Source organism: Paraburkholderia sp. AV2, assembly GCF_054968425.1.
In genome coordinates, this window is record NZ_JBANLK010000003.1 from 170996 (window position 1) to 228666 (window position 57671).

Here is a 57671-nt window from a genome sequence, read left to right on the forward strand (position 1 = left end):
GGGCTTTCGTCATGGCGCAGGGAATGTCAAAACGAACTCGGTGTACTCGCCTTTCACCGAAGAGCAGGTTATGGCTCCTCCTATCGCCTGCATGACATCGTGGCAGAACGCTAGTCCGATGCCGGCTCCCAGTGAGACGTCATCGGTGGTGGTTGCCGAAGTATAAAAGCGGGTAAAGATATGCGGCAAGATTTCCGGAGAAATACCTGTGCCCGTATCGCTGAAAATCAAACGATTTATACGCGAACCGGTTTCGAGCCGGATCGAAATATATGCGGTTTCAATATTGCCCATGTGCCGGAAAGCATTTTTCAGCAAATTGAAGAGTACGTGAACCGTGAGTATTTCCGAGCCCCGGAACGAAAAATCGGGCCGCAGATTGCAGTGCACGCGCTGCCGGTCGCCTTCGCGAAAAGGGAAGCGCGCGAGCGCCGTTTCCACGCACTGGGTGATCGAGCACGACGTTGCGTTTTGCATGTTTCCGCCCGCGAAGCGTGCGGTGGCGAGCAGCATGTCGATGATCGCATTCGAGTAGAGCGCTTCCTGTTCGATGCGGCCCACCACGCCTTGCAACGAATGCAGGTGTGCGCCGCGAATGCGCGGCACGGGCAGGCGGTGGCGCTGCGCGAGCACATAAGTCTGCAGCAGGGCGGGCAGATAGCGCATGACACCGGCCGCGCCCACGCGGATCGCGACAAGCGGCGTGCGCAGTTCGTGCGCCACGCTGCCGGCGGTGGCGAGCATGGCGCGCTCCTGTTCGATCTGGATGCGCTCCTGGTCGTAGTTCGCCACTGCGCCGATGGCGACGGCAAACGAAAAAATCGCGAGATGCGTGAGGTAATTCGCGCCGATCACGATCGGATCGGTGGTGAGGCAATAGGCGAGCACGGCGAGGCCGATGCCGACCACGAACTGGAGCACGAGCATCAGCCAGTCGTGCAGCAGCACCATGACGAAGGCCGCGATCAGCGCGCTTTCCACCCACACTTCATTGCCGCTGTTTTTCAGCAGCATGAAGGTGAAGAAGAACGGAAGCGCATAGAGCGTAATGCCGTACCAGTACCACGCCAGCAGCTTTTTCGCGGCGAGGGGCCAGTGGTCGTAGACGATAACCGGCAGGAACAGCACGGCGCCGATCAGCCGCAGCGTGAGATTCTCGTACGGCTGCGGAAACAGGTCCTTCCAGACATAGTAATAAAGCGGGAAGCCGACGCAGGCCACCACGGCAAACGGCTGCATGCGGCGCTTCGCATACTGGAGGTTGCGCATGGCCGGCGCGAAGGCGCGTACGAGGAACAGCGGCAGCGACGCCCAGGCGCGCCGCAGCTTCATCCGAAGCGTGGGTCTCGAAACGGTCATCGGGGTGAAATGGCTTGTTGTTGTTACCGGTCGCGCGGACCGGCTTTGCTCCCTTAAGCGGGGCCGGCAACTCCAGACGATATCACCAATGTATCGCGCCGATGCAACGTCGCCGGCCCAACGGGCAGGCTGACCCGCCGCTAACGTTTGCATCCGATGCGAGACGCATAGAAGCGGGGTGTCACGCGATTTTCATACCGGGATCTTCAAATCGTTATTGATTCGGATGCCGTATCAATTGATGGCGAATCGCAATGCCGCAGATTCTGCCCAGGAAGGATGCGCCGCAGATTTAAGCACGATCGTTCTAAAAGAGGTAGGATGCTGCTCACGGAAGGCGCGTTCCGCGCCCGCATTGCGCCGAATACGCGCCATCTACGGAGACTACGACCCCATGGACCTCGTTGCGGAATTGCCCGCCGGCCTGACCGGCATCGAACAGTTGCGGCATATGATGCAGGTCGGTGGCCGCGCCCCGATCGGCAACGCGCTCGATTTTTATCTCGTGGAAGTGGAAGAAGGGCGCGTGGTGTTCGAAGGCGTGCCGGGGCTCGGTGTCTACAACCCGATTGGCACGGTGCACGGCGGTTATGCGGCCACGTTGCTCGATTCCGCGTGCGGCTGCGCGGCGCATTCGCGCCTCGGCGTCACCCAGGGCTACACGACGCTCGAACTGAAGGTGTCGTATCACCGCGCCATGACCGTCGATACCGGGCCGGTGCGCGCGGAAGGCCGCGTGCTGACCATGGGCCGTCGCGCGGCCTTTACCGAAGCTACGCTCACGGATGCGGCCGGCAAGGTCTACGCCACGGCCACCTCCACGCTGCTCGTGTTCGAACGCTGACACGGCGGCCGCGGCGCCCCGGGCGTCGTTGCCAGGGGCTCTGCGCCTCAGACTGCTTCAGACGGCGCCGCCCGCCTTGTCCTCGATGAGCCGCACGAGCGTATGCAGCAGCCGGTTCGCGGGCGTGGCGACGCCGAGGGCCTCGCCACGCCTCACGACGAAGCCGTTCAGATAGTCGATTTCGCTGCGCTTGCCGCGCGCCATGTCCTGCGCTGTGGACGAGTACTGGCCGGGCATGGTTTCCGCAATGCGGCGCACGGCCAGCTCGATGTCGGGCGGCAGGTTCACGCTGTCGGCGCGAGCGACCGCCACGCATTCGGCCACGACGTCGCGCATCGTGTCGCGCACGCCCACGCCCTGCACAAGACGGCCATAAGGTAGTTGCGCGATCGCCGAAAGCGCGTTGTACGCGCAGTTCAGGATCAGCTTGGCCCACAGCGCGCCGCGCACGTTCGCGGAGATTTCGGTGGGCACGCCTGCCGCGGCGAGCGTCTGCGCCACGCTTTCGCTCTGCGAAGAAGGCTCGATCACGAGTTCGCCGCGCCCGTGATGGCGCACGTGGCCCGGTCCCGCCATTTCGGTGGCGACGTACACGACCGCTGCCGCGACTTCTTGCGCGATCGTGCCCCGCAGGCGCTCGGCGTTGTCCACGCCGTTCTGCAGCGTGAGCACGAGCGTGTCGGCGGCGAGATGCGGGCCCATGGCGGCGCCCGCGCTTTCGGTGTCGGTCGATTTCACGCAGAACAGCACGAGTTGCGCTCCCTCGACGGCGGCCGGATCGGCGCTGGCGACGAGATGCGGACGGCCGATGCGTTCGTCGAACTGCTGCGTTTCGAGGCGCAGGCCGTCGCGCCCCACGGCCTCGACGTGCTGCGCCCGGCCGATCAGCACGACCTCGTGTCCCGCGCGCGCCAGCATGCCGCCGTAGTAGCAGCCCACCGCGCCCGCGCCCATGACGGCGACTTTCATACGGTTTCCTCCATTAGCCAAGGCAAAGGCGCATTCAGCGCAATTCGAATCCGAGTGCGTTGAGCGCCTCGCGCAAGCGGTCGCGGCCGTGCAGCGACTCGCGGCTGCGCCAGCGCGGGAGCGAGCGGGCCGTCCAGCCGGCCGCGCGTTGGCCCTGCGCGATCTGGAAAGCGCCCATCAGCGCATCGTACTCGGCGATGCCGGGTTCCTGCCCGGCCACATCGTACTGTTCGCGATGCAGCACGACCGGCTGTGGCAGGCGCGGCTTCACCTGCGCGGGCCGCGCCGGGTCTTCGTAGCCCACGCACATGCCGAACACGGGCAGTACGCGCGGGGGCAGGCCAAGCTCGGCGGCGACCTGCTCGGGATGATTGCGGATCGCACCGATATAGACGGAGGCGAGGCCGAGCGATTCGAGCGCAACGACGGCGTTCTGCGCGGCGAGCGCCGCGTCGATCACGCCGACGAGCATCGTTTCCAGGTAGTCGAGACCTCCCACCGCCGCGCCGGTGCGCTTTGCCGCGCCTTCGAGGCGCGCGAGATCGGCGAGCCACACGAGAAAGAGCGGCGCTTCGCGAATCTGCGACTGGTCGCCGGCGAGCGTGGCGAGGCGATCCTTGCGTGCGGGATCCACGACTGCCACCACGCTCCACGTTTGCAGGTTCGACGAGGTGGACGCCGACTGCGCGGCGGCGACCAGCGTTTCGAGCGTGCCCGCGGGCAGCGGGCGATCCGCGTAGGCGCGCACCGAGCGGTGGGCGAGCAGCGTGTCGAGCGTGGCGTTCCAGGCGGGCAGCGGTGCTGGCCAGGGTTTGCCGTAGCGCGCCTCAAGGGTGCTATTGGGGGACGCGGCAAGGCGGTCGGGCGGGGTCGCGGTGGACATCGTTTCTCCGGCGGATCACTCAGGTTGTGCGGCGGCGCAGGGTCCATGCCGCGCTCGCCAGGCGCCGTATGGTACACGCGCTGCCGGTTTGCCGCCGGGCGACGAATAGCGGCGCCGGGCGTGGCGCGGGCCGGCGGAGGCGTTGGGGGCTCCGGTCGGTTTTGGGCAGGCGGCTTGCGCTGCCGCTATGATCGATTGACCGGCTGTGCCGCGTTCCTTTCCGACTGGCCGCTTCCTGGCCCCTCATCCCCCCTTTATCACGAGGCGATTCATGTCTGCGAATACCCCTGCTACGAATTCCCAGTCTCCGGTGTGGTTCATCACTGGCTGTTCGACGGGCTTTGGCCGCGAACTCGCGCTTGCCGTCCTCGCGCGCGGGTGGCGCTGCGTCGCGACGGCGCGCAACAAGGCGGTCCTCGAAGACCTCGCGCCCGAAGCCGGCGAGCGTCTGCTGCGGGTGGGGCTCGACGTCAACGACCCCGCGCAGGTCGATGCGGCCGTGAAGGCCGCGCACGCGCAGTTCGGCGCCATCGACGTGCTCGTCAACAACGCGGGTTATGGCTACCAGAGCTCGATCGAAGAGGGCGACGAACGCGAGATTCGCGCGCAGTTCGACACCAACGTATTCGGCCTCTTCGCGCTGACGCGCGCGGTGCTGCCGGGCATGCGCGAGCGCCGCAAGGGCCATGTGATCAGCATTACGTCGGTGGCGGGGCTCGTGGGTTTTCCGGGCTCGGGTTATTACGCGGCCACCAAGCATGCCGTCGAGGGCTTTTCCGACGCGCTGCTCGCCGAAGTCGGCCCGCTCGGCATCAAGGTGACCTGCGTGGAGCCGGGACCGTTCCGCACCGATTGGGCGGGGCGCTCGCTCGTGCAGACGCCGAGCCATATCGCCGATTACGAGCAGACCGCCGGTGCGCGCATGAAGCGCACCGCCGAGGGCAGCGGCCACCAGCCGGGCGATCCGGTGCGCGCGGCGCAGGCGATGATACGCGTGACCGAAGTGGAGCAAACGCCGCGCCATCTCGTGCTGGGTGCGTTTGGCGTGGGGGCGGTATCGGAGCGTTTGCGTGCGGCGCTGGCCGAGATCGAAGCCTGGCGCGAAGTGAGTATCGGCGCCGATTTCCCCGCGAATGCGTGAGCGCTGCGCGGCGCCTGAGGTTTGCCTCGTTCGACCCGCTTGTTCGACCCGCCTGTTCAACCCGCCGTTATCACGAGCGTGCCGGTGGCGACGAGCGCGCCGCGCCAGAGCCAGTCGAAATTGATCCAGCCGCGCCGCAGCAGGCCGAGCCCGATGTACTCGTAGGCCGCGAGCGCGATGGCGGCCGTCGTGGCGAGTGTGGCGAGCGTATGCAGCGCCGTGGCGCGATATCGGTGATGAGCGGCGGCACCGCGCCGAAGCCTTTGAGCATGGGCGGCAGCAGGTCGGGGTCCGCGGGTCCGGCGGGGATCTCGATGATCTTGCGCGCGGCCCATTGGTTGCCATCGAGGTCGCCGTCCAGATACCACTGCCAGATCGAAGCCGAAAGATCCTTCAGGCTGATCACCGAATTCACGAAGCCATAGGGCCGGGTGGGATTGTGCGCGGGCCGCAGTTCGAACACGAGCTGATTTTCCGCGCCGAAATCGAGCGTCTGTTTGTGCCGGCGCGTGTGCAGATGTATGTCGAAGCTTTCGTGGTCCATCAGGAAAATGCCGCCCGGCGCCTCGCCTTCGGCATTGGCGAGCGCCGTGACATAAATGCCCTCGGGGCCGCAATGCACGGTATGCGGGCGCGTGTAGCCGGCGCGCCGCGCAACGGTTTCGGGTTCGTGCACGCGCACGATATGCGGCTTGCGCGGATCGGGCTTCGTATCGACGATATGGATGCGCGACGAACGCAGTCCCGGTACGACAAGATAGCGGCGCTCCGAATGCGCATGCGGTGCATTGGGACACAGGCACGAACTGCATGCGTTCCAGCCGAAGTGGTGCAGTTCGTCGCCGGCGTTGGGCATTAGCACGCGGTGGACGATGCGGCCGTATTGCGCGGATGCCGGATCGAGGTCGACGACGTCGAGCGTATCCGGAACCTGCCGGCCGGGGTCGAAACTCGCGACATACGCGAGGGTTTCCTTCGGTGCATCGCTCGCCATGCGTGCGGACGGATAAAACGTCGGATCGGGATTCCAGGTGGCCATGGCAATCCCCCTCGTCGGTGAGCCCCTATGATGCACCGGCTGCGCGGACTGCGTCTGCTTTGTGTCCCTTATTCCTTGCAGGCAGAAGCTTATGAGAGAAAGCGATAAAAATCATGGCATGCCAGGCAGCCGATTATCCGTTCTGCGAAAACAGTGATTTCATTTTGCTGGCATTTATCTGCGGGCTATCCCTAACTAGACTGTGCTCAACGGATGCAGAAAAGAACTGCACCGACAATCAAGTTCTCGGAGGTAGTGTCATGAAATCGCTTATCAAGGCTGTTGCGCTCGCAGCCGTTCTCGCAGTTCCTGCCGTTTCGTTCGCTCAATCGCAATCGGACAATGGTCCGATGACGCGCGTTCAAGTGCGTAATGAGCTCGCGCAGCTCGAGGCGGTTGGCTATCATCCGCAAGCCAACGATCACACGTATCCGGACCAGATCCAGGCAGCCGAAGCGCGTGTGCACGCAATGAACGGCGACCAGACGAGCGGCTATGGCTCGGCCACGGGTAGCTCGTCGCAAAGCGGCGGCGCGGCCGATACCTCGGCCAGCAGCTACTCGGCGCCGGTGCGCGTGTACAACGGCCACTAATGGGGCCAGCGGAGCCTCGGGCTCCGGTCAGGCTTCATCGCGCCGCGCGAACTTCAGGGTTCGCGCGGCGTTTGTATTTGATGGCGCGATGCTGCGGCCCGCAGTACGGCGTGTCATGGTATCAGCGCGAATTTCCGACGCCATGATCGGCAATCCAGGCCCGCGTTTCTTCGAGCACTTCGTCTGATAACGTCGGGTCGTCGATCAGGCGCGCAAGGATCACGGCACCCAGCATCGCCGACCAGGTACCGATGACATTCCTGCGCGCCTTCACGGCTTCCTTGCCGGTGTGGCCCGCGCTGAAGCGCTCGATCTGCTTTTTCAGGCCCGCCGCCATGACGGCGCGCGCCTCCGGCGTCTGCCGCACCGTTTCGGCGCCGAGCGCCGCGGTGGGGCAGCCGGCTGCCACGTCGTCGCGGTGCGCGGGCGAAAGATACGCCGCCGCGAAGCGTGCGAGATCGGCGTTGCCGGCCTCGCCCTGAGCGAAGACGTGAGCCAGCGTCTGCGCAATCAGTTCGTCTTTTGACTTGAAATAGCCATAAAAGCCGCCGTGCGTGAGCCCGGCGGCATTCATCACGTCGGCCACGGTGACCGCGTCGTAGCCGCGCGCCCGGAACAGCACGCTCGCGGCCTCCAGAATCTTCGCGCGATTCAGCGCCACCTGCTCCCGGCTCACCCTCATCGTTCTCTCCCCGTTCGCATCGACGAATGCTTGACATTATATATGATGGCCATCATCATAGATTTATACATGATGATTGTCATGTATAAATATCCGATTCCCGAAGGAGATTCACGATGTCCGATCGTCCTGCAGTGCTGATTACGGGTGCGTCCACTGGTATTGGCGCTGTCTATGCCGACCGCTTCGCGCAGCGCGGCCACGACCTCGTGCTGGTTGCGCGCGACCTTGCGCGTATGGAAGAACTGGCGGCGCGATTGCGCGCGCGAGATGGGGTGAAGGTGGAAATCGTCGGCGCCGATCTGACTGGGCGCGCCGACCTCATGCGCGTGGAAGCGCGTCTGGCTGAAGACGAACGCATCGGCATCCTTATCAATAACGCCGGTGCGAGCCTGCCGGGTACCTTCGTCGAGCAGGGGCCGGAGGCCGTGGGCAAGCTTATCGACCTCAACGTGACCGCACTCGCTCGCCTTGCCGCCGCTGTCGCGCCGCGCTTCGCGCGCGAGGGTAAAGGGGCGATCGTCAACATCGCTTCGGTGCTGGGGCTGTTGCCGGAATACCGCATGAGCGTGTACGGCGCGACGAAGTCGTTCGTGCTGTTCCTGTCCCAGGGGCTGCACCTCGAACTCGGCGAACGCGGCGTGTACGTGCAGGCCGTGCTGCCCGCGGCAACGCGTACCGAAATCTGGGCGCGCGCCGGCAAGGACGTCAATGCGCTCACGGGCGTGATGGAAGTGGGCGACCTCGTGGACGCCGCGCTCGTGGGCTACGACCGCCGCGAGACGATCACGATTCCGCCGCTGCCGGACGCACGGCAATGGGCCGATTTCGATGCGGCACGTCTCGCGATGGGAGCGAATTTCGCGCAGTCGCAGCCGGCCGAACGCTATCGCAGCGCGGCGCGCTGAGCGAATGGCCGCCTTGGCCTGTCAAGGGCGCGGGGCGGCGGGGCGTCGTTTCGGGGCGCGCTGGGCGGCGGTCACCGCCGTGGCGGCCTCGTTGGCGCCGCGCTGCATGAGCCGGTCGGCGAGCACTTCGAGAAAAACGGCGAGATCGGTCTCGCCGTACTGGAGCACGAAGCCGTCGACGACTTCGGCAATCGCCGCCGCCCGGCTCTGGGCCGAGAGCGTGCTCGCGATATGCGAGGCGCCGCGCGCCAGCTCCAGGCGGTACTGGTCCTCGCATGCGGTGGCGCTTATCGCACGCCGGTTTTTCTTTGCATAGTCCATGGTCTCGTCACTGGCAGACATCGCCGGTGCGGGCGCCCCTGTTCGTATCGCCCGCACCGGTTTGCCGCCCCCGGCGCCCGTAGGGAATTGGGTCTTCGCGTGGCCTGCACGGCCATCAGGCCACGACGGTCTGTTTTTCTGATGAGAGGGTCGGGTCGATGGGCTATTTGAACCGCAGCGCGGGGGAGCGGCAATACCTGGAATCAGGTAGGGGCAAGGGAAAAGGCAGCACGGCGGCTCGTTGAGCGCGCACAATTGTGCGAAGCTGACGCCGTCGCCCGCACCCGCGGGTTCCCACCACGCCCTTCGCTTCCGCGTCTCGCCACGGAGCCATGAACCCAGCGCTGCCCGACCTGCCCGAATCCGTCCTGCCCGGACCGCTCCTGATCGTCGAAGACGAACTGCTGACCCAGCGGCGCCTGGCTGCCATACTCACCGGTCTTGGCTATCAGGCCGAAGCCCTGCAGTTCGCCGGCGACATTGCCGCCGCGCGTGCGCTACTTGCCGAGCAGCCGTTTGCGATGGTGCTGGCCGATGTGGGCCTGCCCGACGGCAGCGGTATCGACCTGATACGCGAGCTTTCCCGACATGATCCGGCGCTGCCGATTCTGGTAATCTCGGCGTGGAGTACCGAGCAGATCATCGTCACGGCGCTGCAGGCCGGGGCGACGGGGTATCTGCTGAAGGAGCGCGACGACATCGAGATTGCCTTGTCGATCCGCAGTGCGCTGCGCGGCGGCGCACCGATCGACCCATTCGTGGCAAGACGCATTCTCGATCTGGCGGGAGCCGGGAGAGCGGCGGAAGGGGCCGGCAGCGGGGTGCCGGCCACGCCGCCCGGGCCGTCGCTGAGTCCGCGCGAGATCGAGATTCTCGGGCTGGTGGGAAAGGGGCTCACCAATCGCGAAATTTCGGAGGTGCTGTCCTTGTCCAGGCTGACCGTCGAATGCCACATCAAGAACATCTACAAGAAGCTGGCTGTCAATTCGCGCACGCAGGCCGTGTTCGAAGCGCGCACGCAAGGCTGGCTGCCCTGATCTGTTTTCTATGCTGGCTGCATGCGGCGATGGCTGCACCGGCTGGTCCTTCTGCTTCCCTTCCTGCTTTTACTCCGCTTTTTACCCATATCGAGGCCGCGCGCAGCGACTGGCGCGCGCAGCAGCCGCCCGCCACGGGCTGGGCGAGCGTGACGCTGCCCGACGAATGGACCGCGCGCTGGCCGGGTTTCGACGGCGTGGTCTGGTATCGCCTCACCTGGCAGCAGCCGGCGAATGCGCGGCCGCTCGCCGTCGGCATCGACTATCTGAACATGGCGGGCGCGGTTTATCTGAACGGCACGCTCTTAGAGCGTGATGCCTCGCTGGTCGAGCCGCTTACGCGCGCGTGGAATATGCCGCGCTATGCGCTGTTGCCTGCGCCGCTCCTGCATCCCGGCGAGAACACGCTGCTCGTGCGCGTTTCGGGCCTTGCGCCGTATCAGCCGGGGCTGGGCGGCGTCGAACTGGGCGACCCCGCGGTGCTGGCGGCGGTGCATGCCCGTTCGCTGAACGTGCGCTACGACCTGCAGTTCTTCAGTCTTGCCGTGACGGCGACGCTAGGGTGCTTTTTCTTCTCCCTGTGGCTCATGCGCCGCGACGAGACCGCCTACGGCTGGTTCGGCCTGCTGTCGTTTACCTGGTGGTGGGTTGCGCTCAACCAGGTGGTGACCACCCCCTGGCCGTTCGCGAGCACGAACGGCTGGGAGCGCGCGAACTCGGTGGCGCTGATCGTCTACAGCGCGGCGTTCACGATGTTCATCCTGCGCTACAGCGAGCGGCGGCTACCCCGGTTCGAACTGGCGTTGTGGGCCGTGGTGCTGGTCGGTGTGATTGCGATGGTCGCAGTGCCCGAGCGTCTTGTTTCTGCCACGCGCGATGTGCTTACGATCGGCCAGGCCTGTAATTTCTTCCTGACCTCCGGCGCGTTCCTGGGGTTCGCCTGGCGTCACGGCCGGCCCGATCAGCGTATCGTCGCGCTGAGTGTCGCGGTCTTTATCGCGGCGGGCATGCACGACTTGCTCAGCTTCGTCGGCATTCTCGACGACAATTTCTACTTCACCGCACTGACCGCGCAACTGCTGATGGTGTCGATGGCGCTGATGCTCGCCTGGCGCTTCGTCACCGCCTTGCGTCGCGTCGAGCGCTTCAACGACGAACTGAATTTCGGCATCGCCGCGGCGCGCGCCGAACTGGGACAAACGCTCGCGCGCCAGCACCAGCTCGAAGTGGCGAATGCGCGGCTCGCCGAGCGCGTGCGGCTCGCGCACGATTTGCACGACGGTCTGGGCGGCACGCTCGTGAGCGCCATCGCGGAGCACGAATATGCGCCCGGCGTGCTGCCCGAGGGCCGCTCGCTCGCGATCCTCAAGGAACTGCGCGACGATCTGCGCATCATCATCGACGCGGCATCGAGCCAGGAGCTCGGCGAATATGCGCTGGCAGGACAACTGGGATCGCTGCGGCACCGGCTCATGCGGCTCTTCGAACGCCAGCGCGTGGCGTGCCGCTGGACGCTCGAAGGGATCGAGGGCTGCCGCATGCCGGGCGCACGCGGACTCGACCTGCTGCGCATCGTGCAGGAAGCCCTGACCAATGTGCTCAAGCATAGTCAGGCCTCCCAGGCGAGCGTGGAGCTGCGGCGTGTCGGCGATACGCTGAAGCTGACCGTTACCGACAACGGGATCGGCTTCGACATTGGCGACGCCGCGCACGGCGGTGCCGGCATGCGCAGCATGCGCGCTCGCGCGACGCGGCTGGGCGGGGTGCTCGTGGTGGAGTCGGCGCCGGGCGCGACGCGCATTGCGCTCGACATGCCGCTCGATATGCCCGCGGACACCACGGGCTGAGCCGTCCTTCTCGATATCGATTCCGCGATCTCGCGGGCGAGATGCATACGCCGGACAGTTACGACGCGTCGTGTCGTGTCACGCGGTACGATGCTGCGCTCGCCGGACTGGCGAGCCAGACGCCATGGACGAGAACAACGGGATCGGTCGATGCAAACCCATAACGCAAAGAAAATCGGGTGGTGGACGGCGGCGCTTGCCGCAATGCTGGGCGCAACGGCGCTCTTCGCCTGGCGTGCCGATGCCGCGCGCACGCTGAGCGTATCGCCGGTCGGCACGGTCGCGCAGGCGCGCCAGGTCGTGATCAAATTCGACGAGGCGATGGTCGCCTTCGGCGCCGCGAACGCGAAGGACCCGGCGCACGTGCAATGCAGCGACGCGGCGGCGGGCGAGGGGCAGGGCCGCTGGGTCGACGAAAAGACCTGGGCGTGGGACTTCAGGCACGATCTGCCGCCCGACGTGCAGTGCAGCGTCGTGCTCGACGATGCGCTCAAGTCGACGGCCGGCAATGCGGTGACGGGCGCGCGCCGCTACGCATTCTCGACCGGCGGTCCGTTCCCGGTGGACGTGCAACCCTGGGGCGGGACGATCGAGGAGAACCAGGCATTCGTCCTGACGCTCAACGGGCCAGCCACCGACGCCTCGGTGCGCGGACACGTGTGGTGCGAGTCCGAGGGGCTCGGCAACCGCATCCCGGTTCGCAACGTGGATGTGCCGGCCCGCGTGGCGCTCCTCAAGCATTTCCACCTGGAAAAGGACAGCGCGCGCGTACTCACGCTCGTATGCCAGCAGACGCTGCCGTCGAGCGCGAAGATGCAGCTCGTCTACGGCAAGGGCGTGGCGGGCCCGCATGGCACGCCGAACGACACGGAGCGCCGCTACGACTACACGGTGCGCGAGCCCTTTACGGCGAAGTTCAGTTGCGAGCGCGAGAATGCCAAGGCGCCTTGCACGCCGCTGCGCCCGGTGCGCATCGATCTGAGCGCGGCCATTACGCATGCCGATGCCGAACGCTTCCGGTTGCGCGGCCCGAACGGCGAGATCGCGCCGACCTTCGCGAAGGACGAGGCCGGCAACGACGTCACGACCGTCGAATTCGCGGCGCCGCTGCCGGAGCGCGCGCAGCTCACGGTGCTCGTGCCGGACGCGCTCAAGGACGAAAGCGGCCGCCCGCTCTCGAACGCCGACCTGTTTCCGCTGCAGGCGGCCACCGCGCCCATGCCGCCGCTCGCGAAATTTTCGTCGTCCACCTTCGGCATCATCGAACGCTACGCGGAACCCGGCATGCCGCCGCTCGTGCCCGTCACGGTGCGCAACGTCGAGGCCGATCTGCACGTCGCGGGGCTCAACGCGGGCGAGGCGCGGTTTTCAGAGCTGGCGGTGGGCTCGGACACGGACATGCGCCGCTGGATGCGCCTCGTCGAGACCTTCGACGCCTATGGCATGACCGAGTCGGCAATCGAAAAGCAGATGCCCGGTCTGCTGGCGCGCGCAAGGTCGCCGGTCGTGGTGCCGCCTTCGGCAGACGGAGATTCGGACCAAAGCGCGGACCAAAACACGGACAGTGGCGGCCAGCAAGAGCGCACCGTCGACGTACGCTCGCTTTCGCTGCTGGCGGGTCAACCGGGCGTGCAGACCCTCACGCTGCCCAAGGCCGATCCGAAGTCGTTGCGGCCGTTCGAGGTGATCGGCATTCCGGTGCAAAAACCGGGTTTCTACGTGATCGAGCTCGCTTCGCCTTCGCTCGGCGCGTCGCTGCTCGGCAAGGCCGCGCCGATGTACGTGCGCACGGCGGTCCTCATCACGAATCTGGGCGTGCATTTCAAGCAAGGCCGCGAGAACAGCGTGGTCTGGGTGACGACGCTCGACAAGGGCGAGCCGGTGCCGGGCGCGGACGTGCGCGTATCCGACTGCAACGGCGAGCAGATCGCGCAAGGCCGGACCGATGCGCACGGACTCCTGAACATCGAGGGTGCGCTCACGAACCGCAGCACCTGCGGCGAGGACAGCTATAGCGGCTTCTTCGTCTCGGCGCGCATCGACGATCCGAAGACCGGGCCCGACATGGCGTTCGTGCAGTCCGACTGGAATCGCGGGATCGAGTCATGGCGCTTTAACGTGCCGACGGATACGAGTCCCGAGCCCACCGTGCGCGCGCATACGGTGTTCGACCGGCCGCTCTTTCGCGCGGGCGAGACCGTCTCGATGAAGCACTTCATCCGCGCGGAGACGATGCATGGCCTCGCCTTCCCGGCGCAGTATCCCACCCGCGTGACGATCCGCCATACGGGCAGTGGGCAAACGTATCATCTGCCGCTCACCTGGTCCGCGGACCATACCGCGGTATCGACGTTCAAGCTTCCCGCCGAAGCGAAGCTGGGCGAGTACGACGTCTCGCTCGACGACGGCGACGCCTCCGCGCAGGACAGCGGCAGTGGCGACGAGAGCGCTGATAACAGCGATGGAGACAATGGCGGCGCCGTCCACATGAATTACGACAGCGGCAGCTTCCGCGTGGAGGCATTCCGTCTTCCCGTGTTCAAGGGGACGATAGCCGCGCGCAACGAAAAGACCTCGCCGCTCGTCGCCGCCAGGGAAGCGCCGGTCTCGCTGCAAATCGACTACGTTTCGGGCGGTGCTGCCTCGAATCTGCCGGTGCAGGTCTCGGCGCTCGTGAAGGATCTGACGCCCGCTTTCACGGACGATTTCAGCGACTTCAGCTTCGCGCCGTGGACACCCGCTTCGGCAGGCGACGAGGCGACCGACGACGAAGAAAGCACTCCTCAGGAAGACACCGAAACGGCCCGGCTCGTAGCCGACAAGGAGCCGCTCACGCTCGACCGCAACGGCGCGGGCGCACTGGTGCTGAAGAACCTGCCCACTGTCGATACGCCCAAACGCCTCGCGCTCGAAGCGACCTTCGCCGATCCCAACGGCGAAGTGCAGACGATAGGCGGCAGCGCCACGCTGTGGCCCGCCGCCGTGGTGGCGGGCATCAAGGCGGGGAGCTGGGTGTCGGTGGGCGACACGGTACCGGTCACCGCGCTTGCGCTAGACCTGCAGGGCAAGCCGCGCGCGGGCGTGAAGCTCGAAGTGCGCGGCGTGGCGCGCATCACGACCACGTCGCGCAAGCGCATGGTGGGCGGCTTCTACGCCTACGACAACCATACGCAGACGCACGATCTGGGCGCGCTGTGCAGCGGGAAAAGCGACGACCACGGGCTATTGACGTGCAAGGCAAAGCTTGATGAGGCGGGCAACATCGACCTGATCGCGACCGCTACGGATGGCGATGGCCACGCTTCCACGGCCACGACTTCCGTCTGGGTCACGCGCGAGGACGAACTGTGGTTCGGCGGCGATAACACCGACCGCATCGACGTGCTGCCCGAGAAAACGAGCTACGAGCCCGGCGAAACCGCGCGCTTTCAGGTGCGCATGCCGTTCCGCTTTGCGACGGCGCTCGTCGCCGTGGAGCGCGAGGGCATCATCGAAACGCATGTCGTGCAGCTCGACGGCCGCGACCCCACCATCGAGCTCAAGGTGGGCGACCAGTGGGGGCCGAACGTCTACGTTTCGGTGCTTGCCTTGCGCGGGCGTATCCACGAGGTGCCCTGGTATTCGTTCTTCACATGGGGCTGGAAGGCGCCGCTCGAATGGGCACGCGCGTTCTGGTACGAAGGCCGCCAGTACGAGGCGCCCACGCCGCTCGTCGATCTCTCGAAGCCCGCCTATCGTTATGGGCTCGCGCAGATCCGCGTGGGCACGGCGGCGCACCGGCTCGACGTGAGCGTGACACCCGACGCGAAGCGCTACACCGTGCGCGGCGTTTCGCATGTCGCGCTGCGCGTGCAACTGCCGAACGGCCAGCCGGTACCGGCCGGCACGCAGATCGCGGTGGCGGCCGTCGACGAGGCGCTGCTCGAACTCATGCCGAACGAGAGCTGGGATCTGCTCGATGCCATGTTCCAGCGGCGCCCATACGGCGTGGACACCTCGACGGCGCAGATGGAGATCGTGGGCCGGCGCCACTTCGGCCGCAAGGCGGTGCCCGCGGGCGGTGGGGGCGGGCACGCCGCGACGCGCGAACTTTTCGACACGCTGCTCTACTGGAACCCGCGCGTGACGCTCGACGCGAAGGGTGAAGCGCGCGTGGATGTGCCGCTCAACGACTCGATTACGCGCTTTCGCATCGTCGCGGTCGCGGCGAGCGGGACGGAGCGCTTCGGTACGGGCAGCGCGACGATCGAGAGCACTCAGGACCTCCAACTGATTTCGGGTTTGCCGCCGCTCGTGCGCGAAGGCGATGCGTTCCGCGCGCAGTTCACGCTTCGCAACACGACGGCGCGCGCGATGAAGGTCGTGGTCACACCGAACGTGCCGCCGCTCGCGCTCGCGCCGCAGACCGTGGATCTCGCGCCCGATTCGTCTCGCGAGGTCGCGTGGACGGCAACGGTGCCCGACGGATTGGCCGACGCCGAATTGCCCGCGCTGGTCTGGAACGTGAGCGCGGCGGAACAGGGCGGGGCGCATGCCGCCGACGCCGTGAAGCTCACGCAGCGCGTCACGGCGGCGCTGCCGGTAACGGTGCAGCAGGCCACGCTCGCGCAGGTGGACGGCACGCTCTCCCTGCCGGTGGCGCCGCCCGCGAACGCGAGCGTCACGCAGCAGGGGCGCGTTCGCGGCGGCATCGCGGTATCGCTGCAAGCGAAGCTCGCGGATGGCCTGCCGGGCGTGACGCGCTGGCTCGACCGCTATCCGTACAGTTGTCTCGAGCAGCAGATCTCGGTGGCGCTGGGCCTACGCGATCCGGCCCGCTGGCAGGCGGTGCTCGCGCACCTGCCTGTCTATCTGGACGGAGACGGCCTCGCGAACTACTTCCCGCCCACCGACGACAGCGCGAACCACGGCAGCCCCACGCTGACTGCCTACCTGCTTGCCGTGACGGACGAGGCGGCGAAGCTCGACCCGCGCTTCGCCCTTCCCGACGCGCTGCGCGCGAAGATGGAGGACGGCCTCACGCGCTTCGTGGAAGGCCGCATCGAGCGCAATACGTGGGCGCCGCGCCGCGATCTGGACTTGCGCAAGCTCGCGGCCATCGAGGCGCTATCGCGCTACGGCGCGGCGAATGCGCAACTCCTCGGCTCCATCGAAATCGCGCCGAACCAGTGGCCCACCTCGGCCGTGATCGATTACTACGGGAGCCTCACGCGCATGCGCGACGTGCCCGATCGCGAGACGAAGCTCGCGCAGCTCGACCAGATCCTGCGCGCGCGGCTCACGTATCAGGGCACGCAGCTCACGTTCTCGACGGCGGACGAGGACGATCTCTGGTGGCTCATGACGGGCACCCAGGTGAACGCGGCGCGTCTTGCTCTGGCGATGGTCGACAACCCCGCGTGGAAGGACGAGATGCCGCGTCTCGTGGCCGGACTGCTGGCAATGCAGCGCAATGGCGCTTGGGAGACGACGACCGCCAACGTTTACGGCTCGCTCGCCGTGGAGCGTTTCTCGCGCGTCTTTGAAAGCGTACCGGTTACCGGCACGACGAAGATCCAGCTGGGCGGCACCGGGCGCGATGTCTCGTGGAGTGCCGCGCCTGCCGGCGCGGCCTCGGGAGCCACGGCTGCCACGCGCTCGGCGGCGGTGCGCGGCACTTTGCTCGACTGGCCGGCGGCGCGTTCGGACGCGACGAACACGCCCACACTCGCGCTGACCCAGGAAGGCAGCGGCAAACCGTGGGCGACGATCGAAAGCCTCGCCGCCGTGCCCCTGCGCGCGCCGTTCGCAGCGGGCTACCGCATCGCGAAGACCGTCACGCCGCTCGAACCCGCGGTGAAGGGCGTCTACACGCGCGGCGACGTGCTGCGCGTGCATCTCGACATCGAGGCGCAGACCGACATGACCTGGGTCGTCGTCAACGATCCGGTTCCGGCCGGCGCGACGATCCTCGGCTCGGGCCTCGGGCGCGATTCGGAGGCGGCCACGCAGGGCGAAAAGCAGGAGCAGGACGGTCCGTGGCCCGCATTCGTGGAGCGCGATTTCGACGGCTATCGCGCGTACTACGATTATCTGCCGAAGGGGAAGGTGTCGATCGAGTACACGGTGCGACTCAACAACGTGGGCACGTTCGGGCTGCCGCCCACGCGAGTCGAGGCGCTGTACGCGCCCGCGACGTTCGGCGTCCTGCCGAATGCGCCGGTCGTCGTGAAGCCTGCGCCGCAAGCCCAATGAGCGGAGCGGCGATGGGTGCCCGATGCTTTGTATCCGCGGCGGTGCTGAGCATCGCACTGCTGCCGGTCCCGGCGCTCGCGCTGCCTTCGTACGACGACGTCCGCGCGCAGTGGCGCAGCTCCGACTGGGTGTTGCTCGCCCGTGACGGCACGCCGCTGCAGCATACGCGCGTCGAGCGCACGGCGCGGCGCGGCGACTGGGTGGCGCTCGCCGACGTTTCGCCTGCGCTGCGCGACGCGATCGTCGTTTCGGAGGACAAACGGTTCTACGAACACAGCGGCGTCGACTGGCGAGGCGCGGCCGCCGCGGCCTGGGCGAATCTCTGGAATACGCGCACGCGCGGCGCCTCCACGGTCACGATGCAGCTCGCGGGCCTGCTCGACGACAGCCCGAAGCGCTCGGGGCAGCGCTCGTTCGGCGAGAAGGCCGTACAGGCCGTGGACGCGCTGCGCCTCGAACAAAGCTGGCGCAAGGACCAGATACTCGAAGCGTATCTGAACCTCGTGCCGTTTCGCGGCGAGACCGTGGGCCTCGCGGCCATTTCGCAGACGCTGTTCGGCAAGGCGCCCTCCGGCCTCGACGACCGCGAGGCCGCCGTGACCGCCGCGCTGATCCGCGCGCCGAACGCGCCGTCCGCGAAGGTCGCCACCCGTGCGTGCCGCATCCTGCGCGATCTGCACGACGCGAGCGGTTGCGCCAATCTCGACGGCTTCGTGCAGATGGCGTTTGCGCGTCCGGCGGTGGCGGATGACTATGCCGCATTCGACGGCGCCGACGCGCTCGCGCCGCACTTCGCGCGGCAGGTCGCGAGCGCCATGCATCCGGCGGCGGGCCAGCGCGTACGTTCGACGCTGGACGCAAACCTGCAGCGCTTCGCGCGCGACACGCTTACGCGCACGCTGATCGAGCTGAACCGGCCCGACCACTCGCGTAACGTGAAGGACGGCGCGGCCGTGGTGCTCGACAACGCGACGGGCGAAGTGCTGGCCTGGGTGGGCTCGTCGGGCGCGCTTTCGGCGGCGCGCGAAGTGGACGCGGCGCTGGCGCTGCGCCAGGCGGGTTCGACGCTGAAGCCCTTTCTTTACGCCGAAGCCATCGACGAGCGACGCGTGACTACGGCATCGCTACTCGACGACGCGCCGCTCGACCTCGCGGCAGGCGGCGGCCTCTATATGCCGCAGAACTACGACAAGGGCTTCAAGGGTTGGGTGAGCGTGCGCACGGCGCTCGGGTCGTCGCTGAACGTGCCTGCCGTGCGCACGCTCGTGATGGTCACGCCGCACCGTTTCGCGAAGACGCTCAAGGCGCTTGGGCTGCCGCTGAACGAAAGCGGCGACTACTACGGCTACAGCCTCGCGCTGGGCAGCGCGGACGTTACACTCGTCAGCCTGACGAACGCGTATCGGGCGCTTGCGAACGGCGGAGTGGCAGGCCCGATCGTCGAACTGCCCGGCGGCCAGGCGCCGTCCGCCGTACCCGCTCGCGGCGCACGTGTGCCCAGCCGCGTATTTAGCCCCGAAGCAGCGTTCATCATCACCGATGTCCTCGCGGACAACAACGCCCGCACGCGCACGTTCGGCTTCGACAGTCCGCTCGCCACACGCATGTTTTCGGCGGTGAAGACGGGCACGAGCAAGGACATGCGCGACAACTGGACAGTGGGTTACACCTCGCGCTACACGGTGGGCGTTTGGGTGGGCAATGCGGACGGCTCGCCGATGTGGGACGTTTCCGGCGTGAGCGGTGCGTCGCCGGTGTGGGCGGCGATCGTCGGCTATCTGCATCGCGGCGTGCCGAGCGTGGCGCCGGCCGCACCGCCCGGCGTCGAACGCGTGCGCGTCACGTTTGCTAACGCGCTCGAACCGGCACGCAGCGAGTGGTTTCTCGCGGGCACGGCTACGCCCTACGTCGGGCTCGCCGCGAATGCTTCGGATATTGCAAATGTTGCAGGCGGCGGGCCAGCGCAGATCGGCAACCCGGTGGACGGCACGATCTTCGCGCTCGACCCCGACATCCCGGCCGCACGCCAGCGCGTCTGGTTCGAGCGCGCGGCGGGATCGACGGCGCAGGTGACGTGGCGGCTCGACGGCAAGCCGCTGGGCACGGCAGCACGTGTGGCGTGGCTGCCGTGGCCGGGCCGGCACGTGCTCGAACTGGTGGATGCGCGCGGGCAGACGACGGATTCGGTGCGCTTCGAAGTGCGCGGGGCGATGGCGAAGGCAGGCGCGATGCCGCAGGTTCGAACGCCGGCCGGTGTGGCTGCCCGCTAGTTCCGGTGATTAATTAATTTGCAAGGTGAGCTGAATAGTTTTCGTAAGGGGCAGTGTCTATAACTGCCTAAAGATTTCCAGAACGATGCCGCAATACCTCACAGGGTAGTAGGGCCCATAGGGGGCAGGCGTAGACGTTCATCCGGAGGTCGTCATGAAAACTGATAAGCAAAAAACCATGCGCTGGCTGGCCGGCGCGGCCGGACTGGTCGCGTTGGCAGGGATGTTTGCCGTACCGGCCTGCGCGCAAAGCGGCGGGCGCATTACGTTTACCGGCGCGATTGTGGCTCCGGCGTACGACATTGCGGTAGCGTCCGAGCGTGCCGCTGTCGGAACGGGAAGCATCGCGTATGACGGTGACGGTGCGTCGGGTGAGACCGTGTCCTTCATTGCGTCGCCCGGTAGCGCTCCGGCCGCCGATGTCGCGCTCATGGCGGCCAATCCGGCGCGGCAGGAAAATCCGCTAGTTTCCCGGGCGGTTGCAGTCAGTCTTGTGAACCGCGTGGGCAAGCAACTCACCCCGGATGCGGATGGGCACTACAAGCTGGACCAACACGGCGCAGTGATGGAACTGAAGTCCGCGTCCGCCACGCCGGGCGGCACACCGCTTGTCGTCGTAGTCAGTTACAACTGATCAGACCGGCGACCCGGGGCGCATCCGCCCCGGGATTGCGCCATCGCCCATGCACCATTGATCGCGAAGCCGGGCTGGCCCGGCTTATCGCGGGTGCTTCGGATTTTCGGGCGACCATTTTGCCTGCTTGTTCGCGCCTCAAGTGACGATTCCTGGCAATTCCTGGCGTCGTTTCCCGACGATCTGATCGCTTACGAGGGATCAGATGAGATCGTATTTCGGACTAATCCAGTAGTCAGACCGGGCTGCGTTGGCCGACTATTACACGTGCCATCCTTCTCAGTTGGCCAGGAGTTGGGGCAATGGATCGGGGGCGTGGTGCCGGCTACATATCGGTGCGCAGATCACCGTTCCGCCTCCGGTGGGCCTTCTCTTTCGGCTCTGTCAGTTCAAAGTCAATTCTGGAATCCTTGAAATGAAAAAGGTCGCTATTGCGGCTCTCGTCGCTACGGTGGGTCTGGTTGCCGGCACCGCGCACGCAGACAGTACTTCGCTGAATTTTACCGGCCAGGTGACCGGTGCTACGTGCAATATCAACGGCAACGGGCAGGGTACCAACAACTTTTCGGTCCAGTTGCCGGCGCTGTCGGCTTCTGCATTATCGGCGGCCGGTTCGACGGCCGGTTCCACCCACTTCACCATCGCGCTGACCGACTGCACGCCGGCAACCGGCAACGTGCGTACATTCTGGCAGGGCGCGAACACGCTGTCCGACGGCAATTTGCTGAACAACGGCACGGCCGCCAAAGTGGAAGTCCAACTGGTGGATTACAACAGTGGTATGCATGTCATCAACACTAGCCAGCCGGACGGTTCACAGAATTCGTACGCCGTTCCGCTTTCCTCAGGTGGCAACGCCAACCTGTCGTACGCAGCGCAGTACGCTTCGCCGTTGGGCGGCGCCACTGCGGGTGGCGTGTCGACGAGCGTAACCTACTCGCTGGTCTACCAGTAATCGTGACGCAGGCGGGCAGGGAGAGCAGTCCTTGTCCGTTGCCCAGGACTGGTGCAGTCGCACCAGTCCACGTTGTGGGCTTGCCGCAGCAAGCCCACTGGAGTCAATCACTGCGGCCCGGAAAGCGGCGTATCGCTTTGGCGTGGGTTTGACCAACTTGCTGGAGCAATCGCTGGGCACGCCCAAGCTGAGCCTGTGCCCCCACACGCTGCGCCTTGAGCCGGCCGATTTCCGTGTGCGCTTCCTGGCGTTTGTGTGCGATTTCCTGCTTCAGTTCGGCGTTACGCCGCACGTCGCTATGCACGCGCTCGAGTTGCGCTTCGGCATCCGAAAGCGAACGCGCGATCTGTGCATTTTCGGCAACCAATTCGGCGCGCTGCGCTTCCTCTTCGGCAAGACGTGTCACCTGACTTACCAGATACTGGAACTCCGCCTCCGCAGCGCCGCGGATGGCGGTTTTGCTCGCACGCCAGAGCCGGTTGTCCACATGCAGCGTGGTATAGAAGTTTCGTTCGTCGCCGTGGAAATAGAGCGTGGCCGCGTAATCAAAAGAGCAGTATTGACGAAACGTGAGCAGGGCTGCCGCCGTCTCGAGTTTCTCGACTTCTTCAATATTTGCAGCCGCGATGTTGGCGTGATCGGGGTGCACCCGCATAACGGGCACGGCATGCAGTCGCCCTATGCGATTCTCGATCCCGATCATGGACTGTAGGTGCGAGCCCTCCGGGTCAGCATTCTGCGTCTGATCCGCAGTGTCGGCTTCGGTCGGGATCCTGTGTAGCTTGACTAAATTGTCCATGGGTGCGTCTCCCGCTGAAAAGCGGGACGGTAGAGTCAACGAGACGGCGATGGCTTCGCCGGTTTTTTCGCGTCTGCGGAATGAACGAAGTCGCGCAGCGGGATATTCGTCGCGGGTTCGAAGACGAATATTCGTTCGATCAGGGAATCCCGGGAGTGAAAAGCCAGGGGGTTCTCAATGCGAAAACGCGCAATGAGCGCGTCAATGGCTTCTATTCTGCGATCGCCCTCTTGTAGCTGAAGAGCGACTTCTATCAAGGCAGTACGTTGTTCACGCGTCAGATACACGCTGTTTTCCTTCGGGTCTTTCCGTACAGCAGATCAATCGGGATAGTGGGGAATGTGAGCGCGGCGCCGGTTGGGCACCGTGATTGCGCTACTAACTAGAATTATTGTGTGATCGGGGGCCGGCTGCCTATCGGATAGGTTCGCCTTTTACGGGGTTTCCAGCAGTTCGGGGTTTCGGTGAGGCGAGACCATCGAATGAGATCGACGGCTGGCTGGCGAGTTGCGGGGCGGTGCGAGCGCTGGCGTAGGCGGCGATCGGCGCGCGGTTCGCATGGGGAAGGAGAGCGGTCTTACCGCGGACCCGCTATCAACGCCACGCCAAGCCAGATGCCGCCAAGCAGGCCGACTGCTCGTCCTGCCAGCGTAGCGTGCCGGACTTTCCGGCGAAACCAGCGATCGCGGCGAATTGCCTGCATGGCCGTGGAAACGACCAGTTCGCCGAACAGGAGCGCTGCAGCGGCAGCGACCGCCGGGGCCGTTACCACCACGATGTCCGGATCGACCGTTGCCGGAATGCCAAGACATCTGAAGCACACGACGATGATGGCCGTAATCGCCATGCTGACCAGAATTTCCTGAGCGCCCCGGCCGAACAGCTCGATAGGGTTCACGGCGATCTTCTTAGTCGAACAGAAAGGAAAATGCCGAAAGCGTCAGGAATACGATGGAGATTCCAGCGACAGTGGCACCCAGCAGGACTAACAGGCCCGGGTGATGACGCTTCAGATCGGAAAAAAGACCATGCCGGCTCGTGCCGGACGTTTTATTCTTGCCTTGACCAAGGGGCTTGACTGTCGAATGTGTACCGAGTTTGAGTCGGGAACTATCAATCAGGGAAAATGGGCTCACAACGTATCTCTGCTGCTATCTCTTTCAGTAAGGGGATGAGCATAGCAACGTTATCCCGAGCGTACTGTCGGACAAGTTCCAAACTACGGGCATGCATGAATCCGTTCAGACTGAACGCGCGTGTGCAAGCAGGATCAGAAATATAGTTCGTAGAACGAATCTAAAAAAGAAGCATCATCGTTGAGCGATCTCAACATTTAACAATGGCTATTACTGCGGCGAATCAAACTCCTGTACGCTCCGGTCTCGCCATATTTCCTTGTTTAGAAAGCGATCCAGAACGTGATCAATTCACGAACGCTCACGCCCGCCAGCGACACCCGCTACTACGTCCAGTCCACCCCGTCGTGGGGATCTGCCGCACGCCAATCCGGCTCGCCTACTCGTGTGGAAGACTTCGAGGTCATCCACCGACACACCGTTGAGGAAGTGGAAGGTCTTCAGAAGAAGATCGAACGTCTTGACGCTGAGATCGCTCAGGCACAGGTCGACAGACAGGCTGCCGAGATCAAGGTCCATCGTCTCGCGGCACTGATCGAGGAACTGCGCGGCCTGAAAGCCGGGGTTCCGGCAGTGGGCATGCCCCAATTCGGCGCGGAACCCGCAATCATGCCGTCCCAACGGCCGCGAGAATCATCCCGGTTTCGTCCCGGTGCGTTGTTGATTGCTATCGCCGTCGTGTTGATCGCTGTCGGACTGTTTGCGGCATTCGCTTACGACGGGACGGCATGGCATGGCCTCGCCGGCTATTGCTCGGACCACACCGATTCCGTATTCAAGGCATTGTGCTGGATGGCGGGCACGTCGCCTCATCGCTGATCTCGCAGGATGCGATTGTGCTTTTGCCCGGCTGCGTTGAAGCGGTCCGTGGCGGCTCGATCGGCAGTGAGGTATCTTCAGGCCCCCGTTTGCCTGATTTCACCGACGGCGAGACTTGATTGATCATGGGAACGCTGAAAGTCGTCGAAGACGTGGTCGTAGGGTTGACGGTCGTCGTGCTGTTTGCGTTGGTTGAACTGAGCGCGAAGAATCGTCTCCCGGGCATGCCGCGTGACGAGCTGCGGGATCGGGCCACCGGCTGCAATGGCGCGCGTGACGCGGATTCCACCGGGATGTCCGACTCCTCTTGAAGCGCGCACCGCACTTGCCGTGCGGCCTCACTTCGGCTGGGACTCCTGCCATCCTCCACCCAGCGCGAGAAAGAGCTTCACCTGATCGAGCGCCACCTGTCCCTGGGCCGCGGCCACCTGAGCATGCACGCTCGTGACCGTGCGCGTGGCGTCGAGGTCGGAGAGGAACGACTCGCGCCCGGCCGCGTACAGTCTATGCGTTTCGTCGGCCGACTCCTGCGCGGAAGCGTAGGCGGCGACCAGTGCTTCGGTGCGCTGGTCGTCGGCGGCATAGGTTGCGAGGCTCGTCTGCGTTTCGCGCAGCGCGTTGAGCACCACGCCGTCGAAGTGGGCGAGCGCGCCGCCCGTCGCTGCCTGGGCCTCCTGCACGCGCGCGCGTTGGCCGTTGACGGGGAAGGACCAACTGATTAGCGGTCCGAATGACCAGTTGTTGGTGGCCGGCCCGAACAGGTCGCCCGTCACGCCAATCGTACCCACCCCCGCGCCGAAGCTGATCGAAGGATAGAGCTCCGCCGTCGCCACGCCAATGCGCGCCGTGGCGGCCGCGAGTTGCCGCTCGGCCTCGCGCACGTCGGGGCGGCGCTTGAGCAGGGCGGCGCCGTCGCCTACCGGGATCGGCTGCCTGAGCTTCGGCAACTGCGTGCACGAGAGCGCGGCGGGCGGCAGGTCCGCCGGTGCGCGGGCCAGCAGCATGGCGAGCTGGTATTGCGCGATGCGGCGCTGGCCTTCGAAGCGCGGAATGTCGGCCGCAACCGTTTCGGCCTGGGTTTGGCCGCGCGTCACGTCTGGCTGGTTGCCGCGGCCCGCATCGCGCAGCCGCTTCGTGAGCGCCACGCGCTCCTGCTGCAGCTTCAAGGACTCCCTGGCGACGGCGAGTTCCTCGGCGGCCGAGCACGATTCGACGTAGGCCTGCACGACGTCCGCGACGACCGTGATGCGCGCGAGGTCCGCGGCGGCGAGAACCGCGTCGTCGTCGGCGCGCGCGGCTTCCACGCCGCGCCGCAGCTTGCCGAACAGATCGAACTCATAAGAGACATTCACGCCGAGGTCGCCCAGGGTGGCGACAGGCACTTTGCTGAACAGCAGATATTGCTCTCCCGACACCTGCGCGCGCTGGAATGCGGCGCTCGCGCCGCCCGAGAAGCCGCCCTGTTCGTTGGCCACCTCGACGGCCGCGCGTGAGCGTGCGAGGTTCGCTGCCGCCACGCGCAGGCTCGTATTCGACTTCAGCGCTTCCTCCACGAGATCGTCGAGCACGGGGTCGTCGTAGAGCCGCCACCACTGCGCGGGCACGTCACCCTGTGTGACCGGCGCGTTCTCCGCGCCCGCAATCGGCCCCTGCGCGAGCGGTGCGTTGACAACTGCCTCTTGCGGCAGCTTGTAGTTCGGGCCCACGTTCATGCATGCCCCGAGCGCGAGCGCCATCGGCGTGAGTGCAACGATGCGCCACAGACTCCGGCGCTTCATTGCGACGCTCCGGCTGAGCTGGCCGCGCCAGACGCACCTGACGCGCCCGGCGCAGCCTGGGCTTCCACGGCGCCGCTCGAACCGCTTGCGGCACTCGCGCCCGTAGCCTTCTTCTTGCCGGTTTCCGGCTCATGCACCGAAACCGTCGCCGTGCGCCCCGCAATCATGCGGAAGTCTTCGGGCACCTCATCGAGCGCGACGCGCACGGGAATGCGCTGCGCGAGCCGCACCCAACTGAACGCGGGGTTCACGTTCGGCAGCAGGTTCGCGCTCGGCTGCCGGTCGCGGTCCTCGATGGCGGCGACGATGCTTTGCACGTGGCCGCGCAGCGGATGCGACTCGCCCATCACGAGAATGTCGACGGGTTCGCCGATATGGATGCCGGAAAGCTTGGTTTCCTCGAAGTAGCCGTCCACGCGGAACGAATGCATGTCCACGACCGAGAGCACGGCGTGGCCCGCCGAAACATACTCGCCCACGCGCGGCGCGCGGTCGTTCAGATAGCCGTCCACGGGGCTCACGATCGTCGTGCGCTGCAGGTTCAGGCGCGCGGTGTCGACCTGGACCTGGGCGTCGGCAACCGTCGCTTCGCCTTGCTCGACACGCGTGCGGCTCTCTTCGAGCGTCTCGCTCGCCACGAGGTTGCCGAGCGTGAGGTTGCGCGCATATTCGCGCTTGGCCTGCGCAAGCGTTGCCTGCCGCTGTTCGAGCGTGGCCTGCGCGAGTCGCAGCGCAAGCGTGTAGCGCGCCTGGTCGATCACGAACAGCACCTGGCCTTGCTTGACCTGCTGGTTGTCCACCACCTGTACGGAGGTGATGAGGCCGCCCACGTCGGGCGCGACCTGGATCACGTCGGCGCGCACATGGCCGTCGCGCGTCCACGGCGCGAACATGTAGTAGTTGACGATGCGCCACAGCACGAGCGCGGCGACCACGACGACGATGAGCGTCAGCAGGATCTGTCCTGCGGAGAACCAGGTTTTTTTCACGTTAGTAGGGCATGTAGCGATGCGAGACGATGACGACGGCGGCCAGCACGAACACGTAGATGCCGAGGTCGAAAATGGAGCGGTGCCAGACGAGCCGGTAGAAGCCGATGCGCATGAGCACCTTGCCGATCACGACGTTGATGAGGTACGCGATCAGCATGAGCACGAGAACGGCGGGCACGAACACGCCGAAGATGTCGACTTCGCCGATCATGAGTCGGACTCCGTAAGAAAAGCGATAAGAGGGGCGTTCATGCCTTGGCCTCCACGCATGCCTCGGGTGGTTGCGCGGCGTTGTGCGGGAAGAGCGAGAGCCGCATGCCCACGAGCGCGTGCAGCGTGTCGCGCAGCCAGCGCTGCGAAGCGCTCGCGCGCCGGGCTTCGCCTGCGGGCGTGCTGCCCGGCGCCGGGGCCGCAGGCACGGGTGCGGCTTCGTGCGTGAGGATGCGGCCGAAGGCTTCGTCGATGGTGTCGCGCAGCGCCTGCGGCGCGGGCTCGCGCACGCTCTTTTCGGCACATCGCGCATAGTAGGCGCTGACGTCGGCCAGCACGCGGTCGATCGCGGCCGGCACGTCGCCGGTGAGCTTGTGGCGCGAGCGGCGCAGGTCGAGCGAGTTCAGTGCGATGCGCAGGTCGCGGAAGCTTTCGATCGACGGATGGCGGTGCTCGTCCGAAGCCGCGAGGCGCGGGAGCAGTTGCATCAGGCGGTCGAGCATGCGCGAGGCGAGGTTGCGCTGATCGTCGAGCGGCGCCGACGAGGCGGCCAGCGCGACGTCGCTCCAACTGGAACGCAAGAGGCGCCGCGCGGCGAGCTCGGCGCCGAAGGGACGCGTGGCGCGCGTCCAGAGGAAGGCAAAGAGCAGGCCTGCAACGCCTGCGAGATTGCTGTTCAGGAACACGAGGAAGTCGGCCTCGTAGGCGCTCTGGATGCTGATGAAGGTGGCCGTGTTCACGGCGACGAGCATCGTCACCATGTTGAACTGCGGGCGCGGGATCAGCGTGCCGACCAGGATGAACGGTCCCGCGAACATGATCACGAGCAACTCGAAGTCGTGCACGTGCGGCAGCACGACGAAGAGATAAAGCCCCGCAAAGACCACGCTGGCGCAGGTGGCGGCGAAGAACTTGAAGACCATCGGCGCCGGCTCGTCGAGCGCCGCGAAGAAACTGCACGCCACGGCGGCGAGCGAAACGGCGCCCGCGCCGTCGTGCCATCCCGAGCTGATCCACAGCGCACTCGCGACCACGATCGCGCTTACCGGCACGAGACACGAAATGAGCATCATGCCGCGGTCGAAGAAGCGCTCGGTGCCGCCAAGGCGCCAATGCCGGTAGCGCGGCAGCCAGGAACCCGATTGATGCGCGATCAGCGCGCGCAGCGTGCGGCAGTCCTGCCATACGTCGATCACCTGGCCGAGGCGCCACAGCGCGTTCGACAGCACCGCGCCTTCCCAACTGGCCAGCGCCTCGCGTCCGGGCTGCAGCGCTTTGATGCGCGCGCGCAGTTCTTCGGCGACCGGATCGTCCGCTTCGATCTGCATGTCGGCGGCGCGTTTGGGCAGCGGGGCGTCGAACCACTTCGCGGCGTCGGCGAGCAGCGCGTCGAGGCCCTCGGGCCGCGCTTTCAGTTCGAGCAACAGCGCGACGAGCGGGTCGGCCAGCGCCGACATCATCGGCAGGAATAGCTGCATGCGGCCGCGCAGTGACTCGGCGCGCGCGAGGATTTCCGGATGCGTGTGGTCGTAGCTCAACTGGCTCAGCAGGAACTCGAGACCGTTGACGGTGGACGCGAGCCGCTGGCGGCAGGCCGAGAGCGCCGTGCCCGCGAGATGGCCCGAGAGCGTCTCGCGGCCGTAGAACGCGGCGTCGCGGAACCATGCGTCCGCGCGTTCGATGAGCGTGGGCGCAAGGCGGCTCGGCAGGATGACGCTGCCTACCACGCTCGCGCAGACGATGCCGAGCGTGATTTCCTCCGTGCGCGTGATGGCCACGTCGAAGATCGTGGCGGGATCGGCCACGGTGGGGAGCGCGATGAGCGGCATCGTGTAGCCCGCGAGCATGAAGACATAGCTGCGCGCCGTGCGGTCGGAGATCGCGAGGAAGAGCAGCGTGCCGGTCCACAGCGCGACGATCACGCTGAACGCATAGGGCATTTCCACGAACGGCGGTACGAGCAGGATCGCGGCAAAGGCGCCCAGCGCCGTGCCGAGCGCCCGGTAGAGCGCCTTCGAGCGCGTGGCGCCGACGAACGGATTCGAGACGATATAGACGGTTGCCATCGCCCAGTAGGGACGCGGCAGTTCGAAGTAGAGCGCGAGGTACAACGCCAGCATCGAGGCGGCGAAAGTCTTGACGGAGAAGAGCCAGTCGCGCACGGTGGGGTAGGTCATGACGCCGTTCGCTCCGCCTTTTACGCGTCGTGTGCGGCGTCTGCCGCTTCGGCTGCGTTGAATGCCTTCAGCACACGCAGCGTGGCTTCGAGGTCGGCGCGCGTCACGCCCTTGAGGACGCGTCCGCGCAGCGAGCGCAGATCGTCTTCCATCTTTTCGGTGACGGCGCGGCCGGTGTCGGTGAGCGTGATCGTCTTGGCGCGGCGGTCGTCGGGATCCTCGTCGCGGCGCACGAGGCCGGCGGCGCAGAGCTGGTCGAGCAGGCGCACGAGCGAAGGCCCTTCGATGCCCACGTGCTCGGCCAGCGTGACCTGGCGCACCGCTTCGCCCAGGCGCCCGGCCGTGAGAAGCGGCGTGGCGCAGGCTTCGGAGACGTTGTACGCGGCCAGGGCGCCGTGGCTGGTGCGGCGCCATTTGCGCGCGGCTACCACGAGCGTGCTGCTGACGGCCAGACGTAAAGTATGAAGATTAGACATCGGCGGGATGATAGCGGAATGCGATTCGGTAGCAAACTATCTTTTCCGGCTGACGACGCCATCGTCGGATGGTAGTCGAGTCGGCGGCCGGATGCTTCGTAGATGAGCGGCGTGTCGCGATGTGTCGGTTTTGCGCGACGGTCATACGCGCTACATACGTGATGCACCCGGGTTTAGCCGGCGCGCCAGCCCGCAAGCAGCGCGGGGAGATCCGCCATATCCGTGAAGACATGAGCGACGCCGGTTTCGCGCAGGGCGCGGGCGCTGTCGTGGCCGCTGTCGTGGCCAATATGCGCCGGGCTGTAGCCGAACACCGTCGCACCGGCGGCGAGACCGGCGCGGGCGCCCGTCACGGTGTCTTCGACGACCGCGCAGCGCGCGGGCTCGACGCCGAGTCCGGCCGCGGCGGCAAGGTAAACGTCGGGGTGCGGCTTGCTGCGCTCCATCTCGTGACCGCTGAAGATGCGGCCTTCGAAGCAGTCGAGGAGGCCCACCTTGCGCAACTGCAGCTCCACCTTGTGGCGGTCGGCGCCCGAGGCGAGTGCGATGCGGCCGCCGAAGGCCGCGTGTACGGCGCGCACGGCGGCAGGGGCGCCCGGAATCTCGACGAGATCGCGCGCGAGCGCCTCGTTGCGGCGCGCGCGAAAGCCCGCAAGCCAGGCTTCGTCGATGGTGATGCCCGTATGGGCCGCGATGCGCGCCGTCTCGTCCTTCACCATCTTGCCCACGAAGATCCGCATGGCTTCGTCGACGCTCAGCGTCCAGCCCAGCTCGCCCAGCATGGCCACGAGCACCTCATGCGTGATGCGTTCGGAATCGACCAGCACGCCGTCACAGTCGAAGAGCACGGCGTCGAAGGGAAGGTGGGACATGGTCGGTCTGCGCAGAGGGCGGGTAAGGGTGGGCAGCCGGGCCGTGCGCGGTTCGGCACGGCCCAGGGTGGAGCGCGATGATAACCGGAGTCCACGCAACGTGGGCGGCTCGCGCGCAGGCGGTGCAGGCAGGGCTGGAGCAAAGCATGGAAAACGCGTGACAATGGCGTTCCACCGAATTTCCACATGCCCCATGCCCGCCGACTCGCCGACACCCTCCGCCGATCCGAACGAACTGCCTGGACGCGCGAACTACACGCAGTTCGCCGACCGCTATGCGCAACGCGTGGCGGACAAGCCTCATAACGCGCTCTACGAGCGGCCCGCCACGGCGGCGCTACTTGGCGAGGTCGCGGGACTCGCCGTGCTCGACGCGGGCTGCGGACCCGGTTTCCTCAGTGCGAAGCTGGCGCGCTCCGGCGCGCACGTGCACGCGTTCGATGTGACGCCGGCCATGATCGAGCTGGCGCGGGCGCATTGCGGGGGGCTGCCGGTCGAGGTAGCGCTGGGCGACCTTGGCCGGCCGCTTAGCTGGCTCGCCGGCGGCACGTTCGACCGCATCGTCTGCTCGCTCGCACTCGATTACGTGGAGGCGCTCACGCCGGTGTTCGCCGAATTTCACCGCGTGGCGAAGCCCGGCGCGCAACTGGTGTTCTCGCTGGCGCACCCGATGCGCGACTGGATCGACACGCGCACGCGCGGCGGGCGCAGCTACTTCGAGACGACACGCTTCGGCCTGCACTGGGGTGGCTTCGGCGAGCCGAAGCCGTGGATCGAAGCGTTCCGGCGCCCGCTTGCGGACATCGTCAACGGCCTTGGCGCGGCCGGCTGGACGCTGGAGACGCTCGTCGAGCCCAGGCCCGCGCCCGAAATGCGGGCTGTCGCGCCGGCGCTGTACGCCGAGCTCGAACTTTCGCCCGCGTTTCTCTGCGTGCGTGCCCGGCGCGCCTAGCGCGCGCCGGCGGACAGCGACGCTTCGAGCGCCGCCACGCCCGCAGGCAGGTCGACCTTGCCGCCCAGATCGCGGATCGTGCGGCCGAGCGCGTGGACGGTGCGAAAGAGATTATGGTCGCGGCATTGCTCGCCCATCTGGCCGATGCGAACGATAGGCAGCCCGAACGATCCCGCGATCTCCACCTGATGCTGGCCTGAAATGTGTTCGCAGACGGCGCGCGGCGCGAGTCCTTCGGGCAGCGCGATGCCCACGACCGAATTCAGCCGGCAGTTTTCGGGCGCATAGAGCGCGAGGCCGAGCGCGCTCACGCCGCTCTGCAACGCGAGCGACGAGCGCTGGTGGCGCGCGAAACGCTTCTCCAGCGTTTCCGTGCAGACGAGCCGCAGCGCCTCGTGCAGCGCCAGCACGCCCGAAACGGGTGCTGTGTAGTGATAGCCCGCGTTGTGCCAGAAGTTCTCGGCGAGCGTGGCGTCGAGGCACCAGTGCGTGTTCGGCACGCTGCGCTCGCGCACGCGCGCCCACGCCGCGTCCGAGAATGCGATCAGCGAGACGCCGGGGATCGACGAGAGGCCTTTCTGGCCGCCCGTGATCACCACGTCGATGCCCCAGGCGTCCATTTCGAGCGGCATCGTGCTGAGCGTGCAGACCGCGTCCACCACGACGAGCGCGCCCGCCGCTCTCGCAAGCTGCACGATCTCTTTCAACTGGCGGTTGCAGACCGTATTCGACGTTTCGCCATGGACCACGGTGACGACGGCGGGCCGCGTGCGCGCAATGGTTTCGGCCACGGCGTCGAACGAGGCGATCTCGCGGTCGGGTACGTCGAGCGTCGTGACCTCGGCGCCGACGCGGCGCGCCATTTCCGCCATGCGGTGGCTGAAGAAGCCGTTCACGATGGAGAGCACGCGGGTGCCCGGCCACGCGAGGTTCGAGACGGCCATTTCCATGGCGGCCGAGCCCGGACCCGCCACGCCCAGCACCCAGTTCGAGCGCGTCTGGAACACGTAGCGCGCCATCGCCTTCACCTGGTGGATCACGCGCGCCATGGTGTCGCCCAGGTGATTGATCACGACCGAGTTTGCCTGGGCGACCGCGGCCGGAATGGGAACGGGGCCGGCACCCATCATGAGCAGGGGCTCGTCGGGCAGGATGTCGTCGAGCGAGTCGACTGCGGGGCAGGGCACCGGCGCGGCGGCTGCGGCGGGGATGGCGGTGCGCTGCGGATTGGCGGATTCGGGATGAAGCGTGCGGGACGTGGTTTCGGTCATGGGAAATGCCTGGTGCGGAGATTCCAGCCCAAGGCGCGGATGCGGGGCGGAAGGAGCAGTGTTGTCCCGCGGCGGCCGCATGGCCATGTACAGTTCGCGCGAATTCCGCTGAACAGTCGCGTGGGCTCGCGCGACCCTGCCCGCGGTTTTCGCATGCGGTACGACGCGCTTGATGAGGGCGATTTGCCGGTCGAGCGGCAGTTTGCCCGAGACGCCGGTGACGTTGTGGTGCCGGTAGCCCTGCGGACTGTGCGCCGTTATGGTGCATGAGCCGACGGCAAGGCAGCGAGACTATCACCGAGGCTGGGTCGCCGGGATGGAGGAAAGGGATTCTGGTGCGGCGGCGCCACGCTGCTGTCCGGGATTATGTGCGCCCGGGTGCGGGATTTTTAGACAGGAGTATTGCGGCGACGAAGATTTTCTCGTTTTCCGATGGGAAAAATGGATGGGAGCGAGTGAGAAGGGTATGAAATTGATTAAGTGAAATCCTGATTTCAATTTAAATTATTTTGTAATATTTCTTCTTGTAAATCAATGGCTTGCCGAATTTTTATTTAGGGTTTTCCATTATGTTAATTGTCGCTGGTAAAATATGGAAATCGAGGTTTGATTAATTGTCTCGAAAATGTGCGATCCGAAAAGAGGTGTCTTGTCTCGATTGAGATCCGCTTATATTATCCGCAATCTTGGATTATATACCCCCGGTAAGCCCCGTCAGTCGGCGATCGGCGGCGCGGCACCCGATTTCTCCAGCATTTTCAACGCGCTTCGATCATTCGGGCTCTATTGGCCGTCGCCAATACTCGACGCGATATCGGAATAAACCCTTGGTTGCGACCGCAATCGTTTATTGTTAGCATCCGCGGGTCGCTGATTGAGTCCGGATCACCTTTCCGGTACGAAATGCAGTGAACGGGGCAGGCGGATCGCTTGCGCAATAGAGGCGGTATCCACCCAGTCTCTCCGAACTCGGCCGCTACAAGGCGGTTGATACATGCCGGGCCCCGTCGCGTCTTTTCTCCGGCCCGTCCTTGTTGTTCTCCTCGGCAAGTCCCTTGGGGTGCTGTTCGTTTGCGCAGGTCAATCTGTCTGACCGGTTGACCCGAAAACAATCGAGGAGCTCCAGATGACGCCGTTCTCTCGCCTTACCCGCCTTACCTCCATTTCTCTCGCCGCTGCGCTGCTCACTTTTGGTGCATCCGCGCATGCCGATACCATCAAGATCGCCATTGCCGGCCCGTTCAGCGGCCCGGTCGCCCAGTACGGCGACATGGTCAAGGCGGGCGCGCTCACGGCCATCGACCAGATCAACGCCGCCGGCGGCGTGAACGGCCAGAAGCTCGAAGCCGTGCTGATGGACGACTCGTGCGAGCCGAAGCAGGCCGTCGCCGTGGCGAACAAGATCGTCTCGCAGCACATCCAGTACGTGGTTGGCCACGTCTGCTCGGGCTCGACGATCCCCGCTTCGGACATCTACGAGAACGAAGGCGTGGTGATGATCACGCCGTCGGCCACCGCGCCGCAACTCACCGAAGGCAAGAAGCGCCAGTTCATTTTCCGCACGATCGGCCGCGACGACCAGCAAGGCCCGGCCGCCGCCGCGTACATCATCAACAAGGTCAAGCCGAAGAAGGTCGCGATCCTGCACGACAAGCAGTCGTACGGCCAGGGCATCGCCACCTCGGTGAAGGCCGCGCTCGACAAGGCGCACATTCCTGTCGTCGTCTTCGAAGGCATCAACGCGGGTGATTCGGACTACTCCGCAGTCGTCACGAAGCTCAAGTCGCAGGGCGTGGACTTCGTCTACTTCGGCGGCTATCACCCGGAAATGGGTCTGCTGCTGCGTCAGTCGCGCGAGCAGGGCGTGAAGGCGACCTTCATGGGACCCGAAGGCGTGGGCAACAAGGACGTGACCGCGATCGCCGGTCCGGCTTCGGAAGGCATGCTCGTCACGCTGCCGGCCGACTTCGCCTCCGACCCGGCCAATGCGAAGCTTGTGAAGGCATTTGCCGACGCGAAGCGCGACCCGAACGGCCCGTTCCAGATGCCGGCCTACGCCGCTGTCGAAGTGATCGCGGATGGTATCGCGGGCGCGAAGACCACGGATCCGACCAAGGTTGCCGCGTACCTCCACCAGCACGCGTTCGAGACGCCCATCGGCAAGGTCGAGTACGACGCGCAGGGCGACCTGAAGTCGTTCCATTTCGTCGTCTACACGTGGCACAAGGACGCCACGAAGACCGTCGCCGCCAACTGATTCCGGCGCGTGGTCTCTACGCCCCGTTCCCCGTCGCGACGGGCGGGGCGTTTTTCGATCCGGGCCTGTAGCTGGGCCCAATCGTGTCCCAACCGGTCCCGTCGGCCCTTAATGGCCTTGTTGCCGCGAGGCTTACGCATGAATGATTTTCTTCCGCAGTTCACCCAGCAGCTCGTCAACGGGCTCACGCTGGGCGCGATCTATGCGCTGATCGCCATCGGCTACACGATGGTCTACGGCATCATCGGCATGATCAATTTCGCTCACGGCGAGATCTACATGATCGGCGCCTACGTGGGCCTCGTCACGCTCACGGCGATCGGGACGACGGCGGGCTATCCGCTGCCGCTCGTGCTGGGCGCGGCGCTTATCGTCTCGGTGCTCGTCACCGGACTCTACGGTTTCGCGGTCGAGCGCGTGGCGTATCGGCCGCTGCGCGGCGGTCCGCGCCTCGTGCCGCTCATCTCCGCGATCGGCATGTCGATCTTTCTGCAGAACTACGTGCAGATCGGGCAGGGCGCGCGCGACGTTTCGGTTCCCGAACTGATTTCCGGCGCGCTCGACTTCAACATGGGCGGCAACTTCGAGGTGACCATTCCGTATGCGCGCATGCTGATCGTCGGCGTGACGCTCGTGCTGATGGCCGCACTCACGCTCTTCATCGGCCGCTCGCGCATGGGCCGCGCCTGCCGCGCCTGTGCGGAAGACATGAAGATGGCGAACCTGCTCGGCATCGACACGAATCGCGTGATCTCGTTCACGTTCGTGCTCGGCGCAATGCTGGCCGCCGTAGGCGGCGTGCTGATCGGCCTCACGATCGGCAAGCTCAATCCGTATATCGGCTTCGTCGCGGGCATCAAGGCCTTCACGGCGGCCGTGCTGGGCGGCATCGGCAGCATTCCGGGCGCGATGCTCGGCGGCGTGCTGCTGGGCCTTGCCGAAACCTTCGCTTCGGGCTACATGCCGGCCGAATACAAGGACGTGGTCGCGTTCGGCCTGCTCGTGCTCGTGCTGCTGTTCCGTCCCACCGGCCTGCTCGGCAAGCCGGACGTCGAAAAGGTGTGAGGTCGATATGAGCCAGACTGTTTCGGTTCGCGTGGCCGCGCACGGTCCTTCTTCGTCGCAGACGGTGAAGGGCGCGTTCGCGGCGGCCCTCGCCACTCTCATTCTCACCGCGCCCATCCTCGGCCTGCAGCTCACGCTCGACGGCTACCAGGTGGTGCTGCAGCAGCATTGGCGGCCCGTCTGGGTCGCGGCGGCGGTCGTGTTCGTGTTCCAGCTCGTCAAGCCGTCGTTCCGGCGCGTCGTCAGCAACGTCGGCGGCTTGCGCCTGCCCGCGCTGCCCGTGCTCGGCGCGCGGCGGCAACGCGTGGCGATCTGGGTGCTGCTCGCGTTCGGCCTCGTGTTCGCGTTTATCGGTTCGCGCGGCGCCGTGGACGTCGCCACGCTGGCGCTGATCTACGTGATTCTGGGTCTCGGCCTGAACATCGTGGTCGGCTTCGCGGGCCTGCTCGATCTCGGCTACGTGGGCTTCTATGCCGTGGGCGGCTACACCTACGCGCTGCTCAACCAGTACTTTGGCCTGAGCTTCTGGGAGTGCCTGCCCCTCGCCGCGCTCGCCGCGGCTACGTTCGGCTTCCTGCTGGGCTTTCCGGTGCTGCGCTTGCGCGGCGACTACCTCGCCATCGTCACGCTCGGCTTCGGCGAGATCATCCGCTTGCTGCTCAACAATCTCACGAGCATCACGGGCGGCCCGGACGGCATCTCGGGCATTCCGAAGCCCACGGTGTTCGGCTACGAGATGGCGCGTCACGCGAGCGTGGAGGGCGCGAAGACGTTCCATGAGCTGATGGGCTGGGAGTACAACGGCGAGCATGTGGTGATCTTCCTTTACCTCGTCGCGCTCGTGCTGGTGGCGTTCACGTTGTTCGTCACGAGCCGCCTGCTGCGCATGCCGATGGGCCGCGCGTGGGAGGCGCTGCGCGAGGACGAGATCGCGTGCCGCTCGCTGGGCCTGAACCCCACGCGCGTGAAGCTTTCGGCGTTCACGCTGGGCGCTTCGTTCGCGGGCCTCGCCGGCGCGTTCTTCGCGGCGCGCCAGGGGCTCGTGACGCCCGAGTCGTTCACGTTCATCGAATCCGCGCTGATTCTCGCCGTGGTGGTGCTGGGCGGTATGGGCTCGCAGTTGGGCGTGGTGCTCGCCGCCATCCTGCTGACCGTCCTGCCCGAAGTGGCGCGCGGCTTCGCCGAGTACCGGATGCTGATGTTCGGTCTGGTGATGGTGCTGATGATGATGTGGCGTCCGCAGGGCCTGTTGCCCGCGAGCCGTCCGCATGTGGAGTTGCCGCGATGAGCGCAGAACAGTTGTTGAAAGTATCGGGCCTCCAGATGCGCTTCGGCGGCCTGCTCGCGGTGGACGGCATCGATTTCGACGTGCGCGCCGGCGAGGTCTTCGCGATCATCGGTCCGAACGGCGCGGGCAAGACCACGGTGTTCAATTGCGTGGGCGGCTTCTACAAGCCGACCGCAGGCGAAATCCGCCTCGCCGGCAAGGCGATCACGGGCCTGCCGAGCCATCAGGTGGCGCGGCGCGGCCTCGTGCGCACCTTCCAGAACATCCGTCTCTTCAAGCAGTTGACGGTGCTGGAGAACCTGATGGTTGCGCAGCACCTCAAGGTGAACCGCAACATCCTGAGCGGCCTTTTCACGACGCCCGCGTACCGGCGCGCCGAGCGCGCGGCGCTCGAACACGCGGCGCAATGGCTCGATCGCGTGGGGCTGAAGCATGTGGCGAACCGCGAGGCGGGCACGCTTTCGTACGGGCATCAGCGCCGCCTCGAAATCGCGCGCTGCATGATCACCGGGCCTCGTCTCCTGATGCTCGACGAACCGGCTGCGGGCCTCAACCCGCAGGAGAAGATCGAGTTGCAGCAGATGGTGGACGGACTGCGCAACGAGTTCGGAATTTCCGTACTCCTGATCGAACACGACATGAGCCTCGTGATGGGCGTGTCGGACCGCATTCTCGTGATGGAGCACGGCAAGCCGATCATGATCGGCAAGCCTGAAGCCGTGCGCAACGACCCGCGCGTGATCAAAGCGTATCTCGGAGAGGACTGATGCTGAAGCTGGAACAGGTCCATACCCACTACGGCGCGGTAGAGGCGCTGGCGGGCGTGTCGATCGAAGTGAACAAGGGCGAGATCGTCACGCTGATCGGCAGCAACGGCGCCGGCAAGACCACGCTCATGATGACCGTGTGCGGCACGCCGCGCGCGTCCTCGGGCCGCGTGACGTTCGAAGGCGAGGACATCACGCGCAGGCCCACGCACGAGATCATGCGTCTTGGCATGGCGATCTCGCCCGAGGGGCGCCGCGTGTTTCCGAGCCTGACCGTGCTGGAAAACCTGCAGATGGGCGGCTTCTTCGCCTCGCAGCATGAGATCGAGGCGGGCCTCGAGCACGTCTTCAAGCTGTTTCCGCGTCTGGAGCAACGTGCGAAGCAGCGCGCGGGCACGATGTCGGGCGGCGAGCAGCAGATGCTTGCCATCGGCCGCGCGCTGATGAGCCGTCCGCGCCTCTTGCTGCTCGATGAGCCGACGCTCGGACTCGCGCCGCTCGTGATCGCCCAGATCTTCGACATCATCCGCACGATCCGCGACGAAGGCGTCACGGTGTTCCTCGTCGAGCAGAACGCGAACAAGGCGCTCAACGTGGCCGACCGCGGCTATGTGCTCGAAACGGGCCGCGTGGTGCTGGCCGACAGCGCCGACAATCTGCTCGCCAACGACAACATCAAGCGGGCCTATCTGGGCGGCTAGATGGCCGGCCAAGGCACGCGCAAGCGGCCCGCGGGATCTCCGTTCGTCGAGCGGCGGTTTCGCGGGCCGCTTCCTTTTGCGCGCCCGCCAGGGGGCCGTGTTGGGCGCCGCGAATCCTTCGTTTCGCTTTCTGTTACGTCGACCCCGTATTTTTTGTTACGGCAATGCCCTGCTGCGTACTGGACAAGTGCGCCGCGCTCACGATAATTGACGCTCCCGAAAGGCAGGCGCGCCTGAGCGGGTTTTATCGGAGAGTGTGGGGATGTCTGATGAGTATGAAGTGCACGGGCCGCACGATCACGCGGTCGAGCACGCCGCCGCCGGTCACGGCGCGCGTGGGGCAGGGGATCCGTTTGCGAGCCGCATGGCGGTGATGACGGCGATCCTCGCGTCGATCGGCGCGATTTTCGCGTATCAGAGCGGGACGAGCGAAAATCTCGCGCTCTATTACAAGAACGAAGCGGCGATCCTCAAGACGGAGGCCGCGAACCAGTGGGCGTATTACCAGGCGAAGGGCGAGAAGCAGAATCTCGCGGAACTGGGCGAGGCGCTTTCGGGCAATACCGGCGAGGCCCACAATCGCTTCGCGGCGGACGCCGAAAAATATCGCCAGCAAAAAGAGCCGATACGCGCGCAGGCCGAAGCACTCGAGAAAGCCGTTGCGCAAAACGACGCGCGCAGCGAGGGGCTCATGCACGGCCATCATCGCTGGGCTCAGGCCACCATGGCCATCCAGATTTCCATCGCGCTCACGGCGATCACGCTGCTCACGCGGCGGCGCTGGCTGCAGTACACGTCGATGGGCATTGCGGTGGCGGGCGCGGTGCTCGGCACGATGGCTTACTTCGGCGTCTGACGAGGATTGACGAGCTGCTGGCGGCGATTGACGGGAACCGACCCTAGCCGCCGCAGACGATGGCCGTGAGCATGAACGGCACGACGGTCTGTACCGTTGCGTCGCTGTTGGCCTCGCGCAGGCGCACCCGCACCGAGTCCGCGGGGGCGGAGACCACCACGCCGTAGAGCGGCGAGTCGATCTCCTTGCCGGAGCCATGGTGAAAGAGCGAGTCGTCGCGCTCGTAGCCGACTACCACGTAAATAGGAAAGCCGAATGCGCTGAGTTGCCCGCCGTGTGCCGGGCGGAATGCGTTGACGGAGTTTGCCTCGACCCGGGTTGGCCGGGGATCGATCGACTTCTCGTCGATCAGCGACGAGATGAAGGCATGCGGGTTCGAGCGGCAGTCGAACTGCTCGTCGAGGCCGTCGGCATGCGCGAATGCGGGCGCCAGCATGGCGGCGAGGCCTGCGAAGAATGCGAATACGGGAGTACGGCGCTGGCTCATGATCGTGACACGACTGCTACACAACACCCGGGATGACCCATTCGACACCCGAACGCCATTCATGTTCAAGCGGCGCGGCACATAAATTGCGCCGCAGTGCGCGCGAGCCCACATCCGGGTCGCGCGCATCGCGCCTCGACTGCGCCTGCAGCGCCGGAACGGCAGGCGCCACGGAGGCTGCCGGCGTTACAGCATCGACTTCCCCTGGGCGAGGATCTTGTCGCAGACCTGGCGCGTGGCGGCTTCCTTGAGGCCGCCGCCCGAAAGATCGACCTGCGAGCCGCTGCCGGAGGTCAGTACGCCTTTGCTGCCCTGGGTGTAGCCGCTATCGGTCGTATTCGCGCCGCCGGGCAGCTTGCTGAGCAGCGAGTCCTTCACGCCGCTCGCGCTGTCCGCACTGAGGTAGTTGTTCTTGATGCAGTACTGGAGCAGACCGGTGACGTTGCCGAGGCTGCCCGACGTGAGCGAGGAGCCCCCGGCCAGCGAGCTCAGGCCGCCGGACCCGCTGTTGCCGCCGAGCGCGCCGAGCGCATTGCCGGCCGAGCCGCTGTTGCCGCTCTGGTTCAGCAGATTGCCGAGCTGGGCGTGGGCCACGCCCACGGGCAGCGCGAGCGCGATGGCCAGCGTGGCAAGGGCGCGAGGCACAGACGTTTGCATACTCCTTCCTCCATCGTGTAATAGGTGCCTCGTAATATAGACGGATTCGGTCGATGGGCGCGCGAAGGTGCTCACGCGCGGCGACACATCACCCGCTATGGGCAGGCGAGGTGCAACCGGTGCATACGCAGGTTTCATCACCTTGTCATTTGTTGCGGGCACAACATAATGCAGGAGAGCCAGGCATTGAGCAGTCATTGCGCATGCACGTGAAGCAGGCCACTTGCATACCGCGCGGGGAGGACGATGCGAGATGCGTGCGAGATGCGATGCGAGCTGGATGGGCAGGAAACATCGTGCTTACAGGCGGTTTCAGCAATATTCACGCCGTACGATGAGGGACTTTGTTTCTAACCGTAACACTTATTACGGCCCTCCTCATCGGCTGGTTTCAGGTGGTATGCTTCCTGCACAAATTCTCCCCTGCACGAGTGAGACCACGTTCTTTGCGTCAATAACGTGAATGCGCGCACTGCCCGAGTGCAGCGTAAGGCGCAAATGAATCCGGTAGATAAGCATATGGTGCAACCGGGCATTCCAACGCGGACAGCCACGATCCGCGCGTGAAGGTCCAGTCACAGCAGCCCCGGTCCGGCTGCGCGGAGAACAGCATGAATTTCGAAGAACTGAGCGACGACGAATGGACGATGGTGTCCTCGTTCATCGCCGATGAACCGCCTATCCGGCTCAATCGCCGCGGCCGCCCCCGCGCCGAGCCGAGGGTGGTGGCCAATGCCGTACTCTGGATTTTGACCACGGGTGAATCGTGGTCGCGCCTGCCCGCGCGTTATCCGTCCGGGCCCACGTGCCGCCGCCGCTTCGACGAATGGCACGTGAGCGGCACGCTTGGCGAGATCGTTCAACGCTTGACCCAGGTCGGGCGTCAATTCGTTTATGTCCCGGAACCTGCGCCCCCTGTTTCGCAGGTTGCGGCGGCACCTGCCGTCGAAGCCGGGCAGACTGCCGAGGACGATGGCCTGCCCGCCGTCTACTGGAAGAGCCCCGAAGCCTGGCAGGCGCCGGCCCCGGCGTCCGCTCCGGCTTTTGCCGATCCGATCGAAAGCATGACGCGCCAGCTCGCGTGTGCGGATCCGGTCGAGCGGGCCAGGTCCGATCGCGCGGAGCGCGCGCCGGCCGTGCGTGCGCGCGCCGACGACGTTGCGGCTGCACCGGCGGCTTTGCCGGGCGCGCAGGCGTTGGGCGTGCCGCACGACGAAAGCCCCGCGGCCGCGCGTCGCGTGCCGGGCGGGAGCAGTGCGCCGCAGCCCGTGCAGGTGGCCGAGTGGCGCGGCTATGTGATGAACCTCGCCGTGCAGCCCGTGCGCAACCGCATGTATCGCGCAGCGGTGGAGATTCTCAAGGACGGCCGGCGTGTCGAACGCTCGGGCCTCATCGGACCGCCGTTCCAGGATCGCGAAACGGCCAAGCATTTCGCCTATGACTGGGCGCGCAAATGGATCGAGCGCGAGTGCTGTGATGCGTCGCATACGGCGTCCGCGGCGCTGCGCGGTACGGTCGTGACGCGTTCCGCGCCGCCCGCGGGCAGCAACGTTCGCCTCGCGCCGCTGCAGCGCTATACCGCGTCCGGCACGCTCTTGCCCGCCGCCGAGGTCCGCGATGCGGACACGGCTGCATGCAGTAACGAACGTCGTGCCACCGAGCCGCATTTCAGGCCTCACGCCAGAACGCACGCAGGCTGACCGCTTGCACCGGCGCATGGCGCCGGTGCAAGCTCGTGCTTACGCCTGAATTCACTGCCGCCCATACTGATCGTCGAGGCGCACGATGTCGTCCTCGCCGAGATACGAGCCCGATTGCACTTCGATGATCTCGAGCGGCATCTTGCCGGGATTTTCCAGCCGGTGCGCCACGCCCAACGGGATATAAGCCGATTCGTTCTCCGACACGATGAAGCGCTCCTCGCCGCGCGTGACGAGCGCCGTGCCGCGCACGACGACCCAGTGCTCCGCGCGATGATGATGCATCTGCAGTGACAGCCGTGCGCCCGGTTCGACGACGATGCGTTTCACCTGGAAGCGTTCGCCGCCGTCGACGCAGTCGTAGTGGCCCCACGGACGATGCACGAGGCGATGCGTATGCGCTTCGCTGCCGTGTTGTTCGCGAATGCGCTGCACGACTTTTTTGACGTCCTGCGCGCGCGAGCGGTCGGCCACGAGCACGGCGTCGGGCGTTTCCACGACCACGAGATCCCGGGTGCCGAGGCAGGCGACGAGGCGTCCGTCGGAGTGCGCGAACGTATCGCTCGCGCCTTCGAACATCACGCGGCCTTGCGCCACGTTGCCCGCGTCGTCCTTGTCCGAGACCTGCCAGACCGTGTCCCAGGATCCGAGATCGGTCCAGCCCGCCGCGAGCGGCACCACTACGCCGTGCGCCACCGAGGGGTCGCTTGCGAGCGGCTCCATGACGGCATAGTCGATCGAGTTCGAAGGCGTGCGCTCGAAGGCTTCGCGTTCGACACGGAAGAAGTCGCCGTCCCGCGTGCCGTGCTCGGTGGCTGCCGCGCAGGCGTCGTAGATCGCGGGCTGAAAGTGACGGATGGCGGCGAGCCAGGTCGAGGCGCGCATGATGAAAATGCCGCTGTTCCACCAGTAGCGCTGCGAAGCAACGTACTGCTGAGCAAGTTCGAAGTAGGGCTTCTCGACGAATCCGTTCAGGCGCCGCGCGCCGCCGGGCTCGGCCGCGGCCAGCGGCTCGCCCACGTGAATGTAGCCGTAGCCCACTTCCGCGCGCGTCGGCACGATGCCCATCGTCACGATATGGCCCGCTGCCGCGTGGCGCACGCCCTCGGCCACGGCCGTCTGGAACGCGTCGAGATCGGCGAGCGCGTGATCCGCGGGCATCACCACGAGGATGCCATCCTGCTGTTCGCTCACCACCGAGAGCGCGGCCAGCGTCAGTGCCGGCGCGGTGTCGCGCCCGGTGGGCTCGAGAATCAGACGGGCGCGCTTGCCCACGCCGCGAACCTGCTCGGCAGTCGTGAAGCGATGCTCTTCATTGCACACGATCAGCAGTTGATCGGTCAGCGCGACGCGCCCGGCCAGCGCGTCCAGACGCGAAGCCGTCTGGGCGAGCAGCGAATGGTCGCCCACGAGGTTGATCATCTGCTTGGGGTGCTGCTCGCGCGACAGAGGCCACAGCCGCGAGCCCGCGCCGCCTGCGAGCACCACAGGGCAGACCTGCAACGCGCTGCGCGAATCGGCAGGGACTTCGGCCGCGCGCATCGATACCGTTGCGGAACCCGTATCCGTCATCTCGTTCTCCTGAAAGGGGTTTCGGTCCAGCGATTTGTAGCATGCTTAAATCGGTAATAAATCGGAATGCAAATAAGAAATCGGAAAATATTCTTTTCAAATAAGTTCAAGGACTTTATGGGGGTATTGATTCTGAAAAAAATAAAGTAAAAATGAATCAATATTCATTGTGAATGCCGTCGCAAACCCGACAAATTGGCTGGAAACAAGGAAAAATGTGCCGAAATCAGATGTCGATGGCGGTCTGATCAGAGGTCTTTGGCGCAAATTTTGCCGAAAAAAACAGGCCAATAATGGTGCGTGAGGCCCGATACATTTCGAGATACTTTTGCGCCTTGCGGGATAAATTTTATCGCGGTTTATTAGGGTTTATTCGGATCCAGTCCAGCAGCGCAGGAAGGGACAAGCGCTGCATTTCCAAGATTATCGAGACGCTGCCACCGGTTCGTACGCGTGGCCGCGTTCCATTTATTTAACCGAGGGGCAGGACATGTTCAGCGTTCTAGCGAGAATCCTTGACGTGGTCGCCATCGCCGCCGGCGCGTTGGCGGCGGCCGCCCTGCATCGCGGAAGCATCGTGCCGCTCGGCGACGTGGAAAGTGTCGCGCTCGCGTTCAACTGCCTGCTCGCGATCTGGATGTTCCCCGCTTTCGGCGTTTACCAGTCGTGGCGCGGCAAGTCGCTCTATGACCTGTTTGCCCGCGTCTGCGCGGCGTGGATCGCCGTGGAGGCGACCGGCATCCTGCTGAGCTTCAGCCTGCACCGCGCCGATTCGCTCTCGCGGCTGTGGCTCATGTGGTGGGCCGTGGCGACGGTGGCGTTCCTGATTGTCGCGAAGGCGCTCGTGTACATGGTGCTCAAGGGCTTGCGCCGCGAAGGCTACAACCAGCGCGACGTGGCCGTGGCGGGCAGCGATCGCTACGGGCGCTTTCTGATCGAGCAGATGAAGAGTCGCCCGGAAGCCGGCTTTCACCCGGCGCTGCTGTTCGATGAGGACAGCGATGCGTATGGCGAGGCCACCGTGGACGGCGTGCCCGTGGAGCGCAATCTTCAGGCCATGGTGCAGCAGGTGCGCGAGCGCGGCATACGCGAGCTCTGGCTGGCCCTGCCGATCTCGAAGGAGCGCACGATCCACCGCATCGTCATGGAATTGCGCAACGACTTCGTGAATATCCGCTTCATTCCGGACGTGCGTGCGCTCTCGCTCTTCAGCCAGCCCGTGGTGGATCTGCTCGGCGTGCCGGCCATCAATCTGGCGGCCTCGCCGATCACCGACCTGCGCGTGCTGCCCAAGCGCATCTTCGACTGCCTCTTCGCGGGCTGCGTGCTGGCCGCGCTCGCGCCGCTTTTCGCCGTCATCGCGATCGCCGTGAAATGCGATTCGCGCGGGCCGGTGCTGTTTCGCCAGCGTCGCAAGGGGCTCGACGGCAACGAGTTCGAAATCTACAAGTTCCGCTCGATGAAGGTGCACGCGGAAGGCACGGGGCAGGTCACGCAGGCGCGCCGCAACGATCCGCGCGTGACGCGCATGGGGGCGTTCCTGCGCCGCACGAGCCTCGACGAACTGCCGCAATTCATCAACGTGCTCAAGGGCGAAATGTCGGTGGTCGGTCCGCGTCCGCATGCGCTCGAGCACGACGACATCTACAAGAACCTCGTGCGCGGCTACATGCAGCGCTATCGCATCAAGCCGGGCATCACCGGCTGGGCGCAGGTCAATGGCTTTCGCGGCGAAACCGACCGCGTGGAAAAGATGCGCGACCGTGTCCGCTTCGACCTGCACTACATGCAGAACTGGAGCTTCACGCTGGACCTGAAGATCGTTGCAATGACGATGTGGAAGGGCTTTGCAGGACAGAACGCCTATTGAGGCGCGGCGCAAACGGACAATCACTTAAGAGGTGGGCATGAATCTGACGATCATAGGCAGCGGTTATGTGGGTCTCGTGACGGGCGCGTGCCTGGCCGATATCGGCAACGACGTGTTCTGTCTCGACGTGGACGCGCGCAAGATCGACCTGCTCAACCAGGGCGTCGTGCCGATTCACGAGCCGGGCCTGAAGGAGATCATCGAACGCAACCGCCGTGCAGGACGCCTGACGTTTTCCACCGACGTGGCGGCGGCCGTCGCCCACGGCGACATCCAGTTCGTGGCGGTGGGCACGCCGCCCGACGAGGACGGTTCCGCCGACCTACAGTACGTGCTGGCGGCCGCGCGCAATATCGGCCGGCACATGACCGGCTTCAAGGTGGTCGTCGACAAATCGACGGTGCCAGTCGGGACGGCCGCGCTCGTGCACGACGCGATCGCCAGCGAGCTGCGCCGGCGCGGCGAGTCGCATATGTTCTCGGTGGTGTCCAATCCCGAGTTCCTGAAAGAAGGCGCGGCCGTGGAGGATTTCGCGCGGCCCGACCGCATCGTGCTGGGCTGCGGCGACGACGTGCCCGGCGAACGCGCGAAGGAGCTGATGAAGCGCCTCTACGCACCGTTCAACCGCAACCACGAGCGCACGCTGTACATGGACGTGTCTTCGGCCGAGTTCACGAAATACGCCGCGAACGCGATGCTGGCCACGCGTATCTCGTTCATGAACGAGCTGGCCAATCTGGCCGACCGCGTGGGCGCCGACATCGAGGCGGTGCGCCGCGGCGTGGGCTCGGACCCGCGCATCGGCTACGACTTCCTGTACGCAGGCTGCGGCTACGGCGGCTCGTGCTTCCCGAAGGACGTGAAGGCGCTGATGCGCACGGCCGAGGATTTCGGCGAGCCGCTGCAGATTCTGCGCGCGGTGGAAACGGTAAACGACGCGCAGAAGCTGGTGCTTGCGCAAAAGATCGTCACGCGCTTCGGCTCCGATCTCACGGGACGCACGTTCGGCGTCTGGGGTCTCGCGTTCAAGCCGAATACCGACGACATGCGCGAGGCGCCCAGCCGCACGCTGATCGCGGAGCTGCTCGCGCGCGGCGCCCAGGTGCGCGCTTACGATCCGGTGGCCACCGACGAGGCACGCCGCGTGCTGGCGCTCGATCTCGCGGCGCAGCCCGAACAGCACGCGCGCCTCGCGTTTTCTGCCGATGCGATGGACGCGGCGAGCGACGCCGACGCCGTTGTCGTCGTGACCGAATGGAAGGTATTCAAGGCGCCGGACTTCGACCTGCTGAAGGCGCGCCTCAAGTCGCCGATCGTGTTCGACGGCCGCAATCTCTACGACCCGCCTGCCTTGCAGGAGCTCGGAATCGAATATCACGCGGTGGGCCGCGCGAGCGCGGCACAGGCGAGCCGGGCGCGCGCCGAAGACGCGGCGCGCGCGGGCGTGACGGCCTGAGCGGGCCGGTCTGCAACACGAGGGAGGTGCCATGTTCAACGACGTGCTGATCGTTTGCCATGCGAACGTTTGCCGCTCGCCGGCGGCAGAGCAGCTTTTCAGGGCGGCCGCGCCGCAGCCGGGTTCGTTTCACTCGGCCGGCCTGCGCGCGCGCGAGGGCGCCGACATGGACCCGATGATGCAGCGCCTGCTCGCCGAGCGCGGTGTCAATGTCGGGATGGGCGCACATCGCGCGCGGCGGCTCACGAGCCGGCTCGTGCGTGCCGCCGATCTCGTGCTCGTCACGGAACGCCGTCAGGTGTCCGAAGTGGAGCGGCTGGATCCGACCGCGCGCGGCAAGGTGTATGCGCTCGGCAATTGGGAGAACTCGGACGTCGCGGATCCGCACGGCCTCCACGAGGAAGCGTACCGCGAGAGTCTCGAGTTGATGGATCGTCTGGTGAAGGGATGGCTGAGCCGAATATGCCAAGGATGAAACTAGCTTGTGTACTGGCGCTTAGCGCCTTCGTGTCGGCCTGCGCCACGGCGCCCGGCAATTATCTCGACACCTCGAGCCTGCAGGAGCAGCCGTCGAATCAGCCGCAGCAGCAGTACACCGTGCACCTGATCGACTCGCAGCTCGTCATGCAGATGGCTCAGGCAGCCGCGTCCGCGCCGCCGCGGCCCCTGCCGCCGTCGCGCTACAGCAGTCCGGCTGACTACGTCTATCACATCGCGCCGCAGGACATTCTGGGCGTGACGGTGTACGACCATCCGGAACTTTCGACGCCGCAGGGCTCGACGTTCTCGACGGGCGGCAACACCACGCAGACGCTGGGGCAGACGCTCACGCAGCCGTACACGAACGCGCTGCCGGGCGAGGCCGACCCCTATGGGCAGACCGTCGCCTCGGACGGCACGATCTACTTCCCGTTCGTGGGCCGCCTGATGGCGGCGGGCAAGACACCGGGCCAGCTTCGCGACCAGATCGCCTCCGGCCTCGGTCCGTACGTGAAGAATCCACAGGTGGACGTACGGGTGCTTGCGTACCGCAGCCAGAAGGTGCAGGTGACGGGCGACGTGAAGACGCCGGGGCCGCTCGCGATGAGCGACGTGCCGCTTACGCTGACCGACGCGATCACGCGTTCGGGCGGCACGACCGACAACGCCGACATCAACCGCGTGCGGCTCACGCGCGACCACAAGCTTTACGTGCTCGACGCGAACCGCATGCTCGAAAAGGGCGATACGAGCCAGGACGTGATGCTGCAGAACGGCGACACGGTCTATGTGCCGGATCGTTCGGATAGCAGAGTGTTCGTCATGGGCGAAGTGAAGACGCCCACCCAGGCGGGCATGATACGCGGCGACTTCACGATCGCGGACGCGCTCACGGCGGCGGGCGGCATTCTCGACACCGACGCCAACCCGCGCCAGGTGTTCGTGATGCGGGGCATGAAAGACAACCCCACCCATCCCGATATCTACCGCCTCGACATGACGAAGCCGGACGCCATCATGCTGTCCTCGCATTTCGACCTCCAGCCGATGGATGTCGTATATGTCGGCACGGCGGCCTCGGCCACCTTCAACCGCTTGTTGCAGCAGGTGCTGCCCACCATCCAGTCCGTCTTCTACCTGAAGGAGATCGTGCAGTGACGCGCATGGCCATCCGGAAGCAGAACGCACTGGCGCAACACGAGACATGGGGATCGTAACGTGAGCACGCAATTCACCCATCAGGCGGCCCCAGCGGTCCGCACCGAAGAAGAGGACGTGGTCCTCGGCCAGTTGCTGCGCGTCATTCTCGACGACATCGGCTGGCTCATCGCCATCGCGGCGGCCGTGATCGCCATCGCGGTGTTCTACTGCTATGTGGCAAAGCCCGTTTACTCGGCCGATACCCAGGTTCGCGTCGAGACCTCCGACTACACGTCGCAGGCGCTCACGCAGACGCAAACGGGCGCCGACATCAAGAGCGGCTCCTCGACCTCGCTGCCCACGGACGCCGAGATCGAGATGATCAAGAGTCGCAGTGTGATCGAGCCCGTGGTCCAGCAGTTCAAGCTGAACTTCTCGGTCTCGCCCGACACGATTCCGGTGCTGGGCAGTCTCGCGAGCCGGCTCGCCACGCCGGGCGTTCCTGCGAAGCCATGGCTCGGCATGAACTCGTACGCATGGGGCGGCGAGGTGGCCGACGTGGATTCGGTGGAAGTGCCGCCCTCGCTCGAAGGCCAGAAGCTCACGATGACCGCGCTCGGAGACGGCCGCTACGCGCTGAGCGGCCCCGAAGGCGGGCGGCTGCTGGAAGGCGTTGCGGGGCAGGTCGCGCAGGGCAGCGGCATCACGCTCCTCGTGAACAAGCTCGTGGCGCGTCCCGGCACGCGCTTTACCGTCGTGCGCATGAACGATCTCGACGCCGTGACGGCGTTCCAGAATGCCATCACGGTGCAGGAGCAGGGCAAGCAGACGGGCGTGATCGACATCTCGCTCGAAGACACCGACGCGCAGCGCGCCGCCGACATTGCCAACGCGGTGGGGCAGTCGTACGTGCACCAGCACATCGAGACCAAGCAGGCCGACGCGGGCAAGATGCTCGACTTCCTGCGCGGCGAAGAACCGCGCCTGAAGTCGGACCTGGAGCGCTCGGAAGCCGCGCTGACCGCGTATCAAAAGCAGTCCGGCTCGATCGACGCGAGCGACGAGGCGAAGATCTATCTGGAAGGCAGCGTGCAGTACGAGCAGCAGGTTTCGGCGCTCAAGCTGCAGATCGCTTCGCTCGACCAGCGCTTCGGCGACCAGCATCCGGTGCTCATCGCGGCGCGCCAGCAACTCGCGCAGCTCGAGGGCGAACAGCAGAAGTACGACACGCGTTTCCGCGATCTGCCGGCAACCGAGGTGAAGGCGGTGCAACTGCAGCGCGACGCCAAGGTGGCGGAAGACATCTACGTCCTGCTGCTCAACCGTATCCAGGAGCTTTCGGTGCAGCGCGTGGGCACGGGCGGCAACGTGCATATCGTCGACACGGCGATGCGCCCGGGCAAGCCCTCGAAGCCGAAGAAGCTGCTGATCATTTCCGCGGCGACGCTGCTTGGCCTGATTCTCGGCACCGGCTTCGTGCTGATGCGCCGCAACCTCTTCAAGGGCATCGTCGACGCCGACGAGATCGAACGCACGTTCCATCTGCCCGTGTATGGTCTCGTGCCGCTTTCGGCGGAGCAGGTGGCGCTCGAGAAGCGCGCTCCCGCGCGCGGCGGCACGCGCCTGCGCGAAGTGCTGGCCAACGCCTGCCCGAAGGACCTCACGGTGGAGAGCCTGCGCAGTCTGCGCACCTCGCTGCAGTTCAGCGTGATGGATGCGCGCAACCACGTCGTGATGTTCACGGGTTCGGTGCCCGGCGTGGGCAAGAGCTTCATGACCGCGAATCTCGCGGTGCTGCTCGCGCACTCGGGCAAGCGCGTGCTGATGATCGACGGCGACATGCGCCGCGGCGCGCTCGAACGCCATCTGGGCGTGCCCCAGGAAAACGGCTTTTCCGAGCTGCTGTCGGGCCAGATCTCGCTCGACGAGGCCATCCGTGCGACCGAAGTGGACAACCTGCACTTCATCTCGTGCGGCCGCCGCCCGCCTAATCCGTCCGAGCTGCTGATGTCGCCGCGTCTCGGTCAGTACCTCGAAGGACTTTCGAAGCGCTACGACATTCTGCTCGTCGACACGCCGCCCGTGCTGGCCGTGACGGACGCCGCAATCATCGGCGGTCACGCGGGGTCGACGTTCCTCGTGCTGCGCTCGGGCATGCATTCGGAAGGCGAGATCGCCGATACGCTCAAGCGTCTGCGCACCGCCGGCGTGCGGGTGCAGGGCGGCATCTTCAACGCGGTGCCGCAGCGCGCGCGCGGCAACTATGGCTACGGCTATGCCGGCGTGCAGGAATACCTGAGCGCCTGAGACATGGGACGCAGTCCGGACCGAACCCAACACGGAGAAATCGTGCGATGAAAGTGACCGTGCTCGTGCCCACCTACCGGCGCCCCGACGACCTCGCGCGCTGCCTCTCGGCGCTGTTGCGCCAGGCGCGCGCGCCCGAACAGATCGTCGTGGTCGCGCGCGCCGACGACGAAGCGACGCATGCGTGCCTTGCGGAACACGTGACGCCGCGCGTGCTGAACGTGGATATAGCGATCGTCGACGAGCCGGGCCAGGTGGCGGCGCTCAACCGCGGCCTGGAAGCTGCGACGGGCGACGTGATCGCCATCACCGACGACGACGCTGCGCCGCGCGCGGACTGGGTCGAACGCATCGCCGCGTGGTTCGAGGCCGATGCGCAACTGGGCGCGCTGGGCGGACGCGACTGGGTTCACGAAAACGGCCGCATGCTCGACGGCGAGCGTGAACTCGTGGGCAAGCTGCAGCGCACGGGCCGCATCGTCGGCAATCATCACCTGGGTGTGGGCGCCGCGCGCGAAGTCGATCTGCTCAAGGGCGCCAACATGAGCTACCGGCGCGCCGCCATCGCGGGCCTGCGCTTCGATCGCCGCCTGCGCGGCACGGGTGCGCAGACCCACAACGACATGGCGTTCAGCATGGGCGTGAAGCACGCCGGCTGGAAGCTCGTCTACGACCCGCGCGTGGCCGTGGACCACTATCCGGCGCCGCGTCCCGGCGACGATCCGCGCAATGCGCAGACGCTTGCTTCCCTGCGCAACGCGGCATTCAACCTGCACCTCATCCTGCGCGCCCATCTTTCGCCGCTGCGGCGCGAGATGGCGTGGTGGTGGTACGCGCTGGTCGGCACGCGCGTCTACCCCGGCATGCTGCACGTGGCCATGGGCGCGCTGCGCGGGCAGCAGCCGGGCGCGGCGTTCGCGCGCTGGCGCGCCGTGCGCGGCGGCGCACGCGAGGCACGCCGAGCACTCGCCTGAACGGCGAGACGAAGAAAGCAGGCCGAAGCAATACTACGGAGGACCCCGAATGAGCCGTACGCAAGTCCACGTCCATCTTTTCTACGGAGCGGATCCGCGCCGCTATCGCCAGGGCGAGAACATCGGCTGCCTGTATGGCTACCATTTCGCCGAATCGCCGGAATTCGCGCTCGACTATTCGCGGGACGCGAACGAGCGCGCGCCCATGCGTTTTCTGCGCCGCGCGCTGAAGGCGGCGCTCGGCTTCGATTTCATTCATACGTGGCGCAATCGCCGCGCGATCCTGCAGTCTGACGTGATCTGGACGCATACGGAGCAGGAGCATCTGGCCGTGGCGCTGCTGCTGTTGATGCGGGCGCGCAAGGGCGGCGACCGGCCGCTCCTGCTCGCGCAAAGCGTCTGGCTGCTCGACCGCTGGGCCGGCTACGGCGCGCTGCGCCGCGCGCTCTATCGCCGGCTGCTCGGGCGTGCCGACATGCTCACCACGCTGGCGAGCGAGAATGCCGCCCTGTGCGGCCGTTATTTCGGGCGCAACGCGCGTCGCGTGCTCTACGGTCTGAACACCAGCGATTTTCCGCTGAGCCCGCCCGCGCCATGGCAGCCGCACGCGCCGTTGCGCGTGGCCGCCATCGGCAACGACCGCGACCGCGACTGGACCACGCTCGTCGAGGCGCTCGGCAACGACCCGCGCTTCGAGGTGCGTATCGCCACGCGGCGGCGCATGCCGTCTTCGGCGCGCGCGCCGAACGTCGAGATCGCGCGCGTTTCCGGCATCCAGCAGCAGCGCGCGCTCTACGACTGGGCCGACCTGATCGTCGTGCCGCTGCGGCCCAATACGCACGCGTCCGGCATCACAGTGATGCTCGAGGCCGCCGCGCTCGGCAAGCCGATGGTCGCGACGAAGGTCGGCGCGCTCGACGATTACTTCGATGAGCAGGCCGTTTCGTGGGTCGCGCCGTTCGATGCACAGCAGTTGCGCGAGGCCGTGAGCGCGCTCGCCGCGAATCCGAAGCGCGCCGGGGCCCTCGCGCGCGAGGCCGGCGAGCAGTTGCGCGAGCGCGATCTGACCACGCAACACTACGCATTTCAGCATGTGCAGCTTACGCGCGAGATGTTGCTGGAGCGCGAGGCGCAACAGGCGCGCAGCGCGGCGGCAGACGCGGCGCCTGCGGTGCGCGGGCTGACGCGGGGCCTTTGACGATGCGCACGCCTTACGCCGCATCCGGGCCGCTGCTGCCAGGCCAGCCGTCCTCCCCCGCATCCGCCTCGCCCGCGCAGAGCCGGCAGCCGTCGGGCCTGCGCCGCGCGCTGGGCCGCGATACGCTGCCGCCGGCGGCGCTGTGGGTCTTCACGGCATTGCTGGTGGCGGCACACCAGGGCACGGTGCTCACGCTCGCGTTTCCGGTGCTGGCCATCATGGTCGGCTTTTCGCTCTATTTCGTGAATCCGGTGCGCTACATCGGCTTCATGTGGTGGCTGTGGTTCCTGAGTCCCGAGGTGCGGCGCCTCGCCGACTTCGGCAAGGGCGCCTTCACGCCCACGAGCCTGATCCAGATCGCGCCGCTCGCGGTCACGATGATCAGCGGCATCTCGCTCGTGCGCTACTACCCGCTGCTCGCGCAGCGCCGCGGCTTGCCGCTCCTGCTCGCGCTCGCCGGCATCGGCTATGCGTTCGTGATCGGCCTCGCCGCGAACGGTCCGGCCGCCGCCGCGTACGACCTCGCGAACTGGATCTATCCGCTCCTGATCGGCTTTCACATCATGGTGCTCACGCGCCGCTATCCCGAGTGCCGCGACACCATCGTCAACACCTTCATCTACGGCATGCTCGTGATGGGCGCCTACGGCCTCGTGCAGTTCTTCGTGATGCCGCCGTGGGACGCCATGTGGATGATGGGCTCGGACATGGACTCGCAGGGCGATCCCGTGCCGTTCGGCGTGCGCGTGTTCAGCACGATGAATTCGTCGGGACCGTTCGCGTTCGCGATGATGGGGGCGATGGTGTTCGTCATGGCGGCGAAGCACCGCGTGCGCTGGGTCGCGGCGGCCTTCGGCTTCTTCGCGTTCGCGCTCTCGCTCGTGCGTTCCACCTGGGGCGGCTGGGCGATCGCCATGCTGATTCAACTGATGAAGTCCAGCAATCGCGTGCGCATTCGCATCATCGTGAGCGCGCTCGTGCTCGCGGGCGCCTGCGTGCCGCTGCTCACCATCGGGCCGATTGCGGACCGCATGCAGCAGCGCCTGAACACGCTCGGCAACCTCAGCAACGACCAGAGCTACCAGGCGCGCAACCAGTTCTACGCGGACTTCGCGAAAACTGCCTTCACCGACGTCACGGGCGAAGGGCTGGGCGCCACGGGTGCCTCGACGAAGCTGTCGAGCAGCAACGGCCAGCTCAGCAAGTACGGCAGCTTCGACAGCGGCGTGATGAACGTTCCGTTCGTGCTCGGCTGGCCCGGCACGCTGCTGTACCTCTCCGGCGTGCTGTGGCTCATCGTGCGCGCCGTGCGCGAGGCGCTGCGCATGCCCGAGGACCGCTATGCCACGGCGTGCCTGAGCCTCGCGATCTCGATCTTCGCCATGCTCGTGTTCACGAACTCGCTGGTGGGCACCGGCGGTCTGCTGCTGTTTTCCAGTGTCTTTTCCCTGCTCGCCGCGGGCCACTGGCGCAAGCTTACGCGCCGTCAGGCCCGCATCAAGGAGATCACCGATTGAGAGTTGCAATCGTCACGCACGTCGTGCGCCATAACGACGGCCAGGGGCGCGTCAATCACGAGATCGCGCGCGCCGCGCTCGAAGAGGGCTTCGAGGTGACGCTCGTGGCCTCGCACGTCGCGCCGGAGCTGCTTGCGCATCCGCGCGTAAAGTGGGTACAGGTGCAGCCCTCGCGCGCGTGGCCCACCAATCTGCTGCGCCAGCAGGTGTTCGCGGCGAAGAGCGCGCTGTGGCTGCGCCGGCATCGCCGCGAGTACGACGTGCTGCATGTGAACGGCTTCATCACGTGGGCTCACGCGGACGTCAACACCGCTCACTTCGTGCACGGCGGCTGGGCGCGCAGCAAGTATTACCCGTTTGCGCTCACGGGCGGCGTCTGGTCGGCGTATCAGTTCGTCTATACGCGCGCAAACGCCATGCTCGAACGCTGGGCGTACCGGCGCTCGCGCGTGATCGCCGCCGTTTCGCGCAAAGTGGCCGACGAGATCGGCGCCTGCGGCGGCGAGCCCGTGGAGCGTCTCGACGTGATCTACAACGGCGTCGATACGCAGGCCTTTTCGACGGCGAGCGGCAACCGGGCGAAATTCGACTTGCCGGCCGACGCGTTTTTGCTGCTCTTCGTGGGTGACCTGCGTACGCCGCGCAAGAATCTGGGCACCGTGCTGCATGCGCTGAAAGCGCTGCCCGAGCGCGTGCATCTCGCCGTGGCGGGCTATCTGCCCGGCAGTCCCTATCCGGCGCTTGCGCAGTCGCTGGGCATCGAATCGCGGGTGCATTTCCTCGGCCTCGTGCGCGAGATGCCGGTCCTGATGCGCTCCGTGGACGCCTATGTCTTTCCTTCGCGCTACGAAGCGATGAGTCTCTCGCTGCTGGAGGCCATGGCGGCCGGTTTGCCGGTCGTCACCGCGCGCACGGCGGGCGGCGCCGAAATCATCACGCCGGACTGCGGCATCGTGCTCGACGACCCCGACGACGCGGCGGCGCTGGCAGGCGCGGTCCAGCAGCTTGCCGACGACACGCGGCGGCGCCATGCGATGGGCGAAGCGGCGGCGCGGCTCGCGACGTCGTTCGGCTGGGCGCGCATGGCCGCGCAATACATTGCGCTGTACCGGCAACTGGCCGGCGACGTGAACGAAGCGGCGGACGTGGCAGAAGCGGCAGGCGCGGGCGAGGGCCGCGTGCTGACGTCCGCCGCGCTGCCGCGCGCCGAAACCCTTTGAAATACGAATAGAACGAGGACACACGCGATGACGACTCACTCCATCCATTCGCTGCAGATCGGCATGCACTGGTTTCCCGAACGCGCGGGCGGACTCGACCGCATGTATTACTCGCTCGTGGGCGCGCTGCCGGGCGCGGGCGTTCACGTGCGCGGCGTGGTGGCCGGCTCGCCCAAGGTCGCGCAGGACAGCGGCGGGGCGATCAATGGTTTCGGTTCCGCCGCGCGCGCGTTGCCGCTGCGCCTCATGGCGGCGCGCCACGCGCTGCGGCGCGAAATCCGCCGGCATCGGCCCGACGTGATCTCTTCGCATTTCGCGCTCTATACGTTCCCCGGGCTCGACGTGACGCGCGGCATTCCGCAGGTCTCGCATTTCCAGGGACCGTGGGCCGACGAAAGCTTCGTGGAAGGCGCGGCTTCGCTGAGCCAGCGCATCAAGCATTATCTGGAGCAGTCGGTGTACGAGCGCTCCTCGCGCCTCATTGTGCTGTCGCGCGCGTTCGGCGACATCCTCACGAAACGCTATGCGATTTCCCCGGAGCGGGTGCGCGTGGTGCCGGGCTGCGTGGACACGGCGCAGTTCGATCCGCCCTGCACGCAGGCGGAGGCGCGCCTGAAGCTGCAACTGCCGCAGGGACGGCCGATCGTGCTGGCCGTGCGGCGGCTCGTGCGCCGCATGGGTCTCGAAGATCTGATTGACGCGATCGCGCAGATCCGCTCGCGCCATCCGGACGTGCTGCTGCTGATCGCCGGGCGGGGTCGCCTCGAAGCCGAACTGCAGCAGCGCATCGACGATGCGGGGCTGGCCGACAACGTGAAGCTGCTCGGCTTCGTGCCCGATGCGCATCTGCCGTCGCTGTATCGCGCCGCGACGCTTTCGGTCGTGCCCACGGTCGCGCTGGAGGGCTTCGGGCTCATCACGGTGGAGTCGCTGGCGGCCGGCACGCCGGTGCTCGTGACGC

Annotated in this window: 49 protein-coding genes and 1 pseudogene (2 of these 50 running past the window's edge); 30 read left to right on the forward strand and 20 right to left on the reverse strand. The window is 66.0% G+C overall.

Features of this window, described 5'->3' with window-relative positions:
* Nucleotides 1-13 carry the start of a response regulator gene (locus V8683_RS03730; RefSeq protein WP_411190638.1) on the reverse strand. 1013 nt of this gene lie to the left of the window's left edge, so 13 of the gene's 1026 nt are visible here — the first part of the coding sequence; the start codon lies at nucleotides 11-13; the stop codon falls past the left edge of the window.
* Complete coding sequence (locus V8683_RS03735) at nucleotides 10-1332, reverse strand: sensor histidine kinase (protein ID WP_411190639.1); 1323 nt, start codon at nucleotides 1330-1332, stop codon at nucleotides 10-12. The genes V8683_RS03730 and V8683_RS03735 overlap by 4 nt, the downstream gene beginning before the upstream one ends.
* A gap of 421 nt (nucleotides 1333-1753) precedes the next feature.
* On the opposite strand from V8683_RS03735, the gene V8683_RS03740 reads away from it, so the two are divergent.
* On the forward strand, nucleotides 1754-2203 hold the full coding sequence (locus tag V8683_RS03740) for a PaaI family thioesterase (protein ID WP_411190640.1): 450 nt from the start codon (nucleotides 1754-1756) through the stop codon (nucleotides 2201-2203).
* 57 nt (nucleotides 2204-2260) lie between these two features.
* Here the strand turns inward: V8683_RS03740 and V8683_RS03745 are convergent, their stop codons facing one another.
* Nucleotides 2261-3172 (reverse strand): ketopantoate reductase family protein, encoded by a 912-nt coding sequence (locus tag V8683_RS03745; RefSeq protein ID WP_411190641.1) that lies wholly within the window; start codon nucleotides 3170-3172, stop codon nucleotides 2261-2263.
* Nucleotides 3173-3206: 34 nt separating this feature from the next.
* Nucleotides 3207-4055 (reverse strand): NADPH-dependent oxidoreductase, encoded by an 849-nt coding sequence (locus V8683_RS03750; RefSeq protein ID WP_411190642.1) that lies wholly within the window; start codon nucleotides 4053-4055, stop codon nucleotides 3207-3209.
* 271 nt (nucleotides 4056-4326) lie between these two features.
* Between V8683_RS03750 and V8683_RS03755 the strand changes: the two genes are divergently transcribed.
* Nucleotides 4327-5196: an oxidoreductase gene (locus tag V8683_RS03755; protein ID WP_411190643.1), complete on the forward strand. Its 870-nt coding sequence runs from the start codon at nucleotides 4327-4329 to the stop codon at nucleotides 5194-5196.
* A gap of 226 nt (nucleotides 5197-5422) precedes the next feature.
* Here V8683_RS03755 and V8683_RS03760 read toward each other — a convergent pair.
* Nucleotides 5423-6235, reverse strand: a pseudogene (locus V8683_RS03760) (selenium-binding protein SBP56-related protein); the annotation flags it as partial.
* Nucleotides 6236-6495: 260 nt separating this feature from the next.
* On the opposite strand from V8683_RS03760, the gene V8683_RS03765 reads away from it, so the two are divergent.
* Nucleotides 6496-6828 (forward strand): DUF4148 domain-containing protein, encoded by a 333-nt coding sequence (locus tag V8683_RS03765; protein ID WP_411190644.1) that lies wholly within the window; start codon nucleotides 6496-6498, stop codon nucleotides 6826-6828.
* 121 nt (nucleotides 6829-6949) lie between these two features.
* On the opposite strand, the gene V8683_RS03770 is transcribed toward V8683_RS03765, so the two are convergent.
* On the reverse strand, nucleotides 6950-7510 hold the full coding sequence (locus tag V8683_RS03770; RefSeq protein WP_411190645.1) for a TetR/AcrR family transcriptional regulator: 561 nt from the start codon (nucleotides 7508-7510) through the stop codon (nucleotides 6950-6952).
* Nucleotides 7511-7626: 116 nt separating this feature from the next.
* Between V8683_RS03770 and V8683_RS03775 the strand changes: the two genes are divergently transcribed.
* The gene (locus V8683_RS03775) at nucleotides 7627-8418 is read left to right on the forward strand and encodes an SDR family NAD(P)-dependent oxidoreductase (RefSeq protein ID WP_411190646.1); all 792 of its coding nucleotides are present in this window, start codon (nucleotides 7627-7629) and stop codon (nucleotides 8416-8418) included.
* Nucleotides 8419-8439: 21 nt separating this feature from the next.
* On the opposite strand, the gene V8683_RS03780 is transcribed toward V8683_RS03775, so the two are convergent.
* Entirely contained in the window at nucleotides 8440-8760 is a 321-nt protein-coding gene (locus V8683_RS03780) for a hypothetical protein (protein ID WP_411190647.1), read from the reverse strand.
* Between the two features lie 311 nt (nucleotides 8761-9071).
* On the opposite strand from V8683_RS03780, the gene V8683_RS03785 reads away from it, so the two are divergent.
* From V8683_RS03785 to V8683_RS03810, 6 genes are all read left to right on the forward strand, one after another.
* On the forward strand, nucleotides 9072-9776 hold the full coding sequence (locus V8683_RS03785; RefSeq protein ID WP_411190648.1) for a response regulator transcription factor: 705 nt from the start codon (nucleotides 9072-9074) through the stop codon (nucleotides 9774-9776).
* A gap of 29 nt (nucleotides 9777-9805) precedes the next feature.
* On the forward strand, nucleotides 9806-11623 hold the full coding sequence (locus V8683_RS03790) for a sensor histidine kinase (RefSeq protein WP_411190649.1): 1818 nt from the start codon (nucleotides 9806-9808) through the stop codon (nucleotides 11621-11623).
* A gap of 150 nt (nucleotides 11624-11773) precedes the next feature.
* Nucleotides 11774-17857 (forward strand): alpha-2-macroglobulin family protein, encoded by a 6084-nt coding sequence (locus tag V8683_RS03795; protein ID WP_411190650.1) that lies wholly within the window; start codon nucleotides 11774-11776, stop codon nucleotides 17855-17857.
* Between the two features lie 11 nt (nucleotides 17858-17868).
* On the forward strand, nucleotides 17869-20127 hold the full coding sequence (gene pbpC, locus V8683_RS03800) for a penicillin-binding protein 1C (protein ID WP_411190651.1): 2259 nt from the start codon (nucleotides 17869-17871) through the stop codon (nucleotides 20125-20127).
* Between the two features lie 154 nt (nucleotides 20128-20281).
* Nucleotides 20282-20761: a hypothetical protein gene (locus tag V8683_RS03805; protein WP_411190652.1), complete on the forward strand. Its 480-nt coding sequence runs from the start codon at nucleotides 20282-20284 to the stop codon at nucleotides 20759-20761.
* Between the two features lie 415 nt (nucleotides 20762-21176).
* Nucleotides 21177-21716 (forward strand): fimbrial protein, encoded by a 540-nt coding sequence (locus V8683_RS03810; RefSeq protein WP_411190653.1) that lies wholly within the window; start codon nucleotides 21177-21179, stop codon nucleotides 21714-21716.
* 103 nt (nucleotides 21717-21819) lie between these two features.
* Here the strand turns inward: V8683_RS03810 and V8683_RS03815 are convergent, their stop codons facing one another.
* From V8683_RS03815 to V8683_RS03825, 3 genes are all read right to left on the reverse strand, one after another.
* Complete coding sequence (locus tag V8683_RS03815) at nucleotides 21820-22515, reverse strand: DUF2968 domain-containing protein (protein WP_411190654.1); 696 nt, start codon at nucleotides 22513-22515, stop codon at nucleotides 21820-21822.
* Between the two features lie 35 nt (nucleotides 22516-22550).
* The gene (locus tag V8683_RS03820) at nucleotides 22551-22802 is read right to left on the reverse strand and encodes a hypothetical protein (RefSeq protein ID WP_411190655.1); all 252 of its coding nucleotides are present in this window, start codon (nucleotides 22800-22802) and stop codon (nucleotides 22551-22553) included.
* 290 nt (nucleotides 22803-23092) lie between these two features.
* The gene (locus V8683_RS03825) at nucleotides 23093-23413 is read right to left on the reverse strand and encodes a hypothetical protein (protein WP_411190656.1); all 321 of its coding nucleotides are present in this window, start codon (nucleotides 23411-23413) and stop codon (nucleotides 23093-23095) included.
* A gap of 520 nt (nucleotides 23414-23933) precedes the next feature.
* Here V8683_RS03825 and V8683_RS03830 point away from each other — a divergent pair.
* Nucleotides 23934-24470, forward strand: a complete 537-nt coding sequence (locus tag V8683_RS03830; RefSeq protein ID WP_411190657.1) for a hypothetical protein — start codon at nucleotides 23934-23936, stop codon at nucleotides 24468-24470.
* A 119-nt stretch (nucleotides 24471-24589) separates the two neighbouring features.
* Nucleotides 24590-24781, forward strand: a complete 192-nt coding sequence (locus V8683_RS03835) for a hypothetical protein (protein ID WP_462880607.1) — start codon at nucleotides 24590-24592, stop codon at nucleotides 24779-24781.
* Nucleotides 24782-24808: 27 nt separating this feature from the next.
* Here V8683_RS03835 and V8683_RS03840 read toward each other — a convergent pair whose 3' ends face one another.
* The 6 genes from V8683_RS03840 to V8683_RS03865 all read right to left on the reverse strand — a co-directional run bounded on the left by V8683_RS03840 (nucleotide 24809) and on the right by V8683_RS03865 (nucleotide 30975).
* A complete protein-coding gene (locus tag V8683_RS03840) occupies nucleotides 24809-26248 on the reverse strand; it encodes an efflux transporter outer membrane subunit (RefSeq protein WP_411190659.1) in 1440 nt (479 codons plus the stop codon).
* A complete protein-coding gene (locus V8683_RS03845) occupies nucleotides 26245-27237 on the reverse strand; it encodes an efflux RND transporter periplasmic adaptor subunit (RefSeq protein WP_411190660.1) in 993 nt (330 codons plus the stop codon). Before V8683_RS03845 ends, V8683_RS03840 begins: the two co-directional genes overlap by 4 nt.
* Nucleotide 27238: 1 nt before the next feature.
* Nucleotides 27239-27451: a DUF1656 domain-containing protein gene (locus V8683_RS03850; protein ID WP_411190661.1), complete on the reverse strand. Its 213-nt coding sequence runs from the start codon at nucleotides 27449-27451 to the stop codon at nucleotides 27239-27241.
* A 37-nt stretch (nucleotides 27452-27488) separates the two neighbouring features.
* Entirely contained in the window at nucleotides 27489-29627 is a 2139-nt protein-coding gene (locus V8683_RS03855; RefSeq protein ID WP_411190662.1) for an FUSC family protein, read from the reverse strand.
* Nucleotides 29628-29647: 20 nt separating this feature from the next.
* Complete coding sequence (locus V8683_RS03860; RefSeq protein WP_411190663.1) at nucleotides 29648-30103, reverse strand: MarR family winged helix-turn-helix transcriptional regulator; 456 nt, start codon at nucleotides 30101-30103, stop codon at nucleotides 29648-29650.
* Nucleotides 30104-30276: 173 nt separating this feature from the next.
* Complete coding sequence (locus tag V8683_RS03865) at nucleotides 30277-30975, reverse strand: HAD family hydrolase (RefSeq protein WP_411190664.1); 699 nt, start codon at nucleotides 30973-30975, stop codon at nucleotides 30277-30279.
* 193 nt (nucleotides 30976-31168) lie between these two features.
* Here V8683_RS03865 and V8683_RS03870 point away from each other — a divergent pair, with 193 nt between their 5' ends.
* Nucleotides 31169-31927 (forward strand): class I SAM-dependent DNA methyltransferase, encoded by a 759-nt coding sequence (locus V8683_RS03870; protein ID WP_411190665.1) that lies wholly within the window; start codon nucleotides 31169-31171, stop codon nucleotides 31925-31927.
* Here the strand turns inward: V8683_RS03870 and V8683_RS03875 are convergent.
* Nucleotides 31924-33057, reverse strand: coding sequence for a pyridoxal-phosphate-dependent aminotransferase family protein (locus V8683_RS03875; protein ID WP_411192474.1), 1134 nt, complete (start codon nucleotides 33055-33057; stop codon nucleotides 31924-31926). The genes V8683_RS03870 and V8683_RS03875 overlap by 4 nt on opposite strands.
* Before the next feature lie 1267 nt (nucleotides 33058-34324).
* Between V8683_RS03875 and V8683_RS03880 the strand changes: the two genes are divergently transcribed.
* From V8683_RS03880 to V8683_RS03905, 6 genes are all read left to right on the forward strand, one after another.
* Entirely contained in the window at nucleotides 34325-35455 is a 1131-nt protein-coding gene (locus V8683_RS03880; RefSeq protein ID WP_411190667.1) for a branched-chain amino acid ABC transporter substrate-binding protein, read from the forward strand.
* A 138-nt stretch (nucleotides 35456-35593) separates the two neighbouring features.
* Nucleotides 35594-36520: a high-affinity branched-chain amino acid ABC transporter permease LivH gene (gene livH / locus V8683_RS03885; RefSeq protein ID WP_411190668.1), complete on the forward strand. Its 927-nt coding sequence runs from the start codon at nucleotides 35594-35596 to the stop codon at nucleotides 36518-36520.
* 7 nt (nucleotides 36521-36527) lie between these two features.
* Nucleotides 36528-37808: a high-affinity branched-chain amino acid ABC transporter permease LivM gene (locus tag V8683_RS03890; protein ID WP_411190669.1), complete on the forward strand. Its 1281-nt coding sequence runs from the start codon at nucleotides 36528-36530 to the stop codon at nucleotides 37806-37808.
* Nucleotides 37805-38575 carry a high-affinity branched-chain amino acid ABC transporter ATP-binding protein LivG gene (gene livG, locus V8683_RS03895; RefSeq protein ID WP_411190670.1) on the forward strand — a complete coding sequence of 257 codons (771 nt, stop codon included), beginning with the start codon at nucleotides 37805-37807 and terminating at the stop codon, nucleotides 38573-38575. The genes V8683_RS03890 and livG overlap by 4 nt, the downstream gene beginning before the upstream one ends.
* Entirely contained in the window at nucleotides 38575-39276 is a 702-nt protein-coding gene (locus V8683_RS03900) for an ABC transporter ATP-binding protein (RefSeq protein WP_411190671.1), read from the forward strand. The genes livG and V8683_RS03900 overlap by 1 nt, the downstream gene beginning before the upstream one ends.
* A gap of 262 nt (nucleotides 39277-39538) precedes the next feature.
* Nucleotides 39539-40132 carry a DUF4337 domain-containing protein gene (locus V8683_RS03905; protein WP_411190672.1) on the forward strand — a complete coding sequence of 198 codons (594 nt, stop codon included), beginning with the start codon at nucleotides 39539-39541 and terminating at the stop codon, nucleotides 40130-40132.
* Between the two features lie 43 nt (nucleotides 40133-40175).
* Here V8683_RS03905 and V8683_RS03910 read toward each other — a convergent pair whose 3' ends face one another.
* A complete protein-coding gene (locus tag V8683_RS03910; RefSeq protein ID WP_411190673.1) occupies nucleotides 40176-40619 on the reverse strand; it encodes a hypothetical protein in 444 nt (147 codons plus the stop codon).
* 186 nt (nucleotides 40620-40805) lie between these two features.
* Complete coding sequence (locus tag V8683_RS03915) at nucleotides 40806-41276, reverse strand: DUF2501 domain-containing protein (RefSeq protein WP_411190674.1); 471 nt, start codon at nucleotides 41274-41276, stop codon at nucleotides 40806-40808.
* A 611-nt stretch (nucleotides 41277-41887) separates the two neighbouring features.
* Here V8683_RS03915 and V8683_RS03920 point away from each other — a divergent pair.
* Nucleotides 41888-42976, forward strand: coding sequence for a transposase (locus tag V8683_RS03920; protein ID WP_411190675.1), 1089 nt, complete (start codon nucleotides 41888-41890; stop codon nucleotides 42974-42976).
* Nucleotides 42977-43027: 51 nt separating this feature from the next.
* Here V8683_RS03920 and V8683_RS03925 read toward each other — a convergent pair whose 3' ends face one another.
* Nucleotides 43028-44518: a mannose-1-phosphate guanylyltransferase/mannose-6-phosphate isomerase gene (locus V8683_RS03925; protein ID WP_411192475.1), complete on the reverse strand. Its 1491-nt coding sequence runs from the start codon at nucleotides 44516-44518 to the stop codon at nucleotides 43028-43030.
* Between the two features lie 520 nt (nucleotides 44519-45038).
* Here V8683_RS03925 and V8683_RS03930 point away from each other — a divergent pair.
* The 10 genes in view from V8683_RS03930 to V8683_RS03975 are tightly spaced (at most 60 nt apart) and all read left to right on the forward strand, a layout consistent with a single transcriptional unit that may run on beyond the window.
* The gene (locus V8683_RS03930; RefSeq protein ID WP_411190676.1) at nucleotides 45039-46418 is read left to right on the forward strand and encodes an undecaprenyl-phosphate glucose phosphotransferase; all 1380 of its coding nucleotides are present in this window, start codon (nucleotides 45039-45041) and stop codon (nucleotides 46416-46418) included.
* 37 nt (nucleotides 46419-46455) lie between these two features.
* Nucleotides 46456-47874: a UDP-glucose dehydrogenase family protein gene (locus V8683_RS03935; RefSeq protein ID WP_411190677.1), complete on the forward strand. Its 1419-nt coding sequence runs from the start codon at nucleotides 46456-46458 to the stop codon at nucleotides 47872-47874.
* 31 nt (nucleotides 47875-47905) lie between these two features.
* Nucleotides 47906-48349, forward strand: coding sequence for an arsenate reductase/protein-tyrosine-phosphatase family protein (locus V8683_RS03940; RefSeq protein WP_411190678.1), 444 nt, complete (start codon nucleotides 47906-47908; stop codon nucleotides 48347-48349).
* Nucleotides 48337-49512 (forward strand): polysaccharide biosynthesis/export family protein, encoded by a 1176-nt coding sequence (locus V8683_RS03945; protein WP_411190679.1) that lies wholly within the window; start codon nucleotides 48337-48339, stop codon nucleotides 49510-49512. Before V8683_RS03940 ends, V8683_RS03945 begins: the two co-directional genes overlap by 13 nt.
* A 60-nt stretch (nucleotides 49513-49572) precedes the next feature.
* Nucleotides 49573-51801 (forward strand): polysaccharide biosynthesis tyrosine autokinase, encoded by a 2229-nt coding sequence (locus tag V8683_RS03950; protein WP_411190680.1) that lies wholly within the window; start codon nucleotides 49573-49575, stop codon nucleotides 51799-51801.
* A gap of 47 nt (nucleotides 51802-51848) precedes the next feature.
* Nucleotides 51849-52775, forward strand: coding sequence for a glycosyltransferase family 2 protein (locus V8683_RS03955; protein ID WP_411190681.1), 927 nt, complete (start codon nucleotides 51849-51851; stop codon nucleotides 52773-52775).
* A gap of 49 nt (nucleotides 52776-52824) precedes the next feature.
* Nucleotides 52825-53973: a glycosyltransferase gene (locus V8683_RS03960; RefSeq protein WP_411190682.1), complete on the forward strand. Its 1149-nt coding sequence runs from the start codon at nucleotides 52825-52827 to the stop codon at nucleotides 53971-53973.
* Between the two features lie 2 nt (nucleotides 53974-53975).
* Nucleotides 53976-55490 (forward strand): glucose-6-phosphate isomerase, encoded by a 1515-nt coding sequence (locus tag V8683_RS03965; RefSeq protein WP_411190683.1) that lies wholly within the window; start codon nucleotides 53976-53978, stop codon nucleotides 55488-55490.
* The gene (locus V8683_RS03970) at nucleotides 55487-56710 is read left to right on the forward strand and encodes a glycosyltransferase family 4 protein (RefSeq protein WP_411190684.1); all 1224 of its coding nucleotides are present in this window, start codon (nucleotides 55487-55489) and stop codon (nucleotides 56708-56710) included. The genes V8683_RS03965 and V8683_RS03970 overlap by 4 nt, the downstream gene beginning before the upstream one ends.
* 27 nt (nucleotides 56711-56737) lie before the next feature.
* Nucleotides 56738-57671, forward strand: the 5' portion of a protein-coding gene (locus tag V8683_RS03975) for a glycosyltransferase family 4 protein (RefSeq protein WP_411190685.1). It continues 245 nt past the right edge of the window; the window shows 934 of its 1179 coding nt (coding positions 1-934); its start codon is at nucleotides 56738-56740; the stop codon falls past the right edge of the window.

Coding starts and splice junctions, on each gene's coding strand:
- V8683_RS03735 (WP_411190639.1), bottom strand. CDS start 1,332: ATGAAGCTGCGGCGCGCCTGGGCGTCGCTGCCGCTGTTCCTCGTACGC.
- V8683_RS03740 (WP_411190640.1), top strand. CDS start 1,754: ATGGACCTCGTTGCGGAATTGCCCGCCGGCCTGACCGGCATCGAACAG.
- V8683_RS03745 (WP_411190641.1), bottom strand. CDS start 3,172: ATGAAAGTCGCCGTCATGGGCGCGGGCGCGGTGGGCTGCTACTACGGC.
- V8683_RS03750 (WP_411190642.1), bottom strand. CDS start 4,055: ATGTCCACCGCGACCCCGCCCGACCGCCTTGCCGCGTCCCCCAATAGC.
- V8683_RS03755 (WP_411190643.1), top strand. CDS start 4,327: ATGTCTGCGAATACCCCTGCTACGAATTCCCAGTCTCCGGTGTGGTTC.
- V8683_RS03765 (WP_411190644.1), top strand. CDS start 6,496: ATGAAATCGCTTATCAAGGCTGTTGCGCTCGCAGCCGTTCTCGCAGTT.
- V8683_RS03770 (WP_411190645.1), bottom strand. CDS start 7,510: ATGAGGGTGAGCCGGGAGCAGGTGGCGCTGAATCGCGCGAAGATTCTG.
- V8683_RS03775 (WP_411190646.1), top strand. CDS start 7,627: ATGTCCGATCGTCCTGCAGTGCTGATTACGGGTGCGTCCACTGGTATT.
- V8683_RS03780 (WP_411190647.1), bottom strand. CDS start 8,760: ATGTCTGCCAGTGACGAGACCATGGACTATGCAAAGAAAAACCGGCGT.
- V8683_RS03785 (WP_411190648.1), top strand. CDS start 9,072: ATGAACCCAGCGCTGCCCGACCTGCCCGAATCCGTCCTGCCCGGACCG.
- V8683_RS03790 (WP_411190649.1), top strand. CDS start 9,806: ATGGCTGCACCGGCTGGTCCTTCTGCTTCCCTTCCTGCTTTTACTCCG.
- V8683_RS03795 (WP_411190650.1), top strand. CDS start 11,774: ATGCAAACCCATAACGCAAAGAAAATCGGGTGGTGGACGGCGGCGCTT.
- pbpC (WP_411190651.1), top strand. CDS start 17,869: ATGGGTGCCCGATGCTTTGTATCCGCGGCGGTGCTGAGCATCGCACTG.
- V8683_RS03805 (WP_411190652.1), top strand. CDS start 20,282: ATGAAAACTGATAAGCAAAAAACCATGCGCTGGCTGGCCGGCGCGGCC.
- V8683_RS03810 (WP_411190653.1), top strand. CDS start 21,177: ATGAAAAAGGTCGCTATTGCGGCTCTCGTCGCTACGGTGGGTCTGGTT.
- V8683_RS03815 (WP_411190654.1), bottom strand. CDS start 22,515: ATGGACAATTTAGTCAAGCTACACAGGATCCCGACCGAAGCCGACACT.
- V8683_RS03840 (WP_411190659.1), bottom strand. CDS start 26,248: ATGAAGCGCCGGAGTCTGTGGCGCATCGTTGCACTCACGCCGATGGCG.
- V8683_RS03850 (WP_411190661.1), bottom strand. CDS start 27,451: ATGATCGGCGAAGTCGACATCTTCGGCGTGTTCGTGCCCGCCGTTCTC.
- V8683_RS03855 (WP_411190662.1), bottom strand. CDS start 29,627: ATGACCTACCCCACCGTGCGCGACTGGCTCTTCTCCGTCAAGACTTTC.
- V8683_RS03860 (WP_411190663.1), bottom strand. CDS start 30,103: ATGTCTAATCTTCATACTTTACGTCTGGCCGTCAGCAGCACGCTCGTG.
- V8683_RS03865 (WP_411190664.1), bottom strand. CDS start 30,975: ATGTCCCACCTTCCCTTCGACGCCGTGCTCTTCGACTGTGACGGCGTG.
- V8683_RS03870 (WP_411190665.1), top strand. CDS start 31,169: ATGCCCGCCGACTCGCCGACACCCTCCGCCGATCCGAACGAACTGCCT.
- V8683_RS03875 (WP_411192474.1), bottom strand. CDS start 33,057: ATGATGGGTGCCGGCCCCGTTCCCATTCCGGCCGCGGTCGCCCAGGCA.
- V8683_RS03880 (WP_411190667.1), top strand. CDS start 34,325: ATGACGCCGTTCTCTCGCCTTACCCGCCTTACCTCCATTTCTCTCGCC.
- livH (WP_411190668.1), top strand. CDS start 35,594: ATGAATGATTTTCTTCCGCAGTTCACCCAGCAGCTCGTCAACGGGCTC.
- V8683_RS03890 (WP_411190669.1), top strand. CDS start 36,528: ATGAGCCAGACTGTTTCGGTTCGCGTGGCCGCGCACGGTCCTTCTTCG.
- livG (WP_411190670.1), top strand. CDS start 37,805: ATGAGCGCAGAACAGTTGTTGAAAGTATCGGGCCTCCAGATGCGCTTC.
- V8683_RS03900 (WP_411190671.1), top strand. CDS start 38,575: ATGCTGAAGCTGGAACAGGTCCATACCCACTACGGCGCGGTAGAGGCG.
- V8683_RS03905 (WP_411190672.1), top strand. CDS start 39,539: ATGTCTGATGAGTATGAAGTGCACGGGCCGCACGATCACGCGGTCGAG.
- V8683_RS03910 (WP_411190673.1), bottom strand. CDS start 40,619: ATGAGCCAGCGCCGTACTCCCGTATTCGCATTCTTCGCAGGCCTCGCC.
- V8683_RS03915 (WP_411190674.1), bottom strand. CDS start 41,276: ATGCAAACGTCTGTGCCTCGCGCCCTTGCCACGCTGGCCATCGCGCTC.
- V8683_RS03920 (WP_411190675.1), top strand. CDS start 41,888: ATGAATTTCGAAGAACTGAGCGACGACGAATGGACGATGGTGTCCTCG.
- V8683_RS03925 (WP_411192475.1), bottom strand. CDS start 44,518: ATGCGCGCGGCCGAAGTCCCTGCCGATTCGCGCAGCGCGTTGCAGGTC.
- V8683_RS03930 (WP_411190676.1), top strand. CDS start 45,039: ATGTTCAGCGTTCTAGCGAGAATCCTTGACGTGGTCGCCATCGCCGCC.
- V8683_RS03935 (WP_411190677.1), top strand. CDS start 46,456: ATGAATCTGACGATCATAGGCAGCGGTTATGTGGGTCTCGTGACGGGC.
- V8683_RS03940 (WP_411190678.1), top strand. CDS start 47,906: ATGTTCAACGACGTGCTGATCGTTTGCCATGCGAACGTTTGCCGCTCG.
- V8683_RS03945 (WP_411190679.1), top strand. CDS start 48,337: ATGCCAAGGATGAAACTAGCTTGTGTACTGGCGCTTAGCGCCTTCGTG.
- V8683_RS03955 (WP_411190681.1), top strand. CDS start 51,849: ATGAAAGTGACCGTGCTCGTGCCCACCTACCGGCGCCCCGACGACCTC.
- V8683_RS03960 (WP_411190682.1), top strand. CDS start 52,825: ATGAGCCGTACGCAAGTCCACGTCCATCTTTTCTACGGAGCGGATCCG.
- V8683_RS03965 (WP_411190683.1), top strand. CDS start 53,976: ATGCGCACGCCTTACGCCGCATCCGGGCCGCTGCTGCCAGGCCAGCCG.